This window comes from Pseudoxanthomonas sp. J31, assembly GCF_000510725.1.
Classification (GTDB): Bacteria; Pseudomonadota; Gammaproteobacteria; order Xanthomonadales; family Xanthomonadaceae; genus Pseudoxanthomonas.
In genome coordinates, this window is record NZ_AZNZ01000008.1 from 112,654 (window position 1) to 168,926 (window position 56,273).

Below are 56,273 nucleotides of genomic sequence, written 5' to 3' on the forward strand. Positions count from 1 at the left end.
AGCCGGCGCGCACGTGCGCCTGGACGTCTGGCTGTGGGCGGCGCGCTTCTTCCGCACCCGCAGCCTGGCCCGCCAGGCGGTGGACACCGGCAAGGTCGAGGTCGGCGGACAGCGCGCCAAGCCTTCGCGTGCGATCCGGGTCGGCGATGCCCTGCGCGTGACCCGCGGCGAGGAAACCTTCGAGGTCCAGGTACTGGGCCTGAGCGACACCCGCGGCCCGGCCCCGGTGGCGCAGGCGTTGTACGCCGAGAGCGCCGAATCGGCGAAGCGGCGCGAGGAGCAGCGGCTGCAGCGCGCCGCCATGCGCGATGGCTACCGCCCGCCGGAGCACAAGCCGGACAAGCGCGCCCGCCGCCTGATCCAGGCCCTGGGCGACATCGACGCGTTCTGATCCACCCCTGACTTCCGGCCTGTCGCGCGGGCACCCGTGCCGGTGTAGAACGGGCGTGTTCCCGCCGACCGGAGTTGCCGAATGCTTCGCAGGATGTCCGCCCTTGCCGTGCTGTCGCTGGGCCTGGCCGGTTGCGCCAGTGTCCAGGACGATCCACTCGCCCCGATGGCCGCCGATTGCCTGGTGGGCGGCGACAAGGGGCCGGCGCTGCCGGGCCAGCCGGGTACCAGCCGCGACCGCCGCTGCAAGCCGGCGGAGGAAGCGGTGATCTGGTCCAGCGAGCGCGACAGCCGGATCAAGCTCGACCTGCGCGCGCGCGACCAATAAGCACCAACGAAAAGCCCCGCCCGGAACCCGGGCGGGGCATGCTGCGTGCCGCGTGTGGGCTCAGGCGCGCAGGTCGAAGCGGTCCAGGTTCATCACCTTGGTCCAGGCGGCGACGAAGTCGCGGGCGAACTTCTCCGCGCCGTCGTCGGACGCGTACACCTCCGACAGGGCGCGCAGCACCGAGTTGGAGCCGAACACCAGGTCGACCCGGGTCGCGGTCCACTTCACCGCGCCGCCGTTGCGCTCGCGCACTTCGTACAGCTGGCGCTCCGCGTCCACCGGCGTCCACTCGTAGGCCATGTCCAGCAGGTTGGTGAAGTAGTCGGTGCTGAGCACGCCCGGGCGCTCGGTGAACACGCCATGGCGGCTGCCGTCCCAGCTGGCGTCCAGTGCCCGCAGGCCACCGACCAGCGCGGTCATCTCCGGCGGGGTCAGGGTGAGCAGCTGGGCCTTGTCCACCAGCAGGTGCTCGGCCGGCACTTCGGACGGGGCCTTGAGGTAGTTGCGGAAGCCATCGGCGAACGGCTCCATGTGGCGGAAAGCCTCGACGTCGGTCTGCTCCTGCGAGGCATCCACGCGGCCGGGCGCGAACGGCACCTCGACGTAGACGCCGGCCGCCTTGGCCGCCTGCTCGATCGCCACGCCGCCGGCCAGCACGATCAGGTCGGCCAGCGACAGCCGCACCTGCGGCTGCAGCTCCTCCAGCTTCTCCAGCGCCTTGATCGCGCGCTGGTTGACCTGCCAGCCGCGCTGCGGCTCCAGGCGGATGCGCGCACCGTTGGCGCCGCCGCGCTTGTCGCCGCCGCGGAAGGTGGAGGCCGAAGCCCAGGCCAGGGTGACCAGGTCGCCGGCCGGCAGGCCCAGCGCCTCGATCTTCGCCTTGGCATCGGCGATGTCGGCCGCCTCGGGGGCGTGCACCGGCCTGGGCAGCGGGTCCTGCCAGATCAGGTCCTCGGCCGGCACTTCCGGGCCCAGGTAGCGGGCCTTGGGGCCCATGTCGCGGTGGGTCAGCTTGAACCAGGCGCGGGCGAAGGCATTGGCGAAGGCCTGCGGGTCATCGCGGAAGCGGCGGGAGATGGGGCCGTAGACCGGGTCGAAGCGCAGCGCCAGGTCGGTGGTGAGCATGGTCGGCTTGCGCCTGGGCGAGTCCGGGGTGGGGCCGGGGATGAAGGGCTCGACGTCCTTGGCCACCCACTGGTGCGCACCGGCCGGCGACCTGGTGAGCTCCCACTCGAAGTCGAACAGGAACTTGAAGAAGTCGTTGTTCCACTGCGCCGGGGTGCTGGTCCAGGTCACCTCCAGGCCGGAGGTGATGGTGTCGGCGCCCTTGCCGGTGCCGAACCTGTTGGCCCAGCCCAGGCCCTGCATCTCCAGGTCGGCCGCTTCCGGATCCGGGCCGACATTGTCGGCCGGGCCGGCGCCGTGGGTCTTGCCCAGGGTGTGGCCACCGGCGATCAGGGCCACGGTTTCCTCGTCGTCCATGCCCATGCGGCCGAAGGTCACGCGGATGTCGTGCGCGGCCAGCAGCGGATCGGGGTTGCCGTCCGGGCCTTCCGGGTTCACGTAGATCAGGCCCATCTGCACCGCGGCCAGCGGGTTCTCGAGGTTGCGGCTGTGGATCTTGCCGTCGGCGTCGTCCTCGGACACCAGCACGCTGTCGCCCTCGGGCTTGGGCACGCCTTCCGAGCCGCGGGCGTAGCGCTCGTCGCCGCCCAGCCAGGTCTTCTCGCGACCCCAGTACACGTCCAGGTCCGGTTCCCAGGTGTCCTCGCGGCCGGCGCCGAAGCCGAAGGTGCGGAAGCCGGCGTGCTCGAGGGCGACGTTGCCGGCCAGGATCATCAGGTCGGCCCAGGAGATCTTCTGTCCGTATTTCTTCTTGACCGGCCACAGCAGGCGGCGGGCCTTGTCGAGGCTGACGTTGTCCGGCCAGGAGTTGAGCGGGGCGAAGCGCTGCTGGCCGCGGCCACCGCCGCCGCGGCCGTCGCCGACGCGGTAGGTGCCGGCGCTGTGCCAGGCCATGCGGATCATCAGGCCCACGTAGCTGCCGAAGTCGGCCGGCCACCAGTCCTGCGAACTGGTCATCAGGTCCAGCAGGTCCTTCTTCAGCGCCGCGTAGTCGAGCTTGCTGAACTCCTCGCGGTAGTTGAAGTCCTTGCCCAGCGGATTGGAGCGCTCCGAGTGCTGGGTCAGCAGGTCCAGGCGCAGCTGGTTCGGCCACCAGTCGCGGTTGGTGGTGCCTGTGCCGGCGACGCCGGCGTGGAACGGACACTTCTTCTCGGTCGTCATTGGGATTGCCCCTCTGCTTCGTGCCCACGGGGGAGCGGGCGGTGGATGCGATGCGGCGCGGGCCGCGCGCCGCCTGTGGCGAAGGGACTGCTGCTGCAAGCCCGTAGCCGGTGTGAATCGAACGGCCACAGGCTAGTTGGCAGGGGCTATCAAGAGAAATTGTTAGTTGCGAATTTCCCGATAGCACCTGCCTATGGAACAGGCGGCGCCCCGCAGGGCGCCGGACCGGAAGAACGGGGCGGCGCGTGGCCGCCCGGCCCGCCAAGCATCACTCCGGACGCGGCGTGGTGGAAGTGCTCGGCGGCAGCAGCGGCGTGGTCACCTGCGGCTGGCGCCCGGTGAGGGTCTTCAGGAAGCGGGCGATGGCCTCGACCTCGGCCGCGTCCAGTTCGTGGCCCAGCTGGCTGCTGCCCATGATCGCCACCGCCTGGTGCAGGTCCCAGACCTGGCCGCTGTGGAAGTAGGGCGCGGTCAGTTCCACGTTGCGCAGCGGTGCGGCGCGGAACACGTACTCGTCGCTGGCGGTCTGGGTCACGGCGAAGCGGCCCTTGTCGCCGGCCGGCAGCACGTCGGCGCCGGGGCGCGCGACCACGCCGAACGGGAAGTAGGCCTGGCCACCCACGTTGGGACCGGAATGGCAGGACGCGCAGCCCTTGTCGATGAACAGCGACAGGCCGCGCAGCTCGGTGGCGTCGAGGCTGTCCTTGCCGGCGAGGAACTGGTCGAAGCGCGAGTCCGGCGTCACCAGGGTGGTCTCGAAGGCTTCCAGCGCGCGTGCCATGTTCTCGAAGGTCACCGGCTCGCGCTCGCCCGGGAAGGCCTTGCGGAACGCTTCCACGTAGGCCGGGATGCTGCGCAGGGTGGCTTCCACGCGCTCGGGCGTGTTGTTCATCTCCACACTGGCCTGGACCGGGCCCTTGGCCTGCTCCTTCAGGTCCTCGGCGCGGCCGTCCCAGAACTGGGCGATGTTGAGCACCGCGTTGAGCACGGTGGGCGAGTTGCGCGGGCCCTTCTGCCAGCCGTGGCCGATCGAGGTGGGCACGTTGTCGGCGCCGCCGGTGGCGACGTTGTGGCAGGTGTTGCAGCTGATCACGTGGCTGCGCGACAGGCGCGGCTCGAACCACAGCGACTTGCCCAGTTCCACCTGGGCGGCGGTGACCTGCTGGCCGCGCACCTGTTCGATCCTGTGCGGGACCGGGCCGAACAGGGCGTTGGCGGTCTCGCGCAGCGCGGCCGCGTCCGGCTGGTCGGCGGCTTGCGTCGACTGGGCCTGCAGGCCGGTGCAGGCCAGGGCGAGGGCGGCGGCAAGGACGGTGCTGCGGTGGCGCATGGACTTCTCCGGTGGGGCTGTGGCGCAGTTATCGGATGCGCCCGCGACCGTGGCATTGACTGCGATCAACCGCGCCGCCGCGGCTATGCTTGGCATCCCGTCGCCAGGCCTGCCGTAGGGATGACCCAGCGCGCCACCCGTCTGCTACGGATGCTCGAGGAACTGCGCCAGCGCCGTGGTGCGGTGCGCGGCGCGCAACTGGCCGAATGCCTGGGCGTGAGCCTGCGCACCGTGTACCGCGACATCGAGGCGCTGCGCTCGCAGGGCGCGCAGATCGACGGCGATGCCGGCGTCGGTTACCGCCTGCGCCCCGGGTTCGTGATGCCGCCGCTGATGTTCCCGGCCGAGGAGCTGGAGGCGCTGGTGCTGGGCGCGCGCTGGGTGGCCTCGCATTGCGACCCTGAGCTGGCGGCCGCCGCCAACCGCGCGCTGTCGCGCATCGCCGGCGTGCTGCCCGGCGAGCGGCGCCTGGAGATCGAGACCAGCGGCCTGTTCGCACCGTACTGGCAACAGCGCGCACCCGAGCCATGGGTGCCGGCGCTGCGCCGCGCGATCCGCGACGGCCATGCCGTGCGCCTGCGCTACCGCGACGCCGAGGGGCGCGAGAGCGAGCGCGTCGTTTGGCCCTTCGCCATGGCCTTCCTCGACGACATGCGCCTGATCGCCGCCTGGTGCGAGCAACGCGGCGACTTCCGCCATTTCCGCGCCGACCGCGTGCTGGACCTGGAGGACACCGGCCGCCGCTATCCCCAGACCCGCCACCAGCTGCTGCGCCGCTGGGAACAGCTGCGCCTGCGCCGCAGCGAGGGCTGAGCAGGCCCTCGCACGCTGCTGACAGCAGCTGTCAGCAGGCCCGTCCCAGACTTGGATTCCCTTCCAGTGACGGAGACGACCATGGGCAAGACGCTGACCTTCTACACCAACCCCCTGTCCCGGGCGCGCATCACCCGCTGGATGCTGGAGGAGACCGGCCTGCCGTACGAAGAGGTCGTGCTCGACTTCGGCACCACGATGAAGTCGCCCGAGTACCTGGCGGTCAACCCGATGGGCAAGGTGCCGGCGATCCGCCACGGCGACCTGGTGGTGACCGAGAACGCCGCCATCTGCGCCTACCTGGCCGACCTGGTCCCGGAGAAGGGGCTGGCGCCGCCGCCGGGTGCGCCCGAGCGCGGCAGCTACTACCGCTGGCTGTTCTTCCTCGCCGGGCCGGTGGAGTCGCTGCTCACCGCCAAGGAAGCCGGCGCGCTGGCCAGGCCGCTGTCGGCCGGCTACGGCACCGAGGCCGACCTGCTGCGCACTCTGGAGCAGGCGGTGGCCGGGCGCCAGCACCTGGTCGGGGACCGCTTCACCACCGCCGACCTGCTGATGGCAGCCTTCCTCGGCTACTACATGATGGTCGGCATGCTGGAGAAGAAGCCGGCGTTCGTCGCTTTCGCCCAGCTGCACGCCGCGCGCCCGGCGGCGGTGGCGGCCAACGCGCGCGACAACGCGCTGGCGGTGCAGCACCCGGTGCCGGCCGGGATGCAGGAGGCCTGAGCGATGGAGAAGGCCTACCACGGCAGCTGCCACTGCGGCGCGGTGCGCTACCAGGCGGTGATCGACCTGGCGGCCGGCACCGGCCGCTGCAACTGCACCTTCTGCACCAAGACCCGCTCCTGGGGCGCGCAGGCGAAGGATTTCGAGCTGCTGCAGGGTGAGTCGGCCCTGGGCGACTACGGCCGCGACTGGGGCGAAGGCAACATCCACCACCGCTTCTGCACGCGCTGCGGAACCCATGTGTACGGGCACGGCTACATCGCCGAGACCGGCGGCGACTACCTGGCGGTGCGGGTCAACACCCTGGGCGATGCCAGCATCGACGAGCTGGTCGGCGGCGGCATCCGCTACGCCGACGGCCGCCACGACAACTGGATGAACCCGCCGGCCGACTTCCGCGCGCTGTAGCGCGGGCAGGCGAGGCGCACGCGCCGCCACCCTTGTCGCCGGTCGTCCCCTGGCGTGGCGGATCCGCGGATGCGGCCCTTGGCCTTGTCCGGGCTACGCCGGTGAAGCCGTGGCCCGGTGGGCGAAGTGCTCCCGGGCCTTCGGGCGGCAGGGCGAAGGCGCCCCCGCCCTACAGCAGCGACTTCAGCCGGTACAGCGCCTCCAGCGCCTGCTTCGGGGTCAGCTCGTCCGGATCCAGCGCGGCCAGTGCCTCCTGCGCGGCCGAGGGCGCCGGCGCGAACAGGCCGAACTGCTGCGGGGCGTCCAGTGCCTGCGGCGCCATTTCCGAGGCGTGGGTCTCGCGGCCGCGCTGCTCCAGTTCGGCCAGGCGCCGCCGCGCCTGCGCCAGGGTCGCCTTGGGCAGGCCGGCCAGGGCTGCCACCTGCAGGCCGAAGCTGCGGTCGGCCGCGCCCTCGCGCACGGCGTGCATGAACACCAGCGAGTCCCCGTGCTCGACCGCGTCCAGGTGCACGTTGGCGATGCCGCTCTCCGGCGTGGCCAGCGCGGTCAGTTCGAAGTAGTGGGTGGCGAACAGGGTCCAGCAGCGGTTGACCGTGGCCAGGTGGCGCGCGACCGCGTCGGCCAGGGCCAGGCCGTCGTAGGTCGAGGTGCCGCGGCCGATCTCGTCCATCAGCACCAGCGACTGCTCGGTGGCGTGGTGCAGGATGTAGGCGGTCTCGGCCATCTCCACCATGAAGGTGGACTGGCCGCGCGCCAGGTCGTCGCCGGCGCCGATGCGGGTGAGGATGCGGTCGATCGGGCCGATCACCGCGCGGCTGGCCGGCACGAAGCTGCCGATGTGCGCCAGCAGCACGATCAGCGCGTTCTGGCGCATGTAGGTGCTCTTGCCGCCCATGTTCGGGCCGGTGATCACCAGCATCCGCCGCGCCTGGCCGTCGCGGTCGCCGTACAGCTCCAGGTCGTTGGGTTCGAACGGTTCCTCGCGCACCGCCTCCACCACCGGGTGGCGGCCGCGCTCGATGCACAGGCAGGGCGCGTCGGTCAGCTCCGGCTGCGACCAGTCCAGCGCCTGCGCGCGCTCGGCGAAGCAGGCCAGCACGTCCAGCTCGCTGAGCGCCGCGGCGCAGCGCTTGAGCGGTTCCAGCACCTCGTTGAGCGCGTCCAGCAGCGCGTCGTACAGGAACTTCTCGCGCGCCAGCGCGCGCTCGCGCGCCGACAGCACCTTGTCCTCGAATGCCTTCAGCTCCTCGGTGATGTAGCGCTCGGCCCCGGTCAGGGTCTGGCGCCGGGTGTAGTGCACCGGGGCCTTGTCGGCCTGGCCCTTGCTGATCTCGATGTAGTAGCCATGGACGCGGTTGTAGCCGACCCTCAGGGTGGGGATGCCGGTGGCCGCACGCTCGCGCGCCTCCAGGTCGACCAGGAACTGGTCGGCGTTGGTGGACAGCCGTCGCAGCTCGTCCAGCTCGGCATCGTAGCCCTCGGCGATCACCCCGCCGTCGGCCAGCTTCAGCGGCGGCTGCGGGGCGATCGCCGTGGCCAGCAGGTGCGCGATCTCGTCGTGCTGCCCCAGCTCGGCCGCCAGCGCCTGAAGCCGCGGCGAATCCAGCTGCGCCAGCGCCTGGCGGATGCCGGGCAGCAGGCCCAGCGCGTCGCGCAGGGTGGACAGGTCGCGCGGCCGCGCCGAGCGCAGGGCCACGCGGGTGAGGATGCGTTCGACGTCGCCCAGGCCGCGGAAGCCGTCGCGCAGGTCGGCGTCGGCGCGCTGCTCGACCAGGGTGGCCACTGCGTGGTGGCGGGCGCCGAGCACGCCGCGGTCGCGCAGCGGACGGTGCAGCCAGCGCCGCAGCAGGCGTCCGCCCATGGGGGTGATGGTCGAATCCAGCACGCCCAGCAGGGTGTGGCGGGTCTGGCCGTCGACCCGCGAATCCAGCTCCAGGTGGCGGCGGGTGGCCGCGTTCATCGCGATCGCCTCGCCGGAGGTCTCCAGTGCGATCGAGGTCAGGTGCGGCAGGCGCTGCTTCTGGGTTTCCTCGACGTAGCCCAGCAGCGCGCCGGCGGCGGCGATCGCCAGCGGCTTGTCGTCGATGCCGAAGCCGGTGAGGTCGTGCAGGCCGAAGAAACGCAGCAGCTGGCGGCGGCCGCTGTCCGGGTCGAACAGCCACGGCGGGCGGCGGCGGATGGCACCGGCCGACAGCCGCGGCCAGCCTTCCTCGTCCGGCACCAGCAGTTCGGCCGGTTCGAGGCGGGCGAGCTCGGCCTCCAGCTGGTCGGCGTTCTCCACCTCGCTGACCAGGAAGCGGCCGGCGGACAGGTCGGCCCAGGCCAGACCGTAGCCGCTGCGCCCGTGCGCCACCGCCATCAGCAGGGTGTCGCGGCGCTCGTCCAGCAGCGCCTCGTCGGTGACCGTGCCGGGGGTGACGATGCGCACCACCTTGCGCTCGACCAGGCCCTTGGAAGTGGCCGGGTCCCCGATCTGCTCGCAGATGGCCACCGACTCCCCCAATGCCACCAGCCGCGCCAGGTAGCCTTCGTAGGCGTGCACCGGCACGCCGGCCATCGGGATCGGCGCGCCGCCGGAGCTGCCACGCTGGGTCAGGGTGATGTCGAGCAGGCGCGCGGCCTTGCGCGCGTCGTCGTAGAACAGCTCGTAGAAATCGCCCATCCGGAAGAACAGCAGCAGGTCCGGATACTCCGCCTTGGCGGCGAAGTACTGCTTCATCAGCGGGGTGTGTTCGGGCGCTGCGGACTTGTCTGCGGTCTTGGCCATCGGCTTGCGGGTTCTGCGGGGCTGCCGATTGTAGCGGCCGCGGCCGCGCTCAGCCCCGCAAGGCGCGCTGTCCCGGCGGGTCTGGCAGGCCGCCGTCGGCCACCACCACCTGGTCGCGGCCGCCGCGCTTGGCCTGGTACATGGCCGCGTCGGCGCGGGCCAGCACGCGCTCGTAATCCGGGTGCCCGTCCTGCAGGGCCACGCCGATGCTGGCGGTCAGCGGCAGGCGCACGCCGCCCTGCAGCAGCACCGGCGATTCGGCGATCGCGCGCCGCAGCGCGTGGGCGATGGCCACCGCCTCGGTACGGCTGACCGAGCCCAGCACCACCACGAACTCCTCGCCGCCGTAGCGGAACAGGTAGTCGCTGCCGCGGGTGTTCTCCACCAGGATCGCGGCCACGTGCTGCAGGGCGCGGTCGCCGGCCTCGTGCCCGTACTGGTCGTTGATCGCCTTGAAGTGGTCCAGGTCCAGCATCAGCACCGCGAACTGGCGGCCGGTGTTGGCCTGCAGCGCCACCTCGCGGCGCAGGATGGTCGGCAGGAAGCGGCGGTTGAGCAGGCGGGTGAGGGCGTCGCGGCCGGACTCCAGGTCGCCGATGCCTTCGAACAGCACCCCGACCAGGTTGCGGATCTCCGCGGCCCAGCCGCGGATCTCGTCCAGCAGGGCGCGGCGTTCGGCGGCGCTGCCGGATCCCGGCAGGCGCTCGCGCAGGGCCGCGTCGATGCGCTCGGCCAGCTCGCCGACCTGGCGGGTCTCGCTGGTCTCGCCGAAGCTGGCCATGCCCTTGTGCAGGAACCACAGGCCGAACTCGGAGCGGGAGACCAGCAGGTTCTCCACCGGGCCGGGCTGGTCCGCGGTGAGGGCGTAGAGCAGGGCGTTCTCCCAGGCCAGCAGCAGGGCGCGCTGGCGCTCGCGCTCGGTGCCCACGTTCTGGATCAGCGAGAACAGGCGGAAGGAGCCGTCCAGCTCGCTGGCGGCCTCGCGCGAGCGGGCGTAGGCGCGGGTCATCGACTCCAGCGCCAGGTCCATCAGGCCGTCCAGGTGCAGGCTGGCGCGCAGCGCCAGCGTGGCGTCGGCGGTGGCGCCGATCACCTGGTGCATGTGCTCCTTGAGAATGCGCGTGCCGCGGCCGACCAGGTCGACCGGGATGCCGATGCGGGCGTGCACCTGGCCGACGTGCTCGTGCAGGCGGTGCAGCGATTCGACATCGCCGGCGCGGGCACTGGCCAGCTGCCGCAGCCAGCGCTGCAGCGAGGGTTTGAGCCGGCCCTGGACCTGGTCCGGGTCGAGGAAGCGGTTGGCGCGCGGGTCCTTGAGCAGGCCGCCGTAGAAGCACTCCGCAAGCGCGGGAGCGTTGGCGGCCACCAGGTCCTCGACCAGCCGTGCGACCTCGTCGCCGGCGCTCTGCAGCCGGCAGGTCCAGTCGGCGATCAGCTGGGGGTCGGGAGGCGGGTGTGCGGGGGCGTGTGGGGCAGGGGAAGTCGACATGTCGGGGGAACCATCCATGCCCAATTATCGCCCGTCGCGGAGGGCCTGCGTGACGACGCGGCGCGCAGGCCGGCCGGCGATCCGTGCGGGGGGCGGGACAGGTGGCCAAGGGGGCGGGGCGGTATTCCGTGCCGGATAAAACGCCGGCTGGAGTAATTCATTCGCAAGCATGATGGGCGCCATTTTGGTGATGGTGCGAATCAAAACGGTGCTGGCGAATGAATCGCACCTGTTCGGTGCATATAAGGAAATGCCATGTAATCAATCGCTTGCTGGTTAATTCCGCTTGCATACGTGGATTATCGAAAATCACCCGTGATTGATTTTTCGGTTTGCCAACGCGCGCCTGTTTGGATGTAATGCTGCAGCGCACCAACCGAATGTCGGTGCCGGATGGGGAGCCCAACGAAAACCACCAGTTAATCCGGAGGCGCAGCATGAAACCGCTCCATAGCAGGCGCGTGATGTTCCCGAGTGCCCGGTTGGCGATTGCCGTCCAGGCTGTCATGGCCACGGCCCTGGCCGTGGCGAGTCCCCCGGTACTGGCGCAGGCCGTGGCACCCGACGGGGCCGGGACTTCGCCGGAGGCCGCGGCCCCGCAGGGCAGTGCCACCAACCTGGATACCGTGTCGGTGCTGGGCAACCGCAGCCAGCCACGCTCGGTGTCCTCATCGGCGGTGCCGATCGACATCCTCGGCGGCGACGAATTCCGCAACCAGGCCGCCACCGATGCCCTCGACCAGCTGCGGGTGCTGGTGCCCTCGTTCAACGTCAGCACCATCCCGATCGACGATGCAGCCAGCCTGGTGCGCCCGGCCAACCTGCGTGGCCTGCCACCGGACAACACCCTGGTCCTGGTCAACGGCAAGCGCTTCCACCGCTCGGCGGTGATCACCTTCCTCGGCCACGGCCTGTCCGACGGCGCGCAGGGTCCGGACCTGTCGGTGTTCCCCTCGCTGGCGCTGGAGCAGGTGGAGGTCCTGCGCGACGGTGCCGCCGCGCAATACGGCTCCGACGCGATCGCCGGGGTGATCAACTTCGGCCTGAAGAAGGCCAACGAGGGCGGCGCCTTCGAGGCCTTCGCCGGCCAGTATTACGAGGGCGACGGCTTCACCACCCAGTATTCGGCGCAGGTGGGCCTGCCGCTCACCGCGCGCGGCTTCGCCACCCTGACCCTGGAGTGGCGCGAGGCGGACGACACCTCGCGCAGCGTGCAGCGCGACGATGCAGCCGCCGCGATCGCCGCCGGCTACCCCGGCGTGCCCGCGCCGGCGCAGGTCTGGGGCTCGCCCAAGGTCGAGGACGACCTCAGGTTCGTCGCCAACCTCGGCATCTCCGGCGACACGGTGGACTTCTACCTGTTCGGCAACTACGCCAGCCGCGAGGTGGACGGCGGCTTCTACTTCCGCGACCCGACCGCGCGCTCGGGCGTGTACTCCAACGACGACGGCCAGACCCTGCTGGTCGGCGACCTCACCGGCGCCGGCGGCTGCCCGGTGATCCCCCTGCGCGATGCCGACGGCAACCTGTTCCCGTACAGCACGGTCAGCGCCCAGGTCGCGGCGCTGCCGGGCAACTGCTTCACCTTCCTGCAGACGTTGCCGGGCGGCTTCACCCCGCGCTTCGGTGGCGAGCTGGAGGACTACTCGGTGGTGGCCGGGGCCAAGGGTGCATGGGGCGCCTGGCACTGGGACCTCAGCGCCAGCTACGGCCGCAACGACATCGAGTTCCTGATCTACAACACGGTCAACGCCTCGCTTGGCCCGGACCAGCCGGCCAACCTGCGCTTCCGCCCCGGCGGCAATACCCAGACCGAAAAGGGCATCAACGTCGACCTCGGCCGCGATTTCGACGTGGGCTTCAGCCAGGGGCCGCTGCGCCTGGCGCTGGGCGCCGAATGGCGCGAGGAGAGCTTCAAGGTCAGCGAGGGCGACGCTGCCTCCACCGGCATCGGCCCGCTCACCGAACAGGGCTTCGCCCTGGGCTCCAACGGCTTCAACGGCTTCAGCCCGCGCACCGCCGGCACCTTCGACCGCAGCAACTGGGCGGTATACGTGGACGTGGAAGCCCAGTCCACCGAGCGGTTCCTGCTGGCGGCGGCGGTGCGCCACGAGGACTTCGAGGACTTCGGCGGCACCACCAATGGCAAGCTCACCGCGCGCTACGACGCCAGCGACAGCTTCGCCCTGCGCGGTGCGCTGAGCACCGGCTTCCGCGCGCCGACCCCTGGCCAGGCCAACATCAGCCAGATCAGCACCGTGTTCGGCGGCACCTCGCTGCAGGACATCGCCACCCTGCCGCCGACCAACCCGATCGCCGAGCTCAAGGGCGCGCGGCCGCTGGGCCCGGAGGAGTCGCGCAACCTGTCGCTGGGCCTGGTCTGGGACAGCGGTGACTGGCTGGTGACCGTGGACGCCTACCGCATCGAGGTGGACGACCGCATCGCCCTGAGCACCAGCTTCGACCTCAGCGACGCCGAGCGCGCCGCGCTGGTGGCCGGCGGCAACCCGGAAGCGGCGTCGATCTCCTCGGTGACCTACTTCGGCAACGCCTTCGACACCACCACCACCGGCGTGGACCTGGTGGCCAGCGTGGAGACCGCGCACTTCGGCGGGCGCACCACCTATTCACTTGCGCTGAACTGGAACCGCACCGAGGTCGATGCCTGGGACCCGGACTTCATCGACGAGGCGCGGGTGTACAAGCTGGAGGAGTCGCTGCCCAGGACCAAGGGTTACTTCAGCATCAACCACCAGCGCGAGGTGTTCCATGCCAACCTGCGCCTGGGCTATTACGGCTCCTGGTACGAGGACCACCTGGACAGCGGGGTGGTCCGGGCCGAGGACGGCGGGCTTCCGATCCACGAGGGCAGCAAGCTGATCGTGGATGCGGAGGTCGGCTGGGAGCTGGCCTCCGGCCTGTACTTCAACATCGGCGCGCAGAACCTGTTCGACGAGACGCCGGCCGACAACCCCTGGGGTGCATCGGTGGCCGGTGCGGCCTATCCGGTGCATTCGCCCTACGGCTTCAACGGCGGCTTCTACTACGCACGCGTGGGCTGGAAGTTCTGACTGGCGGCGCCGGTGCCCCGGTGCCGGGGCACCGGCCTGCGCCGCGGCAACCGCCCGCGGACTTGTAATAGTCTCCGCCGGAGGCTTTGCCGATAGTGCGGCCCATGGCACACCAACATCATCCGCAGACGGCGCGGACCGGCGCCGATCCAGGCCTAGGCGCAGGCGGGTGCGTGCATGCGCCCGCCGGTGCCGGCCATGACGCGCGCGAACACGGGCAACATGGCCACGACGCCCATGGCTCCGGCCGCCACGACCATGCTCCGTCCGGCGCGCACGCCGCGGGCGGCCACGACGGGCACGAGCATGGCCACGGCGGGCACCACCACCACGGCCCGGGCGGGCATAGCCACGTGCCCGCGGAGATCCGCCACGAGCGCCCACTGTGGTGGGCGCTGGGCCTGACCGCCACGGTGTTGGCGGCCGAGGCGGTCGGCGCCTGGCTGACCAACAGCCTCGCCCTGCTGTCCGATGCGGCGCACATGGCCACCGACACCCTTGCCCTGGGCATCGCGCTGGTTGCGGTGCGGCTGGCGCGGCGCCCACCGGATGCGCGCCGCACCTACGGTTACGCCCGCTTCGAGGCGCTGGGCGCGCTGGCCAATGGCGGCCTGCTGTTCGTGCTGGCCGGCTACATCCTGTGGGAAGCGTGGCAGCGCTTCCGCGCGCCGCTGCCGGTGGCCAGCCTGGGCATGCTGGGCGTGGCCTGCGTCGGCCTGGCCTGCAACCTGGCGGCGATGAAGCTGCTGCATGCCGGCGCGGGGCAGAGCCTGAACCTCAAGGGCGCGTACCTGGAGGTGTGGAGCGACATGCTCGGCTCGCTGGCGGTGATCCTGGCCGCCGGCATCATCCATTTCACCGGCTGGACCTGGGTGGATCCGCTGCTGGCGGTGCTGATCGGGCTGTGGGTGCTGCCGCGTACCTGGATCCTGGTGCGCGAGGCGCTCAACGTGCTGATGGAAGGCGTGCCGAACGGCGTGGACCTGCAGGCGCTGCGCCGCGACCTGGAGGCCCAGGCCGGCGTGGCCGGGGTGCACGACCTGCACGTCTGGGCGCTGGCCTCGCGCACGCCGGCGCTGAGCGCGCACGTGGTGGTGGGCGAGGACGCCGATGCCGACGCCGTGCGCCGCGCGCTGGCGGGGATGATCGCCGAGCGCCACGGCATCGCCCACGTCACCCTGCAGATGGAGGCCGGCGGCGGCGAACCCTGCCATGGCTGCGGGCACGCCTGAGCGGCGCCCGCGGGCCGGCGCATTGCGCCGGCGCACGACAGCGGGCGTGGTTCTGCGGTAGAACGGTGCGGTTCCTTCCCACGGACCATGCCGATGCTTCCACCCACCGATGCCCAATTGCGCGAGCAGGCGCAGGCCCTCGGCGACCGCCTCGCCGCCGCGCGCGAGCACTTGGTCACCGCCGAGAGCTGCACCGGCGGCTGGATCGCCAAGTGCCTGACCGACATCGCCGGCTCCTCGGCCTGGTTCGACTGCGGCATGGTCGTGTACAGCTACGAGGCCAAGCAGGCGCTGCTGGGCGTGCGCCCGCAGACCCTGGAGGAACACGGCGCGGTCAGCCGCGAGACCGCGATCGAGATGGTCTCCGGGGCGCTGGTGCACTCCGGCGCCAGCCTCGCAGTGGCGGTCACCGGCATCGCCGGGCCCGGCGGCGGCAGCGAGGACAAGCCGGTGGGCACGGTATGGATTGCCTGGAAGCGCCGCGGCGGCTATGCCAGCGCCTCGGTGTTCCGCTTCGAGGGCGACCGCGAGGCGGTACGGCGGCAGACCGTGGGCAAGGCGCTGGAAGGCGTGGCCGCGCTGCTGGGCTGACGGCGCGCCGCGGTTCGGCCGGATCAGTCCTCCGGCCGGTACTCGAGCAGGTCGCCGGGCTGGCACTGCAGGACCCGGCAGATCGCCTCCAGGGTGGCGAAGCGCACGCCCTTGACGTGGCCCTGCTTGAGCAGCGACAGGTTGGTCTCGCTGATGCCCACCGCGTCGGCCAGTTCCCTGGACTTCATCTTGCGGCGGGCGAGCATCACGTCGAGGTTGACCACGATCGGCATCAAACGATGCTCCGCGCGTCTTCGGCCGCCCGCACCGCCAGGCGCAGCAGGTGCGCCACGCTGTACAGGCACAGGCAGGCCAGCAGGAAGTAGTACGGGTTGGTGTCCACGGTGATGTGCAGTACCCAGTCGCCCTGCTGGCTGCGCACCACCGCGGCGATCACGCCGGCGGCCACGACCAGCGCCGCCGAGAGCGGCAGCGAGTGGGCCAGGCGCATGAACGCGGTGGCCACCGCCGGCGACAGCGCATCGCAGGCATACAGCGCCTTGCCCAGCCGCCGTACTGCGGCCAGCGGCCCGACGTAGGCGGCGGTGGCGACCAGGATCGAAAGGGCCAGCAGGCCGCGGTCACCGGGCGGCAGGCGGCTGGCTTCGTCCCAGGGCAGGCCGAATACCATCCAGGCCCCGAACAGGCTTCCGTGCCCGGACAGCAGCCACAGGGCGGAACCCATTCCGAGGGTGACACTGACGACGGTGCCGAGCGAGGCCAGCGACATCAGGCGGTAGCCGTGCCGGCGGATCTTCATTTCCGGGGTCATGGCGCTCCTCCTTGAGCGGGTTGTTTACGCAAAACATAAAGAAATTTATGCCCGGGTCAAGACTGTGTGGCCGGGTTGCGCCGAGCGTCGGTTAGCAGTATTACTGCTAACCATGGACCTGACCGACACCCAGCAGGCGATCCTGCGGCTGATCGCCGAGCGCATCGAGGCCGAGGGCATGCCGCCTTCGCAGGCCGAAATCGCCCGCGCCTTCGGCTTCAAGGGCGTGCGCGCCGCGCAATACCACCTGGAGGCCCTGGAGGCCGCCGGCGCGATCGAACGCGTCCCGGGCCGGGCCCGTGGCATCCGTCTCCGCCAGCTGCCGCCGGCCCTGCAGCCGGAACTGGCGCTGCCGCCGGCCAACGACGACGCCCTGCGCCTGCCGGTGCTGGGGCGGGTGGCCGCGGGCATGCCGATCGGCGCCGACGTCCCCACCGATCTGGCCGAGAGCTTCCTGGTCCTGGACCGGGTGCTGTTCTCGCCGTCGCCGGACTACCTGCTTCGGGTGCAGGGCGATTCCATGCGCGACGAGGGCATCTTCGACGGCGACCTGATCGGGGTGCACCGCACCCGCGAAGCGCGCTCGGGCCAGATCGTGGTGGCGCGGGTGGACGACGAGATCACGGTCAAGCTGCTGAAGATCGGCAAGGACCGCATCCGCCTGCTGCCGCGCAATCCCGACTACGCCCCGATCGAGGTCCTGCCGGACCAGGACTTCGCGATCGAGGGGCTTTACTGCGGCCTGGTCCGCCCCAACCGGTGAGCCGGCCGCGAACGCGGCGTCTTCCGACGCCATGCCGGGCACTCCGGCGATGGGCGCGCCCGGCCCGGCCCGCTAGCCTGGTGCCACGCCGCTCCGTGCGTCGCAGCTTTTGCGACCGCCCCCGGCCACACTACGCACACACTCACTGACACCGAGGACACACCCAGATGGACGAGAACAAGAAGCGCGCCCTCGCGGCGGCCCTGAGCCAGATCGAGAAGCAGTTCGGCAAGGGCTCGGTGATGCGCATGGGCGACCGCGTGGTCGAACCGGTGGAGGTCGTGCCGACCGGCTCGCTGATGCTGGACATCGCCCTGGGCATCGGCGGCCTGCCCAAGGGCCGCGTGGTCGAGATCTACGGCCCGGAGTCCTCGGGCAAGACCACCCTGACCCTGCAGGCCATCGCCGAGTGCCAGAAGCAGGGCGGCACCGCCGCCTTCATCGACGCCGAGCACGCGCTGGATCCGATCTACGCCGCCAAGCTGGGCGTGAACGTCGACGACCTGCTGCTGTCGCAGCCGGATACCGGCGAACAGGCGCTGGAAATCGCCGACATGCTGGTGCGCTCCGGCTCGGTCGACATCCTGGTGGTGGATTCGGTCGCCGCGCTGACCCCGAAGGCGGAAATCGAGGGCGAGATGGGCGACCAGCTGCCCGGCCTGCAGGCCCGCCTGATGAGCCAGGCGCTGCGCAAGCTGACCGGCAACATCAAGCGCTCCAACACCCTGGTGATCTTCATCAACCAGCTGCGCATGAAGATCGGCGTGATGATGCCGGGCCAGAGCCCGGAAACCACCACCGGCGGCAATGCGCTGAAGTTCTACGCCTCGGTGCGCCTGGACATCCGCCGCATCGGCTCGATCAAGAAGGGCGACGAGATCATCGGCAACCAGACCCGGGTCAAGGTGGTCAAGAACAAGCTGGCGCCCCCGTTCAAGCAGATCGTCACCGAGATCCTGTACGGCGAGGGCATCAGCCGCGAGGGCGAGCTGATCGACATGGGCGTGGAAGCCAAGCTCGTGGAGAAGTCCGGCGCCTGGTACAGCTACGGCTCCGAGCGCATCGGCCAGGGCAAGGACAACGCGCGCCAGTACCTGCGCGAGAACCCCGAGGTCGCGGCCAAGCTCGAAGCCGAGCTGCGCGAGAAGTTCCAGCCGGCCGAGGCCGCCCGCGACGAGGACGCCGCGGACTGAGTCCACCCGTCTCTCCGTTCCCTGCCGGCGTGCTGTCAGTGACGCGCCGGCGGGGAACGGTTCCCCATCCAGGAGGTCCGGTGCCAGGGATGGCGCAACCTGGGCGGCGCGACGGGACGCAGGCCGGCCGGAAAGGAGGAGGCGATGGCCACCGATCCGCAGTTCCTTCAATACGTGCTGGAACAGGCCGGACTGGGCGCCGCGCTGGCCGCGCGCCGCATGTTTGGCGAGTACGGGTTCTACCTGGACGGCCGCTTCGTCGCCGTCGCCGCCGACAACCAGCTGCTCCTCAAGCCCACCGCCGAGGCACGCGCGCTGCTGCCGGACGCCAGCGAGGCCCCGCCGTACCCCGGCGCCAGGCCCTGGCTGCGGCTGGATGGGCCCTGGAGGAGCCGGAGCTGCTGCGGCGCCTGCTGCGGGCGACCGCCGCCGCGTTGCCGCTGCCCGCACCCCAGCCTGCCCGCGGCACGGCGAAGTTCGCTGCCTCGCGCAGGCCATCCGCGCGACCGCCCGACCGCCCCTGAGCCCCGTCCCGGCGCCATCCACTGCCAGCTCCGATGACCGAAGACTCCCCCTCCCGCCGCAAGCCGCGCACCCCGCAGACCCCGGTGCAGCGCGCCCTGGGCCTGCTGGTGCGGCGCGAGCACTCGCGCCGGGAGCTGACCCGCAAGCTGACCGCCCGCGGAGTGGACGCCGAGGAGGCCTCGGCCGCGGTGGAGCGCCTGGCCGGGGGGGGCTGGCAGGACGATGCCCGGTTCGCCGAATTCCTGGTCCGCAGCCGCGCCAATGCCGGCTACGGGCCGCTGTACATCCGCGCCGAACTGGGCACCCATGGCCTGCCCGGCGAGGTGGTCGCCGCCGCCATGGACGGCTTCGAGGGCGACTGGACCGAGCTGGCCCGCGACCTGGTCCGGCGCCGCTTCGGGCCCGCCGGCCCGGCCGACCTGGCCCAGCGACGCAAGGCGGCCGACCTGCTGGCCCGCCGCGGATTCGACGGCGAGGCCATCCGCGCCGCCACCCGCTGGGATCCGGACGACTGAGGCCAGGCCGGCGCTCGCGGGCCGCGTCGGGGCCTGGCGGACAGGGGAGGGCCCCGCGTTCCGCCGGCCGGAGGCCGCGCTCTGATACCCTTTACCGGTTGATTTCCCGTCCGTCCGGGCGCGCCAGGCGCGTCCCGGCCCGGACCCGTCCGCCAGCCGAAGCCAGATGACCCCCACCACCCCGTATACCACCGCGCGCATCCGCAGCGATTTCCTCGAGTTCTTCAAGGGCAAGGGCCACACCATCGTGCCGTCCGCGCCGCTGGTGCCGGGCAACGACCCGACCCTGCTGTTCACCAACTCGGGCATGGTCCAGTTCAAGGACGTGTTCCTGGGCGCGGAAAAGCGCAGCTACGTGCGCGCGGCCGACGTCCAGCGCTGCCTGCGTGCCGGCGGCAAGCACAACGACCTCGATTCGGTCGGCTACACCGCCCGCCACCACACCTTCTTCGAGATGCTGGGCAACTGGTCCTTCGGCGACTACTTCAAGAAGGAAGCGATCGCCTGGGCCTGGGAACTGCTGACCGGCGTGTGGAAGCTGCCGGCCGAGCGCCTGCTGGTCACGGTCTACCACACCGACGACGAGGCCTACGCGATCTGGCGCGACCAGGTCGGCCTGCCCGAGGACCGCATCATCCGCATCGGCGACAACAAGGGCGCGCCGTACGCCTCGGACAACTTCTGGCAGATGGCCGACACCGGCCCCTGCGGCCCGTGCACCGAGATCTTCTACGACCACGGCGAGCACATCGCCGGCGGCCCCCCGGGCTCGCCGGACGAGGACGGCGACCGCTTCATCGAGATCTGGAACCTGGTGTTCATGCAGTTCGACCGCCAGCCCGACGGCACCTTGGTGCCGCTGCCGGCGCCGTGCGTGGACACCGGCATGGGCCTGGAGCGCCTGGCGGCGGTGCTGCAGCACGTGCACAGCAACTACGAGATCGACCTGTTCCAGGCGCTGATCCGCCGCACCGCGGAGCTGACCGGCACCTCCGACCTGGAGAACAAGTCGCTGCGCGTGATCGCCGACCACATCCGCGCCAGCGCGTTCCTGATCGTGGACGGCGTGCTGCCCTCCAACGAGGGCCGCGGCTACGTGCTGCGCCGGATCATCCGTCGCGCGCTGCGCCACGGCTGGATGCTGGGCGTGCGCCAGCCGTTCTTCCACAAGCTGGTGGACGCGGTGGTCGAGCAGATGGGCCAGGCCTATCCCGAGCTGCCGGCCGCGCGCGACACCGTCGAGCGCGCTCTCAGGGCCGAGGAGGAGCGCTTCGCCGAGACCCTCGACGCCGGCATGAAGATCTTCGAGGAAGTCGCGTCGCAGGCCAGCGGCGTGATCCCGGGCGTGGACGCGTTCCGCCTGTACGACACCTATGGCTTCCCGCTGGACCTGACCCAGGACATCGCGCGCGAGCGCGGCCTGACCGTGGACGTGGACGGGTTCGAGGCGGCGATGGAGCAGCAGCGCGAGACCGCGCGCGCGGCCGGCAAGTTCGGCGGCGGCGTGCAGCTGCCGGCCGAGCTGGTCGCCACCCTGGAGCCGACCGTGTTCCTGGGCTACGACGCGCTCGAGGCCGAGGGCATGAAGATCGTCGCCCTGCTGCACGACGGCCGTCCGGTTGAGGCCATCGCCGCCGGCGAGGAGGCGATCGTGCTGCTGGACCGCACCCCGTTCTACGCCGAGTCCGGTGGCCAGGTCGGCGACACCGGCGTGCTGGAGGGCGAGGGCGCGAAGCTGCAGGTCACCGACACCCAGAAGTTCGCCGGCCAGTTCCACGGCCACTTCGTGCGCGTGCTCGAGGGCGGGCTGAAGCTTGGCCAGGTGCTGCGCGGCGCGGTCGATGCCGAACGCCGCCGCGCGATCGTGCTCAACCACTCCGCCACCCACTTGCTGCACGGCGCCCTGCGCGGGCTGCTGGGCACCCACGTGCAGCAGAAGGGCTCGCTGGTGGCGCCGGACCGCCTGCGCTTCGACTTCTCGCACTTCCAGCCGGTGTCGGCCGAGGAGCTGGCGCGGATCGAGCGCATGGTCAACGCCGAGGTGCGCGCCAACCATCCGGTGGTGATCCAGCAGATGGGCATCCAGGACGCGCTGGACATGGGCGCGATGGCGCTGTTCGGCGAGAAGTACGGCGAGCGTGTGCGCGTGGTGAAGATGGGCGACTCGGTGGAGCTGTGCGGCGGCACCCATGTCGCGCGCACCGGCGACATCGGCCTGTTCAAGATCGTCAGCGAAGGCGGCGTGTCCGCCGGCGTGCGCCGCGTCGAGGCGCTCACCGGCCAGGCCGCGCTGGACCACGTGGCCGGCGAGGGCCGCGCGCTGGACGAGGCGGCCTCGCTGCTGGGCGGCAGCCGCGGCGACGTGGTCGATCGCGCGCGCGCGATGGCCGAGCGCATCCGCAAGCTGGAGCGCGAGCTGGAATCGATCAAGGCCAAGGCCGCCAGCAGCGCCGCCGCCGACCTGGCCGGTTCGGCGGTGGACGTGTCCGGCATCAAGGTGCTGGCCGCGCGCCTGGAAGGCATCGACGCCAAGGGCCTGCGCGAGGCGGTGGACCGCCTCAAGCAGCAGCTTGGCGACACGGTGGTGCTGCTGGCCGGCGCGCAGGGGGGCAAGGTCGCCCTGGTCGCCGGCGTGAACGGCAGCGCAACGGGGCGGATCAAGGCCGGCGAACTTCTTTCGCATGTCGCCGGTCGTATTGGAGGCAAGGGCGGTGGCCGCCCGGACCTCGCCCAGGGTGGTGGCGAGGACGGGCCCGCCCTTGCGCCTGCCCTTGCCGACGTGCCTGCGTGGGTTGCCGAGCGTATTGCCTGAGTCAGCTGACAGTCGGCCACGCGCTTGCCGCACCGTAGGGCGGGCAGTACGATCCACCGACCCCGACGCTGCACACCGGATGCGCGCGGCTTCACCCGAAGCCCTGCGTCGGCACCGAGAGGCCGCCGACGCCATGGAGAACGAAAATGTTGATTCTGACCCGCCGTGTAGGCGAGACCTTGATGATCGGTGATTCGATCACCGTTACCGTGCTCGGGGTCAAGGGAAACCAGGTGCGGATTGGCATCACCGCGCCGAAGGACGTCGCCGTGCACCGCGAGGAGATCTACCAGCGCATCCAGCGCGGTGAATCGCCCGCCGACGCCCAGGACGATGGCGCTTCCGGCGAATGACGCAGGAAGTGTTTGCCGGGCACGTGCGCAGGCTGTATCCTTGCGCGGCCCGCAGCGCTGGTGCAGCGCGGCGGGCTCCAACGGAGTGATGCCCGAGAGGCCGAAGGGGCTCCCCTGCTAAGGGAGTATAGGGTCAAAAGCTCTATCGAGGGTTCGAATCCCTCTCACTCCGCCAGATCCCGAAAGCCCGCGACCTGCTCGCGGGCTTTTTCTTTTCCCGAATGCCTCATGGCGCCTGGTTGCGGCTCGGATGCATCCATCCTGCGCGTCGCGGCCAGCCGCGACGGCTGGTGCACACCGGCCAGCAAGGAGCAGCCGGCGTGCGGACATGGCCGCAGTGACGGATGGCGCGACGCACGGCGGTGATGGCAGGGCGTGAGCCCTCCCGGCCGTGCCGGCGCGCCTGCCCACGTTGTCACGCCTTTGTGCCGTCACTCCACCGCGCCACGAGGTTCTGGTGTGCTGCGTGCGCCTGCCGTCCATGGGCCGGCTGGTGGCTGGAAGGGGCGGCGCCGGGCGGGGGGTGCAGGTGCAGGGCGCGAGGGTGGCGAGGCATGGAGGTGGCGTGCTGCCGTTGCCGCTGCGCTGGCATCGCGTGGCGGGCGGTGCCCTGGACCGGTCCGCATGTCCGCGGGTTCGCGCAAGGACCGCAGCGGTGCCAGTTGATGGACTGGCCAATGGCTGGTCGGGGGTCGCCGGCGCGGCCGCTTCGTGCGCCTGTTGTCCTGTGGCTGCGGGATTCCCGATGGCCTCGTGCCGGTCCGTGGGGCACGCGACGCCTGTCCGCCGCGCCGGCCGCATGCCCGGCATCGAGCCGCGGGTGGCATGTTGCGGCCAGAGCCGTGCTCCGCAGACGCTTCCTTGTGCAGTCATGGTCGCCAGTGCGCGCTGCGGCGATGGTGGACCTGGCGCGTACGTGTGCGGGCGGCCGCACATGGGGATTGCCTGCTTGCAGCAGGCTGTCGTCGCTCCGGAGGCTGCGCCACTGGTGTTGCTTCCGTGCCAGGCCTGCGGGCTTTGTCGCGTGCCGCGGATATCGACGGGCGCCTGCGCGGAAGTGGCTGGCGTGTGGCCCGTGTGCGCGTGCCGCGTCGACCAGGCCTCGCGCGGGTCCGTGGCTTGCATGCGGTGCGCGGGGCAAAAAAAAGACCGTCGACGGTAAAGTCGACGGTCCTTGAAAAATGGCGCGCCCGGAGAGATTCGAACTCCCGACCGCCTGGTTCGTAGCCAGGTACTCTATCCAGCTGAGCTACGGGCGCGCTGCTGAGGCGCGAAATTATGCGTGGGTGGGGCAGGGTCGTCAACACCTTTTTTGCGTCTGGTCGAAAATTTTTTCCGCGAGGGTTGAGGCCACCGTCCCGGGGCTGCGCATCCAGCTGAAATGGTCGGCGCGGACCTGCAGCTGTTGCTGGTCGAGCACGACGATTCCGGCCTGCGCGCGCGGCAGGTGCGCCAGCAGTCCGTGCAGCGACGAGGCCGGACCCAGCCAGTCGTCGGCCAGCACCACCGCCTGCACAGGGAGCTGCAGTGCAGCCATGCCGGCTTCCAGGTCCAGCGTGGTGCCGGCGGCGGCGTAGCGTCCGCTGCGGCCCACCGCGGCCCAGTCGGCGATCAGGCCTCGCGCCTCGGTGCCGCCGAAGCCCAGGCGGCGTCCGTGCAGCACGCCCTGGCGTCGCGCCAGCCACGGTAGCAGGCGGTAGGCCAGTGGCAGCAGCCAGCGCCGCGGCGCGGGGAAGCTGCGCCAGTACGGCGTGCCGCTGGCGACCAGGGCCAGGCCGGCAATGCGCTGCGGATGCAGCCCGGCCAGGCAGCAGGCCAGCTGGCCGCCGAGGCTGTGGCCGCCAAGCCATAGCGGCGCGTCGCCGGGCACCGCGTCCAGGCTTGCCGGCAGGTCGCGGCTCAGCAGCTCGGCGTAGCCCCAGTCCCGTTCGCGCGAGGGCCGCAGCGAACTGCTGCCGTTGCCGCGCCATTCGTGCAGGTGCACGGCGATGCCGTGCGCGGCCAGCGCCGCGGCCAATGGCAGGTAGTGGCGCGCGGCCACGCCCAGCGCCGGCAGCCACAGCAGCCGCGCGCGCGGCTGCGGCGGGGCGACGCGGGCCAGCGTCCAGCGGTGGCCGTCGGCGGCGGCGAGGACCTGTTCGACCGTGGTCGGTTCGCTCATCGGCCGGGAAGGACGGCGAAGTGGTCCAGCACCAGCACGTCGCCGCGGCCGGGACGCGAGCCGGCGCGCAGCGCGGCGTGCACGTAGTCGGTGGCCTGGCGGCAGGCCTCGCGCAGCGGCAGGCCGCGGGCCAGGTTCGCGGCCACCGCCGAGGCCAGGGTGCAGCCGGTACCGTGCGCCTCGCCCTGCAGGCGCGGGTGCGCCGTGCGCTGTTCGCCCTGGGCGTCGACCAGGATGTCCACCACGTCGCCGCTGCCGGGCAGGTGGCCGCCCTTGAGCAGCACCGCCGCGGCGCCAAGCGCGCGCAGCGCGGTGGCGGCCCCGGCCATGGCGTCGAGGTCGGCGATCCTGCGGCCCAGCAGCAGCTCGGCCTCGGGCAGGTTGGGCGTGATCACCGTGGCCAGTGGCAGCAGGCGCGTGCGCAGCGCGTGCAGCGCGTCCTCCTCCAGCAGGCGCGCGCCGCTGGTGGCGACCATCACCGGATCGACCACCAGGTGTGGCGGGCGGTGGCGCTCGAGCGCGTCGGCCACCGCCTCGATCACGGCGGCGTTGGCCAGCATGCCCAGCTTGACCACGCGGATGTCGAAGTCGTCGAAGCAGGCATCGATCTGGGCCTGCAGGAATTCCAGCGGTGGCACGTGCACCGCGGTCACGCCGCGGGTGTGCTGCGCGGTCAGCGCGGCCAGCGCCGACAGGCCGTGCACGCCGTGCGCGGCGAACGCCTTCAGGTCGGCCTGGATGCCGGCGCCGCCGCCGGAGTCGGAGCCGGCGATGGTCAGGGCGGAGATCACGGATGGGGTCTGCATGCGCCCATTGTGCCGTGCCCGGCGCGCGGCGTGGGCTCAGCCGCGCGCAGCCACCAGGGACTGCGCCAGCTTCAGCGCGCGGTCGAAGTTGGAGGCCAGGTGCAGGCCGCCGGCACCGCCGTCCAGGCCCATCTGCGCGACCACCCGGTTGGGCTGGTCGCGCAGGCCGGAGAGGATCAGCACGATGCCCTCGCGCTGGCAGCGCTCGGCCAGCTTGCGCAGCGCGTGCACGCCGCTGGCGTCGATCACCGGCACCAGGCGCATGCGCAGGACCAGCACCTTCGGCTTCTCGAAGAACTGGTCGAGCAGGCTGTCCAGGCGGTTGGCCGCGCCGAAGAACAGCGGGCCGCCGATCTGGTAGGCCTCCACGCCGCGCGGCAGGCGCAGGCGCTGCTGTTCGTCGCGGGCGCGGGCGGCGGCCTCGTCCAGGTCGTCGTCGGTCATGCGCACCCCGGAGCTGATCTCGACCGATTCGGACATGCGGTACATGAACACCAGCGCCGCCACCACCACGCCGGCCTCGATCGCCACGGTCAGGTCGAAGAACACGGTCAGCAGGAAGGTCAGCAGCAGCACCACGCGGTCGCCCCACGGCGCCGACAGGGTGGTGCGGAAGTGCTCGTACTCGCTCATGTTCCAGGCCACCACCAGCAGCACCGCGGCCAGCGCGGCCAGCGGCACGTAGCGCATCAGCGGCGCCAGCAGCAGCATGAACAGCAGCAGGTAGCCGGCATGCAGCATGCCCGACACCGGCGAGCGCGCGCCGGCGCGGATGTTGGTGGCGGTGCGCGCCAGCGCGCCGGTGGCCGGCAGGCCGCCGAACAGCGCCGAGGCTGCGTTGGCCACGCCCTGCGCGACCAGCTCGCCGTTGGAGCGGTGGCGGCCGCCGGTCATGCCATCGGCCACCACCGCCGACAGCAGCGACTCGACGCCGGCCAGGAAGGCGATGGTGAAGGCGCTGGGCAGCAGCTCGAAGGTGCGCTCGAAGGGGATGCGCGGGAAGTCGAACGCGGGCAGGGCCGTGGGCAGTTCGCCGAAGCGGCTGCCGATGGTATCGGTGGGCAGGGCGAACAGCGTGGTCGCCGCCGTGCACACCAGCAGCGCGACCAGGAAACCCGGCCACTTCGGCTTCCAGTAACGCAGGCCGACGATCACCACCAGGCCGAGCACGGTCATGGCCACGGTGGCCGGCTGGGTGGTGGCGAAGTGTCGGGCGTAGGCGCTCCAGCGCTCGACGAATTCCGCCGGTACCTCCTCCATCTGCAGGCCCAGCGCATCCTTGACCTGCGAGGAGAAGATGCTCACCGCGATGCCGGCCGTGAAGCCGGTGATCACCGGCTGCGGCATGTATTTCATCAGCGTGCCCAGGCGCAGCAGCCCGGCGGCGATGAGCATCAGTCCGGCCAGAAGGGTGCACAGGATCAGCCCGCCGTAGCCGAATTTCTGGATGACCACGAATACCACCGGGATGAAGGCCGCGGTCGGTCCGCCGATCTGCACCCGCGAGCCGCCGAGGGCCGAGATCAGGAAGCCGGCGATGATCGCCGTATGCAGGCCTTTCTCCGGCGTGGTGCCGGAAGCGATCGCCAGGGCCATGGCCAGCGGCAGGGCGACGATGGCCACGGTCAGGCCGGCAAGCGCGTCCGCGCGCAGGTGCTGGAGGGTGTAACCCTCGCGCAGGGTGGTCCACAGCTTGGGTTCGAACTGCTGCAGGTAGGTGCGCAGCCGGGTGGCGTCCATTACCCCTCCCGTCGATGTTCCCGTTCCGGGGCGCCGCTGTCGTCGGGCGTGCTGCCCGGCTGGCGCAGCAGGCGCAGTGCATGGTTGCGGTAGATCACGTAGCCGATGCCGGTTGCGCCGGTCAGCGCGGCCGGGATCGCCAGGGCGTGGTAGCCGAACGCGCGGAAGCCCCAGGTGCCGAGGATACCGCCGCACAGGAAGCCGCTGATGATCAGGCCGCTCAGCGTCAGCCGGCGCATCGGCAGCGGCAGGCCGCGCAGCAGGTGGCCCAGGCCGATGCCCAGGTCGGTGAACATGCCCGACAGGTGGGTGGTGCGCACCACCGCGCCGCTGTAGGTGGTCACCATCGCGTTCTGCAGGCCACAGGCCATCGCCGCCAGCAGCGCGCCGTTGAGCTGCTGGCGCAGGAACAGCGGGATCGCCGCCAGCAGCAGCGCCGCCTCCAGGGCCAAGGCCACGCCGTAGCGCCGGCCCAGGCGCAGGGTGCTGTCCTGGATGATCAGGCCGCTGAGCATGGCGCCCAGGCTGAAGGCGATCAGCACCGCCCACAGGTGGCGCACGCCGCGCCAGTTGCCGTCCGCCAGCGCCGTGCCCAGCTGGGTGGTGGTGCCGGTGACGTGGCTGACGGCCAGGTGCTCGAAACCGAGGAAGCCGACCGCATTCACCATGCCGGCAATCCCGGCGAGGGTGATCGCGCCGACCCAGACCCAGCGTGGCAGCCGCGTGTTCATGCCGCTCGGCGGGGCTCCCGGGGCATCAGGCCGGCTCCCTGAGGCGCACGCCACGCCCCCGGCCCGTGCTGGGCTGGTCCTCGCCGATCAGTTCGACGCCGGCCGCGTTGAGCGCGCTGACCACCTTGGTCAGGGTACCGACCACTCCGCGCACGGTGCCTTCGCTGGCTTCCATGCGCTGGATCGTGGGCAGGGACACGCCGGCCAGCGCGGCCAGCTGGCGCTGGTCGATGCCGAGCAGGGCGCGGGCGGCCCGCATCTGGGCAGCGGTGATCATGGATGCAATGGTCCCCCTCCAGCCATGCCTATGCAAGCCTGGGGCTTGCCAGGTGATGTCCCATGCATCACCTGGTCGCTGCCCGGAGCTGGCCGGAAAGGCGTTGCCGGGCGCCCGGCTCCCCCGTCCCCGCTCCCCGGGGAGAGGGGGGGCTCAGAGCACCTCGGAGGCGAAATCGGCCAGGCGCGAGCGCTCGCCGCGGCGCAGGGTGATGTGGGCGCTGTGCGGCCAGGCCTTGAAGCGGTCCACGGCGTAGGTCAGGCCGGAGGTGGTCTCGGTCAGGTACGGGGTGTCGATCTGCTCGACGTTGCCCAGGCAGACGATCTTGGTGCCGGGGCCGGCACGGGTGATCAGGGTCTTCATCTGCTTGGGCGTGAGGTTCTGCGCCTCGTCCAGGATCAGGTAGCGCGAGAGGAAGGTGCGGCCGCGCATGAAGTTCATCGAGCGGATCTTGATCCGCGAGGCGAGCAGGTCGTTGGTCGCGGCGCGGCCCCAGGCGCCGCCTTCCTGGTTGTGGGTCAGCACTTCCAGGTTGTCGGTCAGCGCGCCCATCCACGGGGTCATCTTTTCCTCCTCGGTGCCGGGCAGGAAGCCGATGTCCTCGCCGACGCTGACCGTGGCGCGGGTCATGATGATCTCGCGGTAGCGCTGCTGGTCCATGGTCTGGGCCAGGCCGGCGGCGAGCGCCAGCAGGGTCTTGCCGGTCCCGGCGGTGCCGAGCAGGGTGACGAAGTCGATCTCGGGGTCCATCAGCGCGTTGAGCGCGAAGTTCTGCTCGCGGTTGCGCGCGGTGATGCCCCACACCGCGTGCTGGCCGTGGCGGTAGTCGTCCACCAGGGCCAGCACCGCGCGGCCGCCTTCGACACTGGCCACGCGCAGTTCGACCTCGTCCTCGCCGGGCAGGTACAGGAACTGGTTGGGGTACCAGTCCTCGTCCTCGCGCAGCTCCACCTCGTAGCAGGTGCGGCCGCGGTCGGACCAGGAGCGCAGGTCGGCCGAGTGGCGCTTCCAGAAGTCCGCCGGCAGCTCGGTGGCGCCGGTGAACAGCAGGCTGAAGTCGTCCAGGGCGCGGTCGTTCTCGTAGTCCTCCGACACGATGCCCGCGATCGCCGCCTTGATCCGCAGGTTGATGTCCTTGGACACGAACACCACCGGGATCTCCGGCGGAGTGACCTCCTTCAGCGCCAGGATCGCGCCGAGGATGGCGTTGTCCGGGATCACCGCGCCGAAGCTCTTGCCGGCCTCGAAGTGGCTGGTCTGGAAGCGCAGCAAGCCGGCGGCATGGCGCCCGCGCAGCTGCAGGCCGTTGGGCTGGCTCAGCGGCACCCCGCCATCCAGGCGCTGCATGCCGGCGCTTTCCACCAGGTCGTTGAGGAAGCGGCTGACCTGGCGCGCGTTGCGGCTGGCCTCGGAGGTGCCCTTCTTGGCGTTGTCCAGCTCCTCGATGACCTGCATCGGCAGGTAGATGTCGTGCTCCTCGAACTTGAACAGCGCGGTGGGATCGTGCATCAGCACGTTGGTGTCCAGCACGTAGATGCGCTTGCCTCGGGTCATCGTGGGTTCCTGGTGGCTGGTGCGGAACGGGCGAGGGTGGCGGACCGGCCGGGGCCGGACGCCGGACAGGGGCGAGCCGTCGCGGCCTGCGGGGCAGGGCGACGGTCGGCATGGAAGGATGGGCGGGTCACTTGCCGGTTTCGGCCTTCAGTGCGTCCAGCACCGCCTGGGCGTGGCCGGGGACCTTGACCCCGCGCCATTCCCGCGCGATGCGGTGGTCGGGCGAGATCAGGAAGGTGCTGCGCACCACGCCCATGACCTTGCGCCCGTACATGTTCTTCTCGTGGATCACGTCGAAGGCGCGGCACAGCGCCTCGTCGCCGTCGCTGACCAGCGGGAACCGGAAGCCCTGCTTCGCGCAGAAGTTGTCGTGCGACTTCACCGAGTCGCGCGACACGCCCAGCACGTCCGCCCCCAGCTCCCGGAACTGCGGCAGCAGGGCGTTGAAGTCCAGGCCCTCGGTGGTGCAGCCGGGGGTGCTGTCCTTCGGGTAGAAGTACAGCACCAGCCAGCGGCCGGCGTAGTCGGCGAGGGTGGCGCTGCCGCCGCCGGACAGGGCCAGCGGCAGCTTGAGGGTGGCGCGGTCGAGCTTGGCGGGTTTCATCGTGCCGTTCGTGCCCCTCAGAACTTCATCGGATCCATGATCGCGTCGAGGTTCAGGTGGTCGCAGAACTCGAGGAAGTCGTCGCGCAGCGCGGCGATGTGCATGTTCGCCGGCACGCCGATGGTGACTTGCGCCGAGAACATCTCCGCGCCGGTCTGCATGGCGCGGTAGCGGGTGCTCTGCAGGTTCTCGATGGTGATGCCCTGGCGGTCGAAGAAGTCCGCCAGCTGGAACAGGATGCCCGGCTTGTCGGCGGCCACCACTTCCACGATGTAGGGCAGCAGGTTGGACTGCACCTGCTTGGCAGCGGTGCGGTACCAGTTGAGCTTGAGCCCTTCCTCCCGCTCCAGCCGGCCGAGCATCGCCTCCAGCTTCGCCACCGCGTCCCACGAGCCCACCGCCAGCGCGGTCATCGACACGTCGCGGCCGACGGTGGCCAGGCGGGCATCGACCAGGTTGCAGCCGCTGTCGGCGATCCGGCGGGTCACCGGCAGCAGCGGGGACTCCGGATGCGTCGTGTAGGCGTTGATCAGGAGGTGGTTTTCGTTCGGCGAAGGCCGCTGTGGGGTGTCGGTCAAGGAGGCTTCCGCGGGTGTTTTCACATGCTGGAAGGCGCGCCGACAGGGGGCGCGCCGCCGGGCCAGCATACTTGCCCGTGCTTTGAGGCCGCAAGTATGATCGGGCCTCCTTCAGGCGGCCCCGCGACATGCGCTTGCGCCGCAGAATCCAGAGCGAAACCGGCTTGCACCCCACCGGCCTGATCACCGCGCTTGCCACCCCCTTCGACGGCAACGGCGCCATCGATTTCGACGCCTGGCGCCGGCTGCTGCAGTGGCAGCTGGCCGCGGGCGCGCAGGGCCTGGTCGTGGCCGGCTCCACCGGCGAGGCGGCGATGCTCGACGACGCCGAGTACGACGCCCTGCTGCAGGTGGCCGTGGAAACCGTGGCCGGGCGCGTGCCGGTCATCGCCGGCACCGGCCAGTCCGGCACCGCCGCGACCATCGCCCGCACCCGCCGCGCCGCGGCGGCCGGGGTGGATGCGGCCCTGGTGGTGACGCCCCCCTACGTGCGCGCCACCCAGGCCGGGCTGCTCGCGCATTACCGTGCGGTGGCCGGGCAGGGCGGGCTGCCGCTGGTCCTGTACAACGTGCCCGCGCGCACTGCCTGCGACCTGCTGGCGGAAACGGTGGCCGAACTGGCCGGGCACGAGAACATCGTGGCGATCAAGGAAGCGGTGGCCGATCCGGCCCGCATCCAGGCCCTGGTCGCGCTGTCCGGCGCGCACTTCACCGTGCTCAGCGGCGACGACGGCAGCGCCGCGCGGGCCATGCTGTCCGGCGCGCATGGCCTGGTCTCGGTCGGTTCCAACATTGCCCCGGCCGCCTACCGTCGCCTGTGCGACCTGGCCCGGGCCGGCGACCCTGGCGCGGCCGCCGACTGGGATGCGCGGCTGGCGCCGCTGCATGCCTTCTGCGGGATCGAGCCCAACCCGATCCCGGTCAAGGCCCTGCTGCGCGCCGCCGGCTACGGGCAGGGCCTGCGCCTGCCGCTGCTGCCGCTGTCTGAACGGCACCACGACGAGGCCGCGCGCATGGCCGCACTGGCCGCCGAACTCGAAGCACACTGCCGCTGCACTACGCTGGCGGCCTGACCAAGACCCATCCGGAGAGCATTGCCGATGTCCCGTTCCTCACGTTTCGTGCGCATTTCCGCGGCTCTGCTGCTGGGCGTCACCGTGGTTGCCTCGCTGGGCGGCTGCAAGGTCTTCCGCAAGGGGCCGCGCGGCGACTACGCGCTCAACGCCGAGCAGCGCCCGCTGGAAGTGCCGCCGGACCTGGACCTGCCGGATACCTCCGGCGCCATGGCGGTGCCGTCGCCGGGCGGCAGCCCGGCGCAGCTGCCGGCCGCGCCGGCCGATTCGCAGAGCGGCTTCACCGTCGCCGGCGGCCAGCGCGACCAGGTGTTCGAACGCGTCGGTGCCGCCCTGGAAGCGATCGAGGGCCTGAGCATCAGCAACCGCGCCCAGCTGCTGGGCAGCTACGACGTCAGCTACCAGGGCGAGAGCTTCCTGGTGCGCGTGGCCGCGGTACGCGGCGGCGCGTACGTGTCGGCGGTCGATCCGCGCGGCGTGGCCGCCACCAGCCCGGCGGCGGTCCAGGTGATCGCCTCGCTGCAGGCCACGCTGGCCCGCTGATTGCCGTATCACGTGGCCCGCGCCGGTCGCGGCGCGGGCCACGGCGTTTCCGCGCCGCGCGGGAAGCCTCTGGCCCCCGGGCCTGCGTCGCGGCGACGCCAGGGCGCGCGCCGGCAAAGCGGGCGCATGGCGTTTCCGGCGCGGATGCCGCCCTCTGCACGGGGGCGGACGTTTCTTCCTGCAGGAAGCCCTGGCGGCCGGCGTGGTGCATGGCCGGCGGCATCGCGATGTCGTGGGCCGCGCCGCCGGCGCGGCCGGCAAGCGCCTCAGCGCTCCAGCAGCTTGAGCTTGTCCGGCTTGCCGTCCCACTCGGCGGCATCCGGCAGCGGTTCCTTGCGCACGGTGATCACCGGCCAGGCCTTGGACAGTTCGGCATTGAGCGCGACGAAGCCTTCCTGGCCGGCCGGCACGTCATCCTCGGGGAAGATCGCGTTGGCGGGGCATTCCGGCTCGCACAGGGTGCAGTCGATGCACTCGTCCGGGTCGATCACCAGGAAGTTCGGGCCTTCGTGGAAACAGTCCACCGGGCACACCTCCACGCAGTCGGTGTACTTGCACTTGATGCAGTTCTCGGTGACGACGAAAGGCATGGGTGGACCAATGGAAGCTTCAGGAAACGCGCCATTCTAATCCAGCGGGGGTGGGCGCGTCGCGCCGGGGCTCAGCCGAAGCGCGCGCGGGCCAGGCGGTAAAGGCCCAGCGCGGCCAGGTCCTCGCGGTGGCGCTGCACGGTGCGGCCGTGCGCGGACAGGGCGCGGGCGTAGCGTTCCAGCAGCGCATCGCTGCCGACCAGGTGCGCCGGGCCGTCCGCGGCGCCGGCCAGGGCCGGCTGCAGTTCGTGGCCGACCAGTAGCCCGGAGAGGTAAGAGGGCAGGGCCTCGGCCTCGAAGCGCGCGAACAGGGCCGCGGTGCGCACGCCGAACAGGTCGTGCAGCAGGCCGCCGCCGGCGCGCGCCGCGGCCAGGCCGGCGTCGAACGCGGCCGGGTCCAGCGGCGGTTCGGTCGCCGGCATGCTGCGCGCGAGGATGCTGTGCCGGCGCAGCAGGCCGTAAAGCTCGCCGGTCAGCGCGGTGGAAATGCCGGTGATGGCGCCGTCCTCGACCCGCACCCACTTGCTGTGGGTGCCGGGCAGGCAGACGTCGTGGCGGCCGGGGCCCAGCTGCGCGAGCAGGCCGGCGACCTGGGTTTCCTCGCCGCGCATCACGTCGGCGGCGGCGCCGCGATGGTCGGCCATGCCTGGCACGCACCACAGCCGGCGGCCGCGCAAGGCGTCGCCGGCGTGAGTGCCCAGCTCGACCATGCCCGCGGCCAGGGTCGCGATGCCGGCGGGGCAGGGCACGTAGGGCACCTCGATCCAGCCGCCGCGCGCGCCGACCATGCCGCACAGCAGGACCAGCGGATCGTCCCAGTCGCCGATCACGCCGGCCAGGGTCTGCGCGTGCTGGCCGTCGCAGGCCAGTGCGCCGACCTCGCCGCGGCGCTGCCCCAGCACCCGGCCATGGTCGTCGAGGCGATACGCGCGCAGGTTGCTCCCGCCCCAGTCGACCGCGATCAAGCAGGCAGCTCCACCCGGCTTTCCGGCAGGCCGAGCGGGCGGCCGAGCTCCAGGGCGTACAGGCCGCCGGAGCCGGGCGCCTGCGCCAGCGCGGCGGGGTCCAGGCCCTCGGGCGAGGTAATCACGTACAGCGTGTCCAGCCCGGGGCCGCCAAACGCGCAGCACGAGGGCTGCGGCACCGGCAGCCGGATCTCGCGTTCGATCCCGCCGCCGGGGGCGAAGCGGACCACGCGGGCGCCGCCCCAGCGCGCGTTCCAGATCCGGCCCTCGGCGTCGATGCAGGAGCCGTCCGGCGAGCCGGCGGCGGCGCCGGCGGCAACCACCGGCGAGGGCGCGCCCACCTGCGCGGTGTCGGGGTCGTACCCGGCCTGGAGGATGCTGCCGGCCTGCGTATCGCACCAGTACAGGGTGCGGCCGTCGTGCGCGAAGCAGATCGAGTTGGGGATGCCGATGCCGCCCAGCGGCAACCGGCGCAGGCCGTGGGCCGCCGAGTACTGGTACATGGCGCCGGTGGGCGCGTGCCCAGGGTTCTCGTTCATCGTGCCGAACACGAAGTTGCCGTGGCGGTCGGCGCGGCCGTCGTTGCTGCGGTGGCCGGGCAGGGCCGGCTCGATGTCGGTCAGGTGCCGCAGCTGCAGCGGCCCGGGGGCGTCGGCGTCCACTTCAGCGCGGTACAGCGCGCTGGCCAGCACCAGCAGCACGGAGTTGCCCTGGCCCAGGCCGATGCAGCCGGGGCGGTCGGGCAGGTCCCAGTGGCGGGTCAGCCCGTCGCCGGGACGGTGCAGCCACAGGCGCCGGCCATGGATGTCGACCCACAGCACGGCCTGGCGCTGGGCGCACCAGAGCACGCCTTCGCCATGCGAACACTTCGAATCGACGACCAGCCGAGGGCTCTGTTCCATGGGCTCCCTACCATTCGGCAATGCTGGAATCGGCGTGCCGCCATACCGGGTTGCGCCAGTCCGGCGGGTTGGCGTGCGCGTGGCGCAGCCGTTCCTCGTCGACCTCGACGCCCAGGCCCGGTCCGGGCAGCGCGCGGATGTGGCCATTGTCGCAGCGGAAATCGTCCTTGTTGAGCACGTAGTCGAGCAGGTCGGCGCCCTGGTTGTAGTGGATGCCGATGCTCTGCTCCTGCAGCACCGCGTTGTGGGCGACGAAGTCCAGCTGCAGGCAGGCCGCCAACGCCACCGGACCGAGCGGGCAATGCGGTGCCAGGGCGACGTCGTAGGCCTCGGCCATGGCGGCGATCTTCAGGCACTCGGTGATGCCGCCGGCGTGCGACAGGTCCGGCTGCAGGATCGCCAGCCCACCTGTTTCCAGCACGCGCTTGAACTCGAAGCGCGAATACATGCGCTCGCCGGCCGCCAGCGGGATCGGGGTCGACGCGGCCAGGCGCGGGTAGTACTCGGCCTGCTCCGGCAGCACCGGTTCCTCGACGAACAGCGGCCGGAACGGCTCCAGTTCGCGCAGCAGCGCCCTGGCCATCGGTGCGCCGACCCGGCCGTGGAAGTCCACGCCGAAGTCCACGCTGTCGCCGAAGGCCTCGCGCACGGCGGCGACCCTGGCCACGGCCTGGTCCACCGCGCGCGGGCTGTCGAGCAGCTTCATCTCCTCGGTGCCATTGAACTTGAAGGTGTCGAAGCCCAGCCCGCGGTAGCCGCGGATCTGCTCGACCAGGTCGGCGGGGCGGTCGCCGCCGACCCAGCGGTAGGTCTTCATGCGCTCGCGCACCAGCCCGCCGAGCAGCTGGTACACCGGCACGCCCAGGGCCTTGCCCTTGATGTCCCACAGCGCCTGGTCGATGCCGGCGATGGCGCTCATCAGCACCGGGCCGCCGCGGTAGAAGCCACCGCGGTAGAGCGTCTGCCACAGGTCGTTGATGCGCGAGGGGTCCTTGCCGACCACGTATTCGCCCAGCTCGTGCACCGCCGCCTCGACGGTGCGCGCGCGGCCCTCGACCACGGGTTCGCCCCAGCCGGTGATGCCCGCGTCGGTCTCGACCTTCAGGAACAGCCAGCGCGGCGCGGCGTGGTAGGTGGTCAGGCGGGTGATCTTCATGCGGCGTGGTCCATGTAGGCCTGGCGGAAGGCACGGGCGTTGCGGCGCGTGGTTTCCGGCGCCTGGCCGGGGCGGTAGAGCTCGCCGCCGATGCCGGCGCCGGTGCATCCGGCAGCCAGCCAGGCGGGCAGGGAATCGGGGGTGATGCCGCCGACCGCGAACAGCGGCACCCCGGCCGGCAACACCGCGCGCAGCGCGCGCAGGTGGCCGGGCCCGTAGGTCGCGGCCGGGAACAGCTTGAGCATGCTGGCGCCGGCCTCCAGCGCGGCGAACGCCTCGCTGGCGGTGGCGAAGCCCGCCAGCACCTGCAGCCCGCCCGCGGCGGCGTGGCGGATAAGGTCGGGGTTGGTGTTGGGGGTGACGATGAAGCGCGCGCCCAGCCCGTGCAGGATGTCCACTTCCTGCCGGCGCAGCACGGTGCCGCCGCCGATCCAGGCGCGCTTGCCGTGCGCGCGCACGGCTTCGCCGATGCTGGTGGCCCAGTCCGGGGAATTGAGCGGTACTTCGATCGCGTCGTAGCCCTCTTCCAGCAGCGCCGCGAAGTGGGCGGGCGCCTGCCCCGGGGGAAGCCCGCGGAGGATGGCCACCAGCGGCAGCCGGAACGGCGATGGGGCAGGGGTCATGGGCAGGCTCCGCGGTGGCGTGGCGCGATCCTACGCACGATCGCCTGCGCCGGCGCTATGGGGTGCAAAGTGTCCTCCATTGGGCGGCGGCGCATTGCGGGGGAGGGGCCGGAACATGCGCGCCGCATGCGTAAGGCTCGCTTTTCTGGGATATGTTTGGAAATGAAATTTCCGATCCGAACTATTCCCGGGACATATAGGATCGTCCAATGAACCGCACGCCCTCGGCCTCGCATTGGGCCAATCCCGCCCGGTTGAAGACCCGCCACCTGATGTTGCTGCTGCACCTGGAGGAGCAGGGGTCGGTGCTGCGCGCGGCGGAGGCGGCACGCATGACCCAGCCTGCCGCGTCCAAGCTGCTGGCCGAGATCGAGGGCCTGCTGGGCGTGCCGCTGTTCGAGCGCCACGCCCGCGGCGTGCAGCCGACCTGGTATGGCCAGGTGCTGATCCGGCGCGCGCGCAGCGCGTTGCTGGAGATCGGCCGCGCCCAGGAGGAGATTGCCGCGCTGCGCGACGGACGCATGGGCAGCGCTTCGATCGGCACCGTGGTCAACCCCGGGACCAACCTGGTGCCGGCGGCGGTGGCCGCGATCAAGCGCGAGCACCCGGACATTCTGGTGCGGATCGAGATGGACTACAGCCGGCCGCTGCTGGCGCGGCTGCTGGACGGCCAGCTGGACCTGGTGGTCGGCCGGATCATGGAGCCGGCCGGGGGCGCCGACCTGGAATTCGAACCGTTGGCCGACGAGCCGCATTCGGTGATCGTGCGGGCCGAGCATCCGCTGGCGGGGCGCACCCGGCTCACGCATGCGGACCTTGCGCCCTATGGCTGGATCCTGCCGCCGCCGGACTCGGTGCTGCGCACGCGGCTGGAGACCATGTTCCTGGAGCACGGCCTGGCGACCCCGGGCAACGTGGTGGAGACCTCGTCCCTGCCGGTGACGGTGAACCTGCTGAGGGCCAGCGACCTGCTCACCGCCCTGCCGGTGGAGGCGGTGGCCCCGTACCTGACCGCGCGCCAGCTGGCGGTGCTGCCGCTGGACCTGGGGGTGGGGATGGAGTCGTTCGGGATCATCCGCCGCCGCGGCCACCTGCTGTCGCCGGCCGCGCAACGCGTGCTCGAGGCCCTGCGCACGGCGGCGGCCGCGGTCTACCCCGGGGCCCGCAACAGGCTTGGATTGCCCTCAAGGGGAGCCTGAAGTCACAACTGCAACAGCGTTCCATACGATGCTTGACCGGCGTCACGTGGTACCGTTAACGTCGGCTTCACGTACTCCCGCCGGACCGCGGGGGACGTTCTTGCAAGCCCCTGAAAACCGAAAGAAATCCTTACTCTCTGGGAGGGGAACTGGATGTCGAACCACATGAACCGTGCTGCGGGCCGCGGCGCCAAGTCGCGCCTGTATCCGCAGCCCTGCGCCCTGGCTCTGGGCGTGGCCATCGTCCTGGCGGGCGCCGGCGCCAACGCGCAGGACAGCAACGCCAACGCGGGCTCCGATCCGGCGGTCGAGCTGGAGACGGTGCAGGTCACCGGCCTGCGCGGCAGCCTGATGCGGGCGCAGGACCTGAAGCAGGACGCCGAGCAGATCATCGACTCGGTCACCGCCCAGGACATCGGCGCCCTGCCGGACCGCAGCGTGACCGAGACCCTGAAGCGCGTCTCCGGCGTCACCGTCACCGGCTTCGCGGCGCGTGACGATACCGACCACTTCTCGGCCGAGGGCAGCGGCGTGATGATCCGCGGCCTGACCTTCGTCCGCGGCGAGCTCAACGGCCGCGACGTGTTCAGCGCCAACGGTGGCCGCGGCCTGAGCTTCGAGGAGATCCCGGCGGAGCTGATGGCCGGCGTCGACGTCTACAAGAACCCCTCGGCCGAGATCATCGAGGGCGGGCTGGGCGGCACGGTCAACCTGCGCACCCGCAAGCCGTTCGACGAGCCGGGCCGCAAGATCGCCGGCAGCGTGGACTACAACTACGGCGACAAGGCCAAGGACGCGCGTCCGTCGGCCTCGTTCCTGTTCTCCGACCGCTGGCAGACCGGCATCGGCGAGGTGGGCTTCCTGGCCAACCTCTCGTACTCCGAGCTGGCCACCCAGTCCGACGGCATCCAGATCCAGCCGTATTCCCGCCGCGGCCGCACCCCGGCCGAGCAGCCGGAAGGCCTGCCGAACGGCGAGGGCTGGGTGTACGACTGGGAGCAGGAGACCTGGGTGCCGTCCGACAGCCAGCGCGACCTGCTGCTGGAAGGCACCGACCGCGACCACGTGTTCGTGCCGGGCGGCGTGAACTGGCGCCGCACCGACTTCGACCGCAAGCGCCAGGGCGGCGCGCTCGTGTTCCAGTGGCGTCCCAGCGACGACACCGAGATCACCACCCAGGTCATCACGTCCAAGTACGACATGGCCTGGCGCGAGCACTACATGGAGTACGCCGGCGCCGGCGAGGCCAACGACACCTCCAACTGGACCGGCGACCCGAACCACTACGGCAACGCCTACGACGGTGGCGACGGCCTGGCCGACCGCACCAACCGCCTGATCCCGATGCCGGGCACCCGCTTCCTGTACGACGCCAACGGCCGCTTCCTCAAGGGCGCGATCCGCCTCGGTGGCTGGCGCGGCACGCCGGACGACGAGACCCCGTCGATGTACAAGGGCCCGGGCATCCAGTTCGTGGCCGGCAACCGCTACAACGTGCAGTCCTCGCAGACCACCGACTGGTCGACCAGCCTGCGCCACTACATGACCGACAAGCTGGTCATGCGCGCCGACTTCCAGTACGTGAAGGCCGAGAGCGACAACGTCGACTTCGCGGTCCATACCTCCAGCCTGCTGGAGGGCATCACCCTGGACCTGACCGGCAAGTACCCGTCGGTCACCCTGGACGACCCGAACTTCGCGCTGCAGCAGGAGAACTACTTCTGGCGCTCGGCCATGGACCACCTGGCCGACAACGAGGGTCGCGAGCGCGCCGGCCGCCTGGACTTCGAGTACAGCTTCGACAGCGACTGGTGGCGCATGGCCCGCTTCGGCGTGCGCGTGGCCGACCGCAGCTACACCAGCTTCTACACCACCTGGAACTGGGGCGTGATCAGCGACGACTGGAACAAGATCGAGGGCAACCCCGATCCGAGCCGCCCGCCGGTGGCGTGGCTGGACCAGTACTACAGCGGCAACTCGCAGCTGTACACGCTGAAGGACTTCTTCGGCGGCAAGGTCAACCTGCCGACCCAGTTCTGGACGGCCGGGGACGACTTCGTCAACATCGCCAAGGTCCGCGACACGCTGGGCGCCATCCCGGGCGCGCAGTGGCGTCCGATCGCCTACTCGCCGTCGGCGATCAACGAGCAGCATGAGCGCACCCAGGCGGCGTACGGCGCGCTGTACTTCGAGAACTACGACCGCTTCGGCGTGCCGGTGGACGGCAATCTGGGCGTGCGCGTGGTCAAGACCAGCGTGACGAGCAAGGGCGGCGGCCTGATGCCGGACATGACCACCGGCTACCTCGAACAGGTCGACCCGGCCGTGCGCGAGGCGTTCTACGGCCAGCCGTTCGAGAGCGAGAACAGCACCTCGTACACCGACGTGCTGCCGAGCCTGAACGTGCGCGTGCGCTTCGACCATGGCCTGCAGTGGCGCTTCGCCGCGTCCAAGGCCATCGCCCGTCCCGAGTTCCGCCTGATGCAGAACTGGATCACGCTGGGCGCCAGCGCCGCCGGCTGCGCCAACGCCATGCGCGACGGCCTGCGCGACGAAGCCGACCTGTGCACCTTCGACGACCTGAGCTACTTCGGCAGCGGCGGCAACCCCGAGCTGAAGCCGATGCGCGCCAACCAGTTCGACACGGCGCTGGAGTGGTACTTCGGTCCGGCCAACAGCGCGTACATCACGCTGTTCACCAAGGACGTGAAGGACTACTTCGCCTCCGGCATCAGCACCGAGATCATCGACGGGCGCGAGTACGTGATGACCCGTACCCGCAACCTCGACGAGGGCAAGATCCGCGGCTTCGAAGTCGGTTACTCGCAGTTCTTCGACTTCCTGCCGGGCTTCGGCATCCAGGCCAACTACACCTTCGTGGACAGCAAGGGCGGCACCAACGTCGACGTCGGCATCCCCGACGGCAACGCGCCGACCGAGGTCCCGGTGGACCTGCCGCTGGAAGGCCTGTCGCGCCGCAGCTACAACGTGATGGGCATCTTCGAGCGTGGCCCGATCTCGATGCGCCTGGCGTACAACTGGCGTTCGCGTTACCTGCTGACCTCCAGCGACGTGATGCCGGCGATGCGCCAGCCGGTGTGGAACGACGACTACGGCCAGCTGGACGGTTCGATCTTCTTCAACATCAACTCGAACATCCAGCTGGGCCTGCAGGCCAACAACCTCACCAACAGCACCACCAAGCTGCTGATGGGTCCGCGTGGCTACCGTCGTGACGGCTTCATCGACGAGACGCTGTACAACCGCGCCTGGTTCGAGAACGACCGCCGCTACTCGCTGGTGCTGCGCGCCAGCTGGTAACGGCCGCGGCAGGCGATCCGGGCACGGCCCGCGCGGGCAACCGCGCGGGCCGTTTCCGTTGGCGCGAAGTATTCCTCCAAAACATAGCTCAATCGAAATAATTCATTGGTGTGGAATGGTCGCTGCTGACATGCTCCGGGCATCACTCCGCGGGGGCGGCAGCCGGCCGCGGGGCGAGAGGATCCGGCCGCGAGGGAGGCCGGGCCGACCACAACTCGACCGGAACGGATGGCCTCCGTTCCCGCTTGAACCGCACGTCCTGGGAGGGAACGCAATGTCCAAGCACCACCAACGCCGCCCGCGTGACCGGGCGTCCGTGCAAGCTGCCCGTGCATCCGGCTTCCGTCGCAGCGCCCTGGCGTTGAGCGTGGCCCTGCTGCTGTCCGCGCAGGCCCATGCGCAGCAGGCTGGGCAGGACGCCGACCCGCTGACCGAGCTGGACACGGTCCAGGTCACCGGCGCCCGCGGCAGCCTGACCAAGGCGCAGATCATCAAGGAAACCACCGACCAGATCGTCGACTCGATCGTGGCCGAGGACATCGGCAAGCTGCCGGACAACAACGTCGCCGAGGCGCTGCAGCGCATCACCGGCGTGCAGATCACCCGCAACAAGGGCGAGGGCAGCAGCATCATGGTGCGCGGCCTGACCCAGGTGCGCAGCGAGCTCAACGGCCGCGACATCTTCACCGCCAACAGCGGTCGCGCGCTGAGCTGGGAAGACGTGCCGGCCGAGCTGCTGGGCGGCGTGGACGTGTACAAGAACCCGAACGCCGAGCTGATCGAGGGCGGCCTGGGCGGCCTGGTGAACCTGCGCACGCGCATGCCGTTCGACCAGGAAGGCATGCGCCTGTCCGGCAGCTTCACCGTCAACCAGTGGGACCTGCGCGACTCGACCCAGCCGTCGGCCTCGTTCCTGTTCTCCAACCGCTTCCAGACCGGCGCCGGCGAGTTCGGCATCCTGCTCAACGTCGCCCACCAGGAAGGCCAGTACCGCGAGGACCGGATCAACTTCGGCTCCTACCTGGTCTACGACGACGTGCCCGGCTACGAGGGCCGGGAAGTCGTCATCCCCAGCGAGATCGGCATGTACAGCCACTTCGGCGACCGCGAGCGCGACGGCCAGTACGTGGCCCTGCAGTGGAAGCCGAACGACGACCTGGAGCTGTACGCCCAGGCGCTGCGCTCGGACTACAAGTTCCGCAACCGCGAGTACAGCGTCCGTACCGGCAACCTGAACAACAACGCCGACGACATGGTCAACTGGAGCGGCAACGGCTGGGGCTTCGTGTCGCCGGACATCCCCGGCTACGAGGGCTTCACCGACCCGTTCGGCTTCGACGCCAACGGCGAGTTCCAGTACGGCACCTTCAACAACGCCCTGGTCACCACCACCGCGCGCATGGACTGGCGCAACTCGGTCACCAGCGACTACAGCTTCGGCGCCAAGTGGCAGGCCAGCGACCGCCTGCACCTGTCCACCGACTTCCAGTACATCGACGCCACCACCGAGGGCGTGAACTACTGGGTCGACCTGCTCGCAGGCCAGGTGGACGCCGACGACTGGCGCGGCTGGGCGGGCCTGTACGGCGTACCGCCGCTGCGCGTGGACGCGACCGGCAAGTACCCCACGGTCACCGTGTACGACCAGGCCACCGGCCAGCCGATCCCCGGCTACATGAGCGATATCGCCAACTACGGCGGCTGGTACTCGCACCTGGACAAGCGCGACGACAACGACGCCGAGCAGTTCTCCTGGCGCGCCGACCTGCGCTGGGATTTCCTGGAGGACGGCTTCCTGCGCGATCTGCGCGCGGGCGTGCGCTACACCGATCGAGACGCGATCACCCGCAGTTCCGGCTGGAACTGGCAGAAGATTCCGCCGGCCGGCAATCCGGACGGTGCCTGGTCCTCGTTCCGCCCGGCGCCGTTCTCCGACTATCCAGACGCCTGCTACCGCCTGTTCCCGTTCGGCGATCACTTCCGCGGCGCCAGCGGCCTGCCCACCGGCTACGTGGCCTGCGACGAGATGGTGGCCGACTACGAGAACACAGTGCGCATGTTCGGCCACGATCCGGTTCCGTTCAACGATGTCACTGACATCCGCCAGTACACGGAGAAGACCTATGCGGCCTACGCCATGCTGCGCTTCGGCAGCGACAGCGCGCGCTTCCCGTGGGACGCCAATGCCGGTGTGCGTGTAGTCCGCACCGAGACCACGGTCGACGGCTACGAGCTGGTTCCCGACTCGGCCACCGGCGAGGTGTCCGAGGTCGCGGTGCAGCACACCTACACCGACGTGCTGCCGAGCCTGAACTTCCGCATGTTCCTCACCCCGCAGCTGCAGTGGCGTGTGGCCGCCTCGCGGGCGATGTCGCGTCCCAACTTCGATCTGCTCGACCCGTACGTCTACCTCAACAACACCTTCTTCGACTTCAACACCGGTGGCGTGTCCTACGCCAGCCGCGGCAACCCGTACCTGGAACCGATGTACGCCAACCAGTTCGACACCTCGCTGGAGTGGTACTTCGGCCAGGGCTCGATGCTGTACGGCACCCTGTTCTACAAGAAGGTCGAGGGCTTCTACTACTACGACACGGTCACCGCCAACTACTACGACGCGGCCTTCACCGTGCCGCTGGAGGGCGGCAACGCCGGCGAGACGCGCCCGTGCGTGGGCCAGGAGTGCGTGCGCCCGTTCCAGCTGCAGACCCGTTCCAACGGCGAGGACGGCAAGATCAAGGGCGCGGAGGTCGGCTTCCGCCAGTTCTTCACCTTCCTGCCCGGTCCGTTCGACGGCCTGGGCCTGGAGGCGAACTACACCTACGTCGACAGCAGCGCGCCCTCGCCGGACGCCACCACCACCGACGGCATCGAGATCGCCTACCTGCCGCTGGAGGGCCTGTCCAAGCACAGCTACAACGTGGTGCTGATGTACGAGAAGTCGCGGGTGTCGTTCCGCGCCGCGTACAACTGGCGTGACACCTGGCTGGTCACCACCCGCCCGCCGAACGCCGGCCACGTGCCGCAGTACCACGACGAGACCGGCCAGCTGGACGCCTCGCTGCGCTTCAACCTCAACGATGTCTGGTCCATCACCCTGGACGGCACCAACCTGCTGGACGAGACCCGCTTCGACTACTACGGCAGTCCCAGCCGGCCCAACGGCTGGTACATCAACGACCGCCGCTATGGGCTGTCGATCCGCGCCAACCTGGACCTGTGAGCGAGCGGCCACGGCCGCCCGCGCGGCCCCGTCCCGGTCCGATGCCGGGGCGGGACGATGCGGCGGAGCCCGGGCATCGGCCGGGGCCGCCGCTGGGCCGCCGGACGCCAGGGTCGTGAACGTGGGAGCGTTCCCTTGAGCAGTATCCGAACCCGCGCGCGGGCCCTCCGCGCGCTTCTGCTGGCGGCGGCCGCGTTCGCCGCCTGCGCCCATGCCGCCGGCAGCGAAGCCTACCGCTGGCGCAACGTCGCCATCGGCGGCGGCGGCTTCGTCACCGGCATCGAGTTCCACCCGTCCGAGCCCGGCCTGGCCTATGCCCGCACCGACGTCGGCGGCGCCTACCGCTGGGATGCCGTGGCGCTGCGCTGGATCCCGCTGACCGACTGGATCGGGCACGCCGACGCCAACCTGATGGGCATCGAGAGCGTGGCGCTGGACCCGTCCGACCCGGACCGCGTGTACCTGGCCGCCGGCACCTACACCCACGAGCGCGCGGGCAACGGCGCCATCCTGCGCTCGGCCGACCGCGGCGCCAGCTTCGAGCGCAGCGAGCTGCCGTTCAAGCTGGGCGGTAACGAGCTGGGCCGCGGCAACGGCGAACGCCTGGCGGTGGACCCGAACGACGGGCGCGTGCTGTTCCTCGGCTCGCGCGCTCACGGGCTGTGGCGCAGCGCCGATCGCGGCGTCCGCTGGATGCGCGTGGACGGTTTCCCCGCATTGGCCACCTCCGAATCGGCCAGCGCCAGCAACCGCTGGCGCAAGCAGGCCATCGGCATCGTCTTCGTGGTGTTCGACCCGGCCAGCGGCAGCCCCGGGGCGCCCACGCCGGTGCTCTACGCTGGCGTTTCCAGCCGTGAGGGCGGACTGTTCCGTTCGCGCGACGCCGGCCGCAGCTGGGAGGCCGTGCCGGGCCAGCCCACCGGCCTGCGTCCGAACCACATGGTGCGCGACGCACGCGGCGATTTCCTGATCAGCTACGGCGACGAGCCCGGCCCGGACACGATGAACGCCGGCGCGCTCTGGCGCTGGTCGCCGGCCAGCGGGCGCTGGACCGAGATCAGCCCGGCGCCGCAGTCCAGCGACCTGGAGGGCGACGGCTTCGGCTGGGGCGCGGTGGCGGTGGACGCGCGCGATCCCGACGTCATCGTCGCCGCCACCTTCAACCGCTGGCGGCCGCACGACGACATCTACCGCAGCACAGACGGCGGCCGCAGCTGGAAGGCGGTGTTCCCGGCCTCGGACTTCGACCACTCCGCCTCCCCGTGGACGGCCCAGGCAAGGCCGCACTGGATGGCCGACGTCGAGATCGACCCGCACGATCCGGACCGGGTGCTGTTCGTCACCGGCTACGGTATCTGGGCCTCGCGCGACATGACTGCGCTGGACCGCGGCGGCCGCGTGCGCTGGTGGTTCGAGGACGCCGGCCTGGACGAGACCGTGCCGCTGGACCTGGTCAGTCCGCCGCAGGGCGCGCCGCTGGTCAGCGGGCTGGGCGACATCGACGGCTTCCGCCACGACGACCTGGCGCGCACCACCGTGCAGTTCGCGATGCCGCCGCGCTACAGCAACACCGAGAGCCTGGACTACGCTGGCCGGGTGCCGGGGCTGCTGGTGCGCAGTGGCCACCTGCACGGCGAGCGCCGCGACGTGATCCGCGCAGCCTACTCGCGCGACGGCGGCAGCACCTGGACGGCGTTCGCCGGCGAGCCGCCGGACGGGGAGGGCGCGGGCGAGATCGCCATCGCCGCCGACGGCGCGCGCGTCATCTGGCGCACCCGCAACGGCAGCCACTGGCTGACCGACGACTTCGGCGGCCGCTGGCAGAAGGTCCGCGGTCTGCCTGCCACCGCCACGGTCGCGGCCGACCGTTTCGAGGCCGGGCTCTGGTATGCGCTGGACCCGGCCAGCGGGCAACTATTCGTCAGCGGCGACGGCGGCGTGTCCTTCGCTGCCGCCGCGGCGGGCATCGGCGCGCTGGGCGACTGGTTCCGCGGCGAACTGCTGCCTTCGACCGAACGCGGCGGCGTGGTCTATTTCGCCGCGGCCTGGCGCGGCCTGATGCGCTGGAGCGCCGGCCGCCTGGAACGGCTGCCGGGCGTGGAGAACGCCTTCGCCGCCGGGCTGGGCGCGCCCAAGCCCGGCCGCGCCAACCCCGCGCTGTTCGTGTTCGGGCAGGTGGACGGGGCGGTGGGGTTGTATCGTTCGGACGACGAGGGCCGCCGCTGGGTGCGGATCGACGATCCGCGGCACCGCTTCGGCCACGTGCGCATGCTCACCGGCGACGCGCGCGTGCACGGCCGCGTCTACCTGGCCACGGGGGGGCGTGGCGTGATCTACGGGGAACCGGAATGAGCCGACGCATCCTTCTCGCACTCCTGGCCTGGCTGCTGCCGCTGGCGGCGCTGGCCGCCGACGCCGCGCTGGAACTGCCGCTGCTGTTTTCGGATGGCGCGGTGCTGCAGCGCGACCGGCCGTTGCCGGTGTGGGGCCGGGCGGCACCCGGCAGCCAGGTGGAAGTGGAGTTCGACGGCGCCCGCGCCGCGGCCACGGCCGGCGCCGACGGCCGCTGGTCGCTGCGCCTGCCGGCGCACGCGGCCGGCGGCCCGTACGAGCTGGTGGTGCGCGCCGGCGGCCGGGAACGCCGCGTGCGCGACGTGCTGGTGGGCGAGGTCTGGCTCGCGTCCGGCCAGTCCAACATGGAATGGCCGGTGCAGGAGACCCTGCACGCCGCGGAGGACATCGCCGCGGCCGGCGACCGCCGGCTGCGCCACTTCAAGATCCCCAAGTCCTGGGCCGAGCGGCCGCAGGCCGACCTGGCCGGCGGGCAGTGGCAGGCGGCCTCGCCCGACACTGTCGGCGCCTTCTCCGCGGTGGCCTATGCCTTCGCGCGGGAGCTGCGCGCGGCCACCGGCGTGCCGGTGGGCATCATCGACAGCACCTGGGGCGGCAGCTCGATCGAAGCCTGGATGGACGCGGCGATGCTCGGCCTGGACGCCGACGCGCTGGAGGCGCGGATGCGGCAGGCGCGCGCGGCCGACGAAGCCGTGCGCGCCCGCACCCGCGAGCGCCTGGCCGCCTGGCCGCCGGTGGATGCCGCGTCCGAGGCCTTCGCCGCGGCGCTGCTGGACGAACGCGACTGGGCCACCATCCAGGTGCCGGCCCTCTGGGAGGCGGCCGGCTACCCGGGCGTGGACGGCGTGGCCTGGTACCGCACCGCGTTCGAGTTGGATGCGCGCGAAGCGGCGGCCGGCGTCACCCTGGGCCTGGGCCGCATCGACGACAGCGACACCGTCTGGGTCAACGGCCGGCGCGTGGGCGCCACCCGCAACGGCTGGAACACGCCGCGCGCGTACGCGGTGCCGCCCTCGGCCCTGCGCGCCGGGCGCAACACCGTGGCCGTGCGCGTGGAGGACAGCGGCGGCGGTGGCGGCATCGCCGGCCGGGCGGACGAGCTGTACCTCGCGACGGCCGGCGGCGCGCGGCGCGCGCTTGCCGGCCCGTGGCGCTTCCGCACCGCGGCGGTCGACGTGGCGATGGACGAGGGCAAGAACCAGGTGGACACCGCGCTCTACAACGCCATGGTCCACCCGCTGCAGCCGTATCCGCTGGCCGGGGTGATCTGGTACCAGGGCGAGACCAACGCCACGCCACAGGGCGCCCATGCCTACCGCGACCGCTTCGGCGCGCTGATCCGCGGTTGGCGCGCCGCCTGGCAGGCGCCGGAACTGCCGTTCCTGTGGGCGCAGCTGGCCGCGTTCGGTTCCGGCGGCGACCGCGTGGACGCCGCCGGCACCGTCATCGACAGTCCCTGGGCGACGTTGCGCGAATCGCAGTCGGCCGTGCTGGCGCTGCCGGCCACCGCGCAGGCGGTGACCATCGACGTGGGCGACGCGCACGACATCCATCCGCGCGACAAGCGCACCGTCGGCCACCGGCTGGCGCTGGCAGCGCGCCGCGTGGCCTACGGCCAGGACGTGGTGCATGCCGGCCCGGCGTACCGCGGCGCCGAGGCGCGCGAGGGCACGCTGGTGCTGCGCTTCGACGCGCCGGCCGGGCTGGCCGTGCGCGGCGGCGGCCAGGCGCCGCGGGGCTTCGAGCTGGCCGGCGCCGACGGCCGCTTCCATCCGGCGCAGGCGCGCATCGAGGGCGACGCAGTGGTGCTGCGCAGCGGCGCGGTGCCGCAGCCGCGGCTGGCGCGCTATGCCTGGAGCGACAACCCCGCCGCGGCGGACCTGGTGGGGGGCGACGGGCTGCCGGCCTCGCCGTTCCGCACCGGCGAATGGTGAGCAGACGATGCGGACAGGAGGGGAACCGACCGGAATGGGTACGAACGAGGCGATGAAGCGGGCAGGGCGCGGGATCGTGGCGGCATGGCTGGCGGCGCTGCTGCTGGCCGCCTGCGGCGGTGCCGGGCCGGACGCGGCCCCGGCCGCAGCCGCGCAGGGCGGCGAACCCGCCGCGGCGGCGCCGGCGCGTGCGCGGCCCGCGGGGGAGGCGCCGATCCCGAAGGTGGTGACCGAGCAGGGTCGCCACGCCCTGCTGGTGGACGGCAAGCCGTTCCTGGTGCTCGGCGCGCAGGTCAACAACTCCAGCAACTGGCCGGCCGCCCTGGAGCACGTCTGGCCGGCCATCGAGGTGCTCAAGCCCAACACGGTGATGGTGCCGGTAGCCTGGGAACAGGTCGAGCCGGAGGAAGGGCACTTCGACTTCTCCTTCGTCGATACCCTGCTGGCGCAGGCGCGCGAGCGCGACGTGCGGCTGATCCTGCTGTGGTTCGCCACCTGGAAGAACAACGGCCCCAACTACGCGCCGGCCTGGGTGAAGCTGGACAACGCGCGTTTCCCGCGGGTGGTCACCGCCGACGGCCGCACGCTCAACTCGCTCTCGCCGCACGGGCAGGCCACGCTGGAGGCCGACCGCAAGGCTTTCGTCCGGCTGATGCGCCACCTGCGCCAGGCCGATCCGCAGCGCACCGTCATCATGGTGCAGCTGCAGAACGAGCCGGGCACCTACGGCAGCGTCCGCGACTTCTCGCCGCTGGCGCAGCGCGAGTTCGAGCGTCCGGTGCCGGAAACGCTGCTGCGCAGGCTGGGCAGGCAGCCGGGCACCTGGCGCGAAGTGTTCGGCGCGGACGCGGACGAGTTCTTCCACGCCTGGCACATCGCCCGCTACATCGACCAGGTGGCCGAGGCCGGCAAGGCCGAGTACCCGCTGCCGATGTACATCAACGCCGCGCTGCGCGGGCCGTTCAACCCCGGCCAGCCGGGCCAGTACGCCAGCGGCGGGCCCACCGACAACGTGCTGGACGTGTACAAGGCCGCCGCGCCGCACATCGACCTGCTGGCGCCGGACATCTACATGCCCGAGTACCTGCACTACACCACGGTGCTGGACCGCTACTCGCGCCCGGACAACCCGCTGTTCGTGGCCGAGACCGGCAACCGCGGGGAATACGCGCGCTATTTCTTCTCCGCGCTGGGGCACCAGGCCATCGGCTGGTCGCCGTTCGGCATCGACTACACGCGCTATTCCAACTGGCCGCTGGGCGCCAAGGCGATGAACCCGGAGACGCTGGAGCCGTTCGCGCTCAACTACCGGCTGGTGGCGCCGGCCGCGCGCGTCATCGCCCAGGCCAGCTTCGAGGGCCGCGTGCACGGCACCGCCGAACAGCCGGGCGAACCGGTGCAGCGCTTCCCGCTGGACGGCCGCTGGAACGCGGTGGTGACCTACGGCGTGCCGCAGTTCTGGTTCCAGGGGCAGCCGCCGGGCAACCCCGAGCCGGTGGGCGCGGCGCTGATCGTGCAGCTGGGGCCGGACGAGTTCCTGGTCACCGGCATCCACGCGCGCGTGGAGATCGTGGCCGCCGACCCGGCCGTGGCCGCGCGCCAGATCTACGCATACGTGGACGAGGGCACCTACGACGCCGACGGCCGGTGGCGGTTCCACCGCCGCTGGAACGGCGACCAGACCGACTACGGCCTCAATTTTTCCGACGCCACCCAGCTGCTGCGGGTAAAGCTGGCGACCTACTGAGTGCAATGCAATGCCGGCGCCGTCCCCGGGTGCCGCAAAGGGAGAGGAACGAAGATGATGCAGAACAACAGGTCCATGCATGCCCGGCGTGCGCTGCTGGCCATGTCCGTGGTGGCCGCGCTTGTGCCGATGCAGGCGCTGGCGCAGAGCGTGGAGCGCCAGGCTGACGGCGTGATCGTGCGTCCGGCCGATACGCAGGCCGCCGACGTGCGCCTGCAGCTGGTGTCCGACCGCATCGTGCGCGTCAGCGCCGACGTGGACGGCGATTTCCAGCGCAGTCCCAGCCTGATGCGCGCCGAAGCGCCCTCGGCGCCGCCGGCGTTCGAGGTCGAGCAGGAAGAGGGCAGGGTACGGGTCAAGGCGTCCGGCATTGCCGCCGAGGTTTCCCTGGGCGATGGCAGCGTCAGCTTCTTCGATGCCAACGGCAAGCCGCTGCTGGCCGAGCGCCCCGGCGCGCGCGAGTTCCAGCCGGCCACGTTCGACGGCCGCGACTACTACAGCGTGCGCCAGCGCTTCCTGTCGCCGCAGGACGAAGCGCTGTACGGCACTGGCCTGCACCAGCAGGGCTGGATGAACCTCAAGGGCCGCGACGTCGAGCTGCTCCAGCACAACATCGACAAGGCCATCCCTTACCTGGTCTCCACCCGCAACTACGGCATCCTCTGGGACAACAACTCCATCACCCGCTACGGCGATCCGAAGGGCCTGCGCCCGCTGCAGGAGTCGCTGCGGGTGTACGACGCCAAGGGCCGGCCGGGCGGCTTCACCGCGACCTACTCGATCGACGGCAAGGTCCGGGTGCAGCGCCGAGAGGCGGAGATCAACTACCAGTACATCAAGGACCTGGCCGCGTTCCCGGAGCAGGCGAAGAACAAGGCCGAGGGCGGCCGCACCCTGGTGACCTGGGAGGGCGCGATCGAGGCGTCCAGCGGTGGGCGCCACACCTTCTCCATGTACAACAGCGAGTACGTGAAGGTGTACGTGGACGGCAAGCTGGTGGTCGACCGCTGGCGCCAGAACTGGAACCCGTGGCACCACGAGTTCGCCCTGGAGCTGGAGCCGGGGCGCCGCTATCCGGTGCGGGTCGAGTGGGACACCATCGACCCGGCCTACATCGCCCTGCTGCACCGCGACCCGCGGCCGGCCGGGGAGGCCTCCGACCTGTCGATCTGGTCCGAGGCCGGGCAGATGATCGACTACTACGTGGTCGCGGGCAGCAACGCCGACGAGCTGATCGCAGGCTACCGCTGGCTGACCGGCAAGGCGGTGATCCTGCCGAAGTGGGCCTACGGCTTCTGGCAGAGCCGCGAGCGCTACAAGACCCAGGCCGAGCTGACCGGCGTGCTGGACGAGTACCGCCGCCGCGGGCTGCCGATCGACGCCATCGTGCTCGACTGGTCGTACTGGCCGGAGGACGCCTGGGGTTCGCACGACTTCGACCCGGCCAACTTCCCCGACCCGGAAGGCATGGTCCGCCACGTCCACGACCAGCACGCGCAGATCATGATCTCGGTGTGGCCGAAGTTCTACCCGACCACCGAGCACTACAAGGAGCTGGACGCGGCCGGCTTCATGTACCGCCGCAACGTCGAGGTCGGCGAACTGGACTGGATCGGCAAGGGCTACCTCAACTCGTTCTACGACCCCTTCTCCAGGCAGGCGCAGGGCATCTTCTGGCGCCAGGTCAATGCCAAGCTCAACAGCAAGGGCTTCGACGCCTGGTGGCTGGACGCCACCGAGCCGGACCTGCACAGCAACATCGACGTCGGCGAGCGCAAGGCGCGCACCATGCCCAATGCCCTGGGCTCGTCGACCGAGTACTTCAACGCCTATCCGCTGCCGCACTCGGAGGGCGTGTACCGCGGTTCGCGCCAGGTCGATCCCGACAGGCGCGTGTTCATCCTCTCGCGCGCGTTCTTCGCCGGCCAGCAGCGCGCCGCCGCCGCCTTCTGGAGCGGCGACATCGTCCCGCGCTGGGACGACCTGCGCGAGCAGATCTCCGGCCTGGTCAACGCATCCATGGCCGGCGCGCCCAACGTGTCGATGGACATCGGCGGGTTCTCGCCCGAGCGCCGCTACGAGCGCAAGGACCCGGCGCACCTGGACGAGTGGCGCGAGCAGAACCTGCGCTGGTTCCAGTTCGGCGCCTTCGTGCCGGTGTTCCGCCTGCACGGCCAGTTCCCGTACCGCGAGATCTGGGAGCTCGCGCCGGAAGGCACGCCGCACTACGACAGCTTCGTGCACTACCTGAAGCTGCGCTACACCCTGCTGCCGTACATCTACACGCTGGCGGCGGATACCTGGCACCGCGACGGCACCATCCTCCGGGCACTGGCCATGGACTTCCCGCACGACCCGGAGGTGCGCGACATCGCCGACCAGTACCTGTTCGGCCCGGCCTTCCTGGTCGCCCCGGTCACCCGCTACAAGGCACGCGAGCGCCAGGTGTACCTGCCCGCGGGAACCAGCTGGATCGACTTCCACACCGGCCAGCGCCATGCCGGCGGGCAGCAGGTCGCCGCCGCGGCGCCGCTGGAGCGCAGCCCGCTGTTCGTGCGCGCCGGCTCGATCGTGCCGCGCACCGTGGTCCAGCAGTACGTGGACGAGAAGCCCGGCGCGCCGCTGCTCATCGAGGTCTACACCGGCGCCGACGGCAGCTTCTCGCTGTACGAGGACGACGGCCGCGACTATGGCTACGAGCGCGGCGAGTTCGCGCGCATCCCGCTGCGCTGGGACGAGGCGAAGGGCGAGCTGCTGATTGGCGCGCGCCAGGGCGGCTACCCGGGCATGGTCGCCGCGCGCGAGATCCGGGTGCGCTGGATCGACGGCCCGCGCACCGATGCCGGCGCGCTGGAACCGGAGGCGGACGCCAGCGTGCACTACACCGGCAAGCCGATCACGCTGCGTCGTCCGCGCAGCTGAAGCGCTGCCGCGCGCCGGCCGGCCCGGCACGCGGCAGCATCGCCGGACCAGCAGGGGAGCAGCGAACCGATGAGCCTGACCCGCCGCGAACTGATCAAGGCCACCGCGGCCGCGCTGGCGGCCGGTGCCGCGCCGGCGGCACTGGCGGCGCCGGGCGGCGGCACGGCCCCGGCATCGCGCGGCGCGGGGGCGGCGGATGCGGGCAGCTTGCCGGCGCCGGAGCGTCCGCTGCGCCTGTGGTACCCGCGGCCGGCCACGCGCTGGGTCGAGGCCCTGCCGCTGGGCAATGGCCGCCTCGGGGCAATGGTGTGGGGCGGGGGGCGCTCGGAGCGGCTGCAGCTCAACGAGGACACGCTCTACGCCGGCCAGCCCTATGACCCGGTGCCGGAGAGCGCGCTGCAGGCATTGCCGGAAGTGCGGCGCCTGCTGTTTGCCGGCCGCTACGCCGAGGCCGAGGCCCTGGCCGACGCGACCATGATGGGCCGGCCGCGCAAGCAGATGCCGTACCAGCCGCTGGGCGACCTGCGCCTGGATTTCCCCGAGATCTCCGACCTGGACGACTACCGGCGCGAGCTGGACCTGGACCGCGCCCTGGCCACCACCACCTTCGGTTCCGGCTGGCAGCTGCAGCACACCCGCCAGGCCTTCGTTTCCGCGGCGGACCAATGCCTGGCCGTGCGCCTGGCCACCAGCCAGCCGGGTCGGGTGCGGGTGCGCATCGGCCTGGACAGCGACCACGCCGAGGCCGAAGCGGTGCATGACGGCGGCGACGGCCTGCTGCTGCGCGGGCGCAATGGCGACGCCTTCGGCATCGAGGGTGGCCTGCGCTTCGCTGCGCGGCTGAAGGTGCTGGCCAGCGGCGGCAGGTTGCGCCGGCGTGGCGAGCGCATCGAGGTCGACGGGGCCGACGAGGTGGTGCTGTTGCTGGCGGCCGCCACCAGCTTCCGCCGCTACGACGACATTGGTGGCGACCCGGAGGCGATCACCCGCGCGCAGCTCGATGCGGCGGCGCGCAAGCCGTGGGATGCATTGCTGGCCGCGCACGAGGCCGGGCACCAGCGCCTGTTCCGGCGCGTGGCCATAGACCTGGGGCGCAGCGCAGGGGAGCTGGCGGCACTGCCCACCGACGAGCGCGTGGCCCGCTTCGCCGAGGACAACGACCCGGAACTGGCGGCGCTGTACCACCAGTTCGGCCGCTACCTGCTGATCTGCAGCTCGCGCCCGGGCACCCAGCCGGCCAACCTGCAGGGCATCTGGAACGACCTGCTCGCCCCGCCGTGGGAGAGCAAGTACACGATCAACATCAACACGCAGATGAACTACTGGCCGGCCGAGGCCAACGCGCTGCCGGAATGCGTGGAGCCGCTGCAGCGCATGGTCGCCGAGCTGGCGCAGACCGGCGCGGACGTGGCCCGGCGCATGTACGGCGCGCCGGGCTGGGTGGCGCACCACAACACCGACCTGTGGCGCCAGGCCGCACCGATCGACGGCGCGCAGTGGGGGCTGTGGCCGTTGGGCGGGGCCTGGCTGCTGCAGCACCTGTGGGACCGCTGGGACTACGGCCGCGAGCCGGGCTACCTGGAGCAGGTATGGCCGCTGTTCCGCGGCGCGGCCGAGTTCTTCGCCGCGACCCTGGTGGAGGACCCGCGGACCGGAGCGATGGTCACCGCGCCCTCGCTGTCGCCGGAGAATCCGCATCCGCATGGCGCCAGCCTGTGCGCCGGCCCGTCCATGGACGCGCAGATCCTGCGCGACCTGTTCGACCGCTGCATCGCCATCGCCGGGATGCTGGGCGTGGACGCCGACCTGGCCGCGCGCCTGGCGCACCTGCGCGAACGCCTGCCGCCGCACCGCATCGGCAAGGCGGGGCAGCTGCAGGAATGGCAGGAGGACTGGGACATGGAAGCGCCGGAGCCGGACCACCGCCACGTCTCCCACCTCTACGCCCTGCATCCGTCCAGCCAGGTCAACGTGCGCGATACCCCGGCGCTGGCGGCCGCGGCGCGGCGTTCGCTGGAGCTGCGCGGCGACGAGGCCACCGGCTGGGGCATCGGCTGGCGCCTGAACCTTTGGGCGCGGCTGCGCGACGCCGAGCGCGCGTACAAGGTGCTGGGCATGCTGCTCAGTCCCGCGCGCACCTATCCCAACCTGTTCGACGCGCACCCGCCGTTCCAGATCGACGGCAACTTCGGCGGCACGGCCGGCATCACCGAGATGCTGCTGCAGAGCTGGGGCGGGACGGTTTTCCTGCTACCGGCGCTGCCACGGGCCTGGCCACGCGGTAGAGTGTCCGGCCTGCGCGTCCGCGGCGCGGCCGAGGTCGCGCTGGAATGGGACGCGGGCCGGTTGCGCAAGGCCAGGCTCCAGGCCCATCGTGGCGGCCGCTTCCGGCTCGAATACCGGGGGCAGCCGCTGGAACTGGAGTTGCAGCCGGGTGAGGCGGCGGAGGTGGGGCCCGGGGGCGCACGGCTGGTGAGCCTGGGCTGAGCCTCGCGACAAACGACACGCCGGGCCCCGCCCGGCGCCCAGCACTTACTGGAGGGACCGCGGATGGCGGGCATTGGCAACACGGCACCTGGCGCGGCGCAAGCCGAGGCCGGCAACGAGAACACCTTCTTCATCATCCTGATCAGCCTGGTGGCCACCATCGGTGGCTTCCTGTTCGGCTACGACAGCGGCGTGATCAACGGCACGGTCGACGGCCTGNNNGCGGCNTTCNAGTCCGACGCGGCGGTGACCGGCTTCAACGTGGCCTCGATGCTGCTGGGCTGCGCGGTGGGCGCCTGGTTCGCCGGCACCCTGGCCGACCGCTACGGCCGGCGCACCATGCAGCTGTGGGCGGCGGTGTTCTTCATCGTCTCGGCCTGGGGCTCGGGCATCGCCACCTCCTCGGCCGAGTTCGTGGTCTACC

At 71.3% G+C, this 56,273-nt stretch carries 45 protein-coding genes and 2 tRNA genes (1 of these 47 running past the window's edge); 26 read left to right on the top strand and 21 right to left on the bottom strand.

The window, feature by feature from the left end; translation table 11 throughout:
• Both PSEJ31_RS0110325 and PSEJ31_RS0110330 read left to right on the top strand, forming a co-directional pair.
• Window positions 1-391 carry the 3' portion of an RNA-binding S4 domain-containing protein gene (locus tag PSEJ31_RS0110325; protein WP_019398731.1) on the top strand. It extends 14 nt beyond the left edge of the window, so only the last 391 of its 405 coding nucleotides appear in the window; the start codon falls outside the window, past its left edge; the stop codon is at window positions 389-391.
• A 93-nt stretch (window positions 392-484) separates the two neighbouring features.
• Window positions 485-718: a hypothetical protein gene (locus tag PSEJ31_RS0110330; protein WP_019398732.1), complete on the top strand. Its 234-nt coding sequence runs from the start codon at window positions 485-487 to the stop codon at window positions 716-718.
• 60 nt (window positions 719-778) lie between these two features.
• Here PSEJ31_RS0110330 and katG read toward each other — a convergent pair whose 3' ends face one another.
• Both katG and PSEJ31_RS0110340 read right to left on the bottom strand, forming a co-directional pair.
• Window positions 779-3,004 carry a catalase/peroxidase HPI gene (gene katG, locus PSEJ31_RS0110335; protein WP_028915407.1) on the bottom strand — a complete coding sequence of 742 codons (2,226 nt, stop codon included), beginning with the start codon at window positions 3,002-3,004 and terminating at the stop codon, window positions 779-781.
• Window positions 3,005-3,272: 268 nt separating this feature from the next.
• Window positions 3,273-4,334: a cytochrome-c peroxidase gene (locus tag PSEJ31_RS0110340; protein WP_019398734.1), complete on the bottom strand. Its 1,062-nt coding sequence runs from the start codon at window positions 4,332-4,334 to the stop codon at window positions 3,273-3,275.
• Between the two features lie 120 nt (window positions 4,335-4,454).
• Here PSEJ31_RS0110340 and PSEJ31_RS0110345 point away from each other — a divergent pair, with 120 nt between their 5' ends.
• The 3 genes from PSEJ31_RS0110345 (at window position 4,455) to PSEJ31_RS0110355 (ending at window position 6,278) form a co-directional block, all read left to right on the top strand.
• On the top strand, window positions 4,455-5,147 hold the full coding sequence (locus PSEJ31_RS0110345) for a YafY family protein (protein WP_019398735.1): 693 nt from the start codon (window positions 4,455-4,457) through the stop codon (window positions 5,145-5,147).
• 81 nt (window positions 5,148-5,228) lie between these two features.
• On the top strand, window positions 5,229-5,870 hold the full coding sequence (locus PSEJ31_RS0110350; protein WP_019398736.1) for a glutathione S-transferase: 642 nt from the start codon (window positions 5,229-5,231) through the stop codon (window positions 5,868-5,870).
• A gap of 3 nt (window positions 5,871-5,873) precedes the next feature.
• The gene (locus tag PSEJ31_RS0110355) at window positions 5,874-6,278 is read left to right on the top strand and encodes a GFA family protein (RefSeq protein WP_028915408.1); all 405 of its coding nucleotides are present in this window, start codon (window positions 5,874-5,876) and stop codon (window positions 6,276-6,278) included.
• 169 nt (window positions 6,279-6,447) lie between these two features.
• On the opposite strand, the gene mutS is transcribed toward PSEJ31_RS0110355, so the two are convergent.
• The 3 genes from mutS to PSEJ31_RS16915 all read right to left on the bottom strand — a co-directional run bounded on the left by mutS (window position 6,448) and on the right by PSEJ31_RS16915 (window position 11,042).
• Window positions 6,448-9,045, bottom strand: a complete 2,598-nt coding sequence (mutS, locus tag PSEJ31_RS0110360) for a DNA mismatch repair protein MutS (protein WP_028915409.1) — start codon at window positions 9,043-9,045, stop codon at window positions 6,448-6,450.
• A 49-nt stretch (window positions 9,046-9,094) separates the two neighbouring features.
• On the bottom strand, window positions 9,095-10,534 hold the full coding sequence (locus tag PSEJ31_RS0110365; protein WP_028915410.1) for a GGDEF domain-containing protein: 1,440 nt from the start codon (window positions 10,532-10,534) through the stop codon (window positions 9,095-9,097).
• 157 nt (window positions 10,535-10,691) lie between these two features.
• A complete protein-coding gene (locus tag PSEJ31_RS16915) occupies window positions 10,692-11,042 on the bottom strand; it encodes a hypothetical protein (RefSeq protein ID WP_147208439.1) in 351 nt (116 codons plus the stop codon).
• On the opposite strand from PSEJ31_RS16915, the gene PSEJ31_RS0110370 reads away from it, so the two are divergent.
• From PSEJ31_RS0110370 to PSEJ31_RS0110385, 3 genes are all read left to right on the top strand, one after another.
• The gene (locus PSEJ31_RS0110370) at window positions 11,041-13,605 is read left to right on the top strand and encodes a TonB-dependent receptor (RefSeq protein ID WP_028915411.1); all 2,565 of its coding nucleotides are present in this window, start codon (window positions 11,041-11,043) and stop codon (window positions 13,603-13,605) included. The two genes, PSEJ31_RS16915 and PSEJ31_RS0110370, sit on opposite strands and share 2 nt — an antisense overlap.
• A gap of 353 nt (window positions 13,606-13,958) precedes the next feature.
• Complete coding sequence (locus PSEJ31_RS0110380; RefSeq protein ID WP_019398742.1) at window positions 13,959-14,837, top strand: cation diffusion facilitator family transporter; 879 nt, start codon at window positions 13,959-13,961, stop codon at window positions 14,835-14,837.
• Between the two features lie 93 nt (window positions 14,838-14,930).
• Window positions 14,931-15,428: a CinA family protein gene (locus tag PSEJ31_RS0110385; protein WP_026010542.1), complete on the top strand. Its 498-nt coding sequence runs from the start codon at window positions 14,931-14,933 to the stop codon at window positions 15,426-15,428.
• Window positions 15,429-15,451: 23 nt separating this feature from the next.
• Here the strand turns inward: PSEJ31_RS0110385 and PSEJ31_RS0110390 are convergent, their stop codons facing one another.
• Both PSEJ31_RS0110390 and PSEJ31_RS0110395 read right to left on the bottom strand, forming a co-directional pair.
• Window positions 15,452-15,661: a helix-turn-helix transcriptional regulator gene (locus PSEJ31_RS0110390; protein ID WP_028915412.1), complete on the bottom strand. Its 210-nt coding sequence runs from the start codon at window positions 15,659-15,661 to the stop codon at window positions 15,452-15,454.
• The gene (locus PSEJ31_RS0110395; RefSeq protein ID WP_028915413.1) at window positions 15,661-16,200 is read right to left on the bottom strand and encodes a hypothetical protein; all 540 of its coding nucleotides are present in this window, start codon (window positions 16,198-16,200) and stop codon (window positions 15,661-15,663) included. Before PSEJ31_RS0110395 ends, PSEJ31_RS0110390 begins: the two co-directional genes overlap by 1 nt.
• 112 nt (window positions 16,201-16,312) lie before the next feature.
• On the opposite strand from PSEJ31_RS0110395, the gene lexA reads away from it, so the two are divergent.
• The 7 genes from lexA (at window position 16,313) to PSEJ31_RS0110430 (ending at window position 22,536) form a co-directional block, all read left to right on the top strand.
• Complete coding sequence (lexA, locus tag PSEJ31_RS0110400) at window positions 16,313-16,963, top strand: transcriptional repressor LexA (protein ID WP_019398746.1); 651 nt, start codon at window positions 16,313-16,315, stop codon at window positions 16,961-16,963.
• 167 nt (window positions 16,964-17,130) lie between these two features.
• The gene (gene recA / locus PSEJ31_RS0110405; protein WP_019398747.1) at window positions 17,131-18,156 is read left to right on the top strand and encodes a recombinase RecA; all 1,026 of its coding nucleotides are present in this window, start codon (window positions 17,131-17,133) and stop codon (window positions 18,154-18,156) included.
• A 144-nt stretch (window positions 18,157-18,300) separates the two neighbouring features.
• Window positions 18,301-18,717: a TfoX/Sxy family protein gene (locus tag PSEJ31_RS15975; protein WP_232211016.1), complete on the top strand. Its 417-nt coding sequence runs from the start codon at window positions 18,301-18,303 to the stop codon at window positions 18,715-18,717.
• Window positions 18,714-19,196 carry a recombination regulator RecX gene (gene recX / locus PSEJ31_RS0110415; RefSeq protein ID WP_028915414.1) on the top strand — a complete coding sequence of 161 codons (483 nt, stop codon included), beginning with the start codon at window positions 18,714-18,716 and terminating at the stop codon, window positions 19,194-19,196. Before PSEJ31_RS15975 ends, recX begins: the two co-directional genes overlap by 4 nt.
• Window positions 19,197-19,362: 166 nt before the next feature.
• Window positions 19,363-22,008, top strand: coding sequence for an alanine--tRNA ligase (gene alaS / locus PSEJ31_RS0110420; protein ID WP_028915415.1), 2,646 nt, complete (start codon window positions 19,363-19,365; stop codon window positions 22,006-22,008).
• 146 nt (window positions 22,009-22,154) lie between these two features.
• Entirely contained in the window at window positions 22,155-22,361 is a 207-nt protein-coding gene (gene csrA / locus PSEJ31_RS0110425) for a carbon storage regulator CsrA (protein ID WP_028915416.1), read from the top strand.
• An 82-nt stretch (window positions 22,362-22,443) separates the two neighbouring features.
• A tRNA-Ser gene (locus PSEJ31_RS0110430) sits at window positions 22,444-22,536 on the top strand.
• 1,007 nt (window positions 22,537-23,543) lie between these two features.
• Here the strand turns inward: PSEJ31_RS0110430 and PSEJ31_RS0110435 are convergent.
• The 9 genes from PSEJ31_RS0110435 to PSEJ31_RS0110475 form a co-directional block, all read right to left on the bottom strand.
• Window positions 23,544-23,620, bottom strand: a tRNA-Arg gene (locus PSEJ31_RS0110435).
• Between the two features lie 41 nt (window positions 23,621-23,661).
• A complete protein-coding gene (locus PSEJ31_RS0110440) occupies window positions 23,662-24,522 on the bottom strand; it encodes an alpha/beta fold hydrolase (RefSeq protein ID WP_019398752.1) in 861 nt (286 codons plus the stop codon).
• On the bottom strand, window positions 24,519-25,328 hold the full coding sequence (thiD, locus tag PSEJ31_RS0110445) for a bifunctional hydroxymethylpyrimidine kinase/phosphomethylpyrimidine kinase (RefSeq protein ID WP_028915417.1): 810 nt from the start codon (window positions 25,326-25,328) through the stop codon (window positions 24,519-24,521). Before thiD ends, PSEJ31_RS0110440 begins: the two co-directional genes overlap by 4 nt.
• Window positions 25,329-25,364: 36 nt before the next feature.
• Entirely contained in the window at window positions 25,365-27,068 is a 1,704-nt protein-coding gene (locus tag PSEJ31_RS0110450) for a SulP family inorganic anion transporter (protein WP_028915418.1), read from the bottom strand.
• On the bottom strand, window positions 27,068-27,799 hold the full coding sequence (locus tag PSEJ31_RS0110455) for a YoaK family protein (protein ID WP_028915419.1): 732 nt from the start codon (window positions 27,797-27,799) through the stop codon (window positions 27,068-27,070). Before PSEJ31_RS0110455 ends, PSEJ31_RS0110450 begins: the two co-directional genes overlap by 1 nt.
• Before the next feature lie 25 nt (window positions 27,800-27,824).
• Window positions 27,825-28,076: a helix-turn-helix transcriptional regulator gene (locus PSEJ31_RS0110460; protein WP_028915420.1), complete on the bottom strand. Its 252-nt coding sequence runs from the start codon at window positions 28,074-28,076 to the stop codon at window positions 27,825-27,827.
• A gap of 153 nt (window positions 28,077-28,229) precedes the next feature.
• Window positions 28,230-29,630, bottom strand: a complete 1,401-nt coding sequence (locus PSEJ31_RS0110465; RefSeq protein WP_019398757.1) for a PhoH family protein — start codon at window positions 29,628-29,630, stop codon at window positions 28,230-28,232.
• Between the two features lie 127 nt (window positions 29,631-29,757).
• Window positions 29,758-30,234 (bottom strand): peroxiredoxin, encoded by a 477-nt coding sequence (locus PSEJ31_RS0110470; protein WP_028915421.1) that lies wholly within the window; start codon window positions 30,232-30,234, stop codon window positions 29,758-29,760.
• Between the two features lie 17 nt (window positions 30,235-30,251).
• On the bottom strand, window positions 30,252-30,881 hold the full coding sequence (locus tag PSEJ31_RS0110475; RefSeq protein ID WP_026010545.1) for a glycine cleavage system protein R: 630 nt from the start codon (window positions 30,879-30,881) through the stop codon (window positions 30,252-30,254).
• 95 nt (window positions 30,882-30,976) lie between these two features.
• Between PSEJ31_RS0110475 and dapA the strand changes: the two genes are divergently transcribed.
• Together dapA and PSEJ31_RS0110485 are read left to right on the top strand one after the other, a co-directional pair.
• Window positions 30,977-31,885 (top strand): 4-hydroxy-tetrahydrodipicolinate synthase, encoded by a 909-nt coding sequence (gene dapA, locus PSEJ31_RS0110480; protein WP_037034999.1) that lies wholly within the window; start codon window positions 30,977-30,979, stop codon window positions 31,883-31,885.
• Window positions 31,886-31,912: 27 nt separating this feature from the next.
• Window positions 31,913-32,428 carry a hypothetical protein gene (locus PSEJ31_RS0110485; protein WP_019398761.1) on the top strand — a complete coding sequence of 172 codons (516 nt, stop codon included), beginning with the start codon at window positions 31,913-31,915 and terminating at the stop codon, window positions 32,426-32,428.
• Between the two features lie 266 nt (window positions 32,429-32,694).
• Here the strand turns inward: PSEJ31_RS0110485 and fdxA are convergent, their stop codons facing one another.
• The 5 genes from fdxA to PSEJ31_RS0110510 form a co-directional block, all read right to left on the bottom strand.
• Window positions 32,695-33,018 carry a ferredoxin FdxA gene (gene fdxA, locus PSEJ31_RS0110490; RefSeq protein ID WP_019398762.1) on the bottom strand — a complete coding sequence of 108 codons (324 nt, stop codon included), beginning with the start codon at window positions 33,016-33,018 and terminating at the stop codon, window positions 32,695-32,697.
• A gap of 71 nt (window positions 33,019-33,089) precedes the next feature.
• Window positions 33,090-33,983: a 2-dehydro-3-deoxygalactonokinase gene (locus PSEJ31_RS0110495; protein WP_028915423.1), complete on the bottom strand. Its 894-nt coding sequence runs from the start codon at window positions 33,981-33,983 to the stop codon at window positions 33,090-33,092.
• Complete coding sequence (locus PSEJ31_RS0110500; protein WP_028915424.1) at window positions 33,980-34,885, bottom strand: SMP-30/gluconolactonase/LRE family protein; 906 nt, start codon at window positions 34,883-34,885, stop codon at window positions 33,980-33,982. The genes PSEJ31_RS0110495 and PSEJ31_RS0110500 overlap by 4 nt, the downstream gene beginning before the upstream one ends.
• 7 nt (window positions 34,886-34,892) lie before the next feature.
• The gene (dgoD, locus tag PSEJ31_RS0110505) at window positions 34,893-36,041 is read right to left on the bottom strand and encodes a galactonate dehydratase (protein WP_028915425.1); all 1,149 of its coding nucleotides are present in this window, start codon (window positions 36,039-36,041) and stop codon (window positions 34,893-34,895) included.
• Complete coding sequence (locus PSEJ31_RS0110510; RefSeq protein WP_028915426.1) at window positions 36,038-36,664, bottom strand: 2-dehydro-3-deoxy-6-phosphogalactonate aldolase; 627 nt, start codon at window positions 36,662-36,664, stop codon at window positions 36,038-36,040. Before PSEJ31_RS0110510 ends, dgoD begins: the two co-directional genes overlap by 4 nt.
• A 209-nt stretch (window positions 36,665-36,873) precedes the next feature.
• Here PSEJ31_RS0110510 and PSEJ31_RS0110515 point away from each other — a divergent pair, with 209 nt between their 5' ends.
• The 9 genes from PSEJ31_RS0110515 to PSEJ31_RS0110555 form a co-directional block, all read left to right on the top strand.
• Window positions 36,874-37,863, top strand: a complete 990-nt coding sequence (locus PSEJ31_RS0110515) for a LysR substrate-binding domain-containing protein (RefSeq protein WP_028915427.1) — start codon at window positions 36,874-36,876, stop codon at window positions 37,861-37,863.
• 165 nt (window positions 37,864-38,028) lie between these two features.
• Window positions 38,029-41,184, top strand: coding sequence for a TonB-dependent receptor (locus PSEJ31_RS0110520; protein ID WP_232211017.1), 3,156 nt, complete (start codon window positions 38,029-38,031; stop codon window positions 41,182-41,184).
• Window positions 41,185-41,551: 367 nt separating this feature from the next.
• The gene (locus PSEJ31_RS0110525) at window positions 41,552-44,407 is read left to right on the top strand and encodes a TonB-dependent receptor (protein ID WP_306460562.1); all 2,856 of its coding nucleotides are present in this window, start codon (window positions 41,552-41,554) and stop codon (window positions 44,405-44,407) included.
• A 135-nt stretch (window positions 44,408-44,542) separates the two neighbouring features.
• A complete protein-coding gene (locus PSEJ31_RS0110530) occupies window positions 44,543-46,759 on the top strand; it encodes a cellulase (protein ID WP_028915430.1) in 2,217 nt (738 codons plus the stop codon).
• Complete coding sequence (locus PSEJ31_RS0110535; RefSeq protein ID WP_028915431.1) at window positions 46,756-48,693, top strand: sialate O-acetylesterase; 1,938 nt, start codon at window positions 46,756-46,758, stop codon at window positions 48,691-48,693. Before PSEJ31_RS0110530 ends, PSEJ31_RS0110535 begins: the two co-directional genes overlap by 4 nt.
• Window positions 48,694-48,727: 34 nt before the next feature.
• A complete protein-coding gene (locus PSEJ31_RS0110540) occupies window positions 48,728-50,440 on the top strand; it encodes a DUF5597 domain-containing protein (RefSeq protein WP_028915432.1) in 1,713 nt (570 codons plus the stop codon).
• Between the two features lie 54 nt (window positions 50,441-50,494).
• Window positions 50,495-53,362, top strand: a complete 2,868-nt coding sequence (locus PSEJ31_RS0110545) for a TIM-barrel domain-containing protein (RefSeq protein ID WP_028915433.1) — start codon at window positions 50,495-50,497, stop codon at window positions 53,360-53,362.
• 69 nt (window positions 53,363-53,431) lie between these two features.
• Window positions 53,432-55,849 carry a glycoside hydrolase family 95 protein gene (locus PSEJ31_RS0110550; RefSeq protein WP_028915434.1) on the top strand — a complete coding sequence of 806 codons (2,418 nt, stop codon included), beginning with the start codon at window positions 53,432-53,434 and terminating at the stop codon, window positions 55,847-55,849.
• A 63-nt stretch (window positions 55,850-55,912) separates the two neighbouring features.
• Window positions 55,913-56,273: MFS transporter (locus PSEJ31_RS0110555; RefSeq protein ID WP_028915435.1), on the top strand; the 361-nt coding region annotated here is incomplete at its 3' end.

Excerpts from the sequence above, each read along its gene's own strand:
- PSEJ31_RS0110330 (WP_019398732.1), top strand. The coding sequence starts at position 485 with ATGTCCGCCCTTGCCGTGCTGTCGCTGGGCCTGGCCGGTTGCGCCAGT.
- katG (WP_028915407.1), bottom strand. The coding sequence starts at position 3,004 with ATGACGACCGAGAAGAAGTGTCCGTTCCACGCCGGCGTCGCCGGCACA.
- PSEJ31_RS0110340 (WP_019398734.1), bottom strand. The coding sequence starts at position 4,334 with ATGCGCCACCGCAGCACCGTCCTTGCCGCCGCCCTCGCCCTGGCCTGC.
- PSEJ31_RS0110345 (WP_019398735.1), top strand. The coding sequence starts at position 4,455 with ATGACCCAGCGCGCCACCCGTCTGCTACGGATGCTCGAGGAACTGCGC.
- PSEJ31_RS0110350 (WP_019398736.1), top strand. The coding sequence starts at position 5,229 with ATGGGCAAGACGCTGACCTTCTACACCAACCCCCTGTCCCGGGCGCGC.
- PSEJ31_RS0110355 (WP_028915408.1), top strand. The coding sequence starts at position 5,874 with ATGGAGAAGGCCTACCACGGCAGCTGCCACTGCGGCGCGGTGCGCTAC.
- mutS (WP_028915409.1), bottom strand. The coding sequence starts at position 9,045 with ATGGCCAAGACCGCAGACAAGTCCGCAGCGCCCGAACACACCCCGCTG.
- PSEJ31_RS0110365 (WP_028915410.1), bottom strand. The coding sequence starts at position 10,534 with ATGTCGACTTCCCCTGCCCCACACGCCCCCGCACACCCGCCTCCCGAC.
- PSEJ31_RS0110370 (WP_028915411.1), top strand. The coding sequence starts at position 11,041 with ATGGCCACGGCCCTGGCCGTGGCGAGTCCCCCGGTACTGGCGCAGGCC.
- PSEJ31_RS16915 (WP_147208439.1), bottom strand. The coding sequence starts at position 11,042 with ATGACAGCCTGGACGGCAATCGCCAACCGGGCACTCGGGAACATCACG.
- PSEJ31_RS0110385 (WP_026010542.1), top strand. The coding sequence starts at position 14,931 with ATGCTTCCACCCACCGATGCCCAATTGCGCGAGCAGGCGCAGGCCCTC.
- PSEJ31_RS0110390 (WP_028915412.1), bottom strand. The coding sequence starts at position 15,661 with ATGCCGATCGTGGTCAACCTCGACGTGATGCTCGCCCGCCGCAAGATG.
- PSEJ31_RS0110395 (WP_028915413.1), bottom strand. The coding sequence starts at position 16,200 with ATGACCCCGGAAATGAAGATCCGCCGGCACGGCTACCGCCTGATGTCG.
- lexA (WP_019398746.1), top strand. The coding sequence starts at position 16,313 with ATGGACCTGACCGACACCCAGCAGGCGATCCTGCGGCTGATCGCCGAG.
- recA (WP_019398747.1), top strand. The coding sequence starts at position 17,131 with ATGGACGAGAACAAGAAGCGCGCCCTCGCGGCGGCCCTGAGCCAGATC.
- PSEJ31_RS15975 (WP_232211016.1), top strand. The coding sequence starts at position 18,301 with ATGGCCACCGATCCGCAGTTCCTTCAATACGTGCTGGAACAGGCCGGA.
- recX (WP_028915414.1), top strand. The coding sequence starts at position 18,714 with ATGACCGAAGACTCCCCCTCCCGCCGCAAGCCGCGCACCCCGCAGACC.
- alaS (WP_028915415.1), top strand. The coding sequence starts at position 19,363 with ATGACCCCCACCACCCCGTATACCACCGCGCGCATCCGCAGCGATTTC.
- csrA (WP_028915416.1), top strand. The coding sequence starts at position 22,155 with ATGTTGATTCTGACCCGCCGTGTAGGCGAGACCTTGATGATCGGTGAT.
- PSEJ31_RS0110440 (WP_019398752.1), bottom strand. The coding sequence starts at position 24,522 with ATGAGCGAACCGACCACGGTCGAACAGGTCCTCGCCGCCGCCGACGGC.
- thiD (WP_028915417.1), bottom strand. The coding sequence starts at position 25,328 with ATGCAGACCCCATCCGTGATCTCCGCCCTGACCATCGCCGGCTCCGAC.
- PSEJ31_RS0110450 (WP_028915418.1), bottom strand. The coding sequence starts at position 27,068 with ATGGACGCCACCCGGCTGCGCACCTACCTGCAGCAGTTCGAACCCAAG.
- PSEJ31_RS0110455 (WP_028915419.1), bottom strand. The coding sequence starts at position 27,799 with ATGAACACGCGGCTGCCACGCTGGGTCTGGGTCGGCGCGATCACCCTC.
- PSEJ31_RS0110460 (WP_028915420.1), bottom strand. The coding sequence starts at position 28,076 with ATGATCACCGCTGCCCAGATGCGGGCCGCCCGCGCCCTGCTCGGCATC.
- PSEJ31_RS0110465 (WP_019398757.1), bottom strand. The coding sequence starts at position 29,630 with ATGACCCGAGGCAAGCGCATCTACGTGCTGGACACCAACGTGCTGATG.
- PSEJ31_RS0110470 (WP_028915421.1), bottom strand. The coding sequence starts at position 30,234 with ATGAAACCCGCCAAGCTCGACCGCGCCACCCTCAAGCTGCCGCTGGCC.
- PSEJ31_RS0110475 (WP_026010545.1), bottom strand. The coding sequence starts at position 30,881 with ATGCTGGCCCGGCGGCGCGCCCCCTGTCGGCGCGCCTTCCAGCATGTG.
- PSEJ31_RS0110485 (WP_019398761.1), top strand. The coding sequence starts at position 31,913 with ATGTCCCGTTCCTCACGTTTCGTGCGCATTTCCGCGGCTCTGCTGCTG.
- fdxA (WP_019398762.1), bottom strand. The coding sequence starts at position 33,018 with ATGCCTTTCGTCGTCACCGAGAACTGCATCAAGTGCAAGTACACCGAC.
- PSEJ31_RS0110500 (WP_028915424.1), bottom strand. The coding sequence starts at position 34,885 with ATGGAACAGAGCCCTCGGCTGGTCGTCGATTCGAAGTGTTCGCATGGC.
- dgoD (WP_028915425.1), bottom strand. The coding sequence starts at position 36,041 with ATGAAGATCACCCGCCTGACCACCTACCACGCCGCGCCGCGCTGGCTG.
- PSEJ31_RS0110510 (WP_028915426.1), bottom strand. The coding sequence starts at position 36,664 with ATGACCCCTGCCCCATCGCCGTTCCGGCTGCCGCTGGTGGCCATCCTC.
- PSEJ31_RS0110515 (WP_028915427.1), top strand. The coding sequence starts at position 36,874 with ATGAACCGCACGCCCTCGGCCTCGCATTGGGCCAATCCCGCCCGGTTG.
- PSEJ31_RS0110520 (WP_232211017.1), top strand. The coding sequence starts at position 38,029 with ATGAACCGTGCTGCGGGCCGCGGCGCCAAGTCGCGCCTGTATCCGCAG.
- PSEJ31_RS0110535 (WP_028915431.1), top strand. The coding sequence starts at position 46,756 with ATGAGCCGACGCATCCTTCTCGCACTCCTGGCCTGGCTGCTGCCGCTG.
- PSEJ31_RS0110540 (WP_028915432.1), top strand. The coding sequence starts at position 48,728 with ATGGGTACGAACGAGGCGATGAAGCGGGCAGGGCGCGGGATCGTGGCG.
- PSEJ31_RS0110545 (WP_028915433.1), top strand. The coding sequence starts at position 50,495 with ATGATGCAGAACAACAGGTCCATGCATGCCCGGCGTGCGCTGCTGGCC.
- PSEJ31_RS0110550 (WP_028915434.1), top strand. The coding sequence starts at position 53,432 with ATGAGCCTGACCCGCCGCGAACTGATCAAGGCCACCGCGGCCGCGCTG.